Origin of the sequence: Haloarchaeobius caseinilyticus (assembly GCF_051207395.1) — an archaeon.
Taxonomy (GTDB): domain Archaea; phylum Halobacteriota; class Halobacteria; order Halobacteriales; family Natrialbaceae; genus Haloarchaeobius.
On record NZ_JBPJZC010000001.1, the window covers coordinates 1603528 to 1659172 of the forward strand.

The window sequence follows — 55645 nt, forward strand, 5'->3', positions numbered from 1 at the left end:
TCCGTGACAACATCTACGAGTTCGACGAGCAGAAGCGCAAAGAACACGACATCGACACGCTCCCGACGAACCTCGGCGAGGCGGTCGACGCCCTCGAATCCGACGAAGTCATCGCCGACGCACTCGGCGAGCACGTCTACGAGAAGTTCATTGAGGCCAAGCGCGCCGAGTTCAAGGACTACCTCGTCGACGTCTCCGAGTGGGAACTCGACCGGTACCTCGAGAAGTACTGAATCTGTATCGACTGCGACCACGAAACCTATAGTGACCGGTCGCTTTTTTCGGGTATATCCATGGTCGAACTGGCGTGGCTGACAGACGCGACCATCACGTTCATCCAGCGATACGGCTACATCGCGCTGTTCATCTTCCTGATTCTGGAGACGTCGTTCATTCTCCACTTCATCCCGAGTGAAGTCGTCATCCCGCTGGCGGTGTACGCGATGGTCACCAGTCCGACCGGCTTCGTCGTGTTCGTCGTCGTCTCGACCGTCGCCGGCGTTCTCGGGAGTATCCTCTGTTACTGGCTGTTCGGCGTCAACGGCGAGCGAATCATCCAACGCTGGGGGCACATTCTGCACATCCCAGAAGAGGAGATAGAGCGAAGCAAGGACTGGTTCCATCGCTACGGCGAGGGCCTGATGTTCTGGGGCCGGTTCCTCCCCGTGTTGCGCACGCCCATCTCGATTCCGGCGGGCTTCGCGGAGATGGACTTGAAGAAGTTCAGCCTCTACTCGGGCGCTGGCTGGGGCATCTACGTCGCCATGCTCGGCGCGCTCGCCTACCGAGACGGTACGGAGTCACAGGCACCCATCGAAGTCGCCATCGCGGCCGTCTGGCCGCTCGTGGAGACGTATCCGATTCTTACGGCGGTCCTCGTCGCACTCGTTAGCGCTGGGAGCGTCGTGGCGTGGAAGCGCCGGTCGGCGATAGCGCGCTGAGCGCGGGAAGCGCGACCACGAACCCGATACTCGCCGCAGCGACGACAACGAGGACCAGTGACGACTGGACGACGACGAGGACGCCGATACCGAGGACGCCGACGAGCCCTGCGGCCGCGACGGGGACCACGACGGCCAGCGACATCGGCCACGGGTCGTGGGGGACCGAGAAGCGAGACCAGCCGAGTGACGCCCCGACGAGGCCACCGAGTAACGTGACCGCGTCGGCCGACGCTGGCGCGACGACGACCGCGAGCGCGGCGATAGCCGTCGCGGTCCAGAGTGCAACGTGGGGTGGTCGGTCGGCGAGAAGTCGACAGGTCACCGCGAGAAACACCAGCCCGAGGCTCGCGCCAACGACCACGTCGCCGAGGTAGTGCGCACCGAGGTACACCCGCGCGAGACAGATACTGCCGACGAGACCACCGGCCGCCACGCGAAGTCGAAGTGAGGTCGCACGGAGCGCCAGCAAGCCGTAGACGACCGTCGACCCGAGCGAGTGCCCACTGGGAATCGCGTAGCCGTCGGATTCGGCCGCTAGCTGGTACGATGGCCGGAGAAGTGACGGGAGTGTTTCGGGTGGAACGGGTGGGCCGACTGTCGGGCGCGGGACCAGCAGCAACTCTTTACAGACGACGACGAGCGCCAGCGCGCCGACGCCGATACCCATCGCGCGGATGCCACGCTCGCGGTCACCGAACCAGTACAGACAGACGAGTACACCGACGAGGAAGAACGGGTCACCGAGGTGTGAGACGATGCCGACGACCGGGGCGAGGGTGTCCGGGACGATGCCACGGACGACCGGTGTGAACCACGCGCCCCGGTTCAGGAACGCCATTGCTGGACGGCGTCACGCGCTCGGCCGGGGATCCCCAGCACGTTGAACGTGACGCCCACGAGGAGAAACAGTACGTACAGTCCGAGCGTCGAGAGCCAGACGATGAGCATGGCGAAGACGACCCAGGCGTCGCCTTCCATCTTCGGCGCGTACAGCAGGCCGAGGGTCATCACGGTCCCGTACAACAGGACGAGATACGGCCCCCAGCCGCGGGCGTGCCCGCGGCGCAGTTTCTTCCTGACGTAGCGTTTCAGGTCGCCTTCGACCGCGTCGCGGTCGACTGTGCGGGACTCGACGTCGTCCTCGAAGTCGTCGAGTTCACCCCGCAGGTCCGCGACCGACTGCTTGGTCGCGCGACTGCCACGAACTTCGTCTTCGAGTTCGGCGACGCGCTCGTAGAGGCGGTCGAGTTCCTCGTCACGGCCCGTCGGCTCGTCGGTCGTTCCCGCACCCGGTTCGTCGCCCGGACCGCCGCCGGGTGCACCGGCAGCAGGTCCGTCGCCGGACGACCCGGGGCTATCGCTCTCTGCTCGCTCCGGTCCATCCGGCGTCTCGTCCTCAGGCATCGTCTTCGGTCGGTTCGTCCTGTCGTATCCCCGCACTTTGAAGGTGCCGGTCCACATCGGCTGCCAGCTCCGGGTCGAACTTCTCGGTCCGGGCACCGAGCGTCGCGTTCAGGGCCGCGCCGAGGAGTAACACCATCGCACCGAGGTAGAGCCACGACACCAGCAGCAAGACCGCCCCGAAGAAGCCGTAGACGTTCGTCGCGGCCGCCCGCTCCGCGTAGATACCGAAACCGACACCCATCACGGTCCACGCGACCGCGGCGAAGATGGCCCCGGGAGCCGCCTCGCGCCAGCCGATGTGGACGTCGGGGAACAGGTAGTACAGCGGGAAGAACGCGATGGCGAGCGCCAAGATGCTCAGCGCCGGCCCGACGATGCTCCCGGCGGGAAGGTCGACGAGCCCGATGAGTGCGATAAGCCCAGCCGCGACGAGACCCGCGAGGCCGACGGCCGCCAGTGCCATCACCGCCTCCTTCACGCCTTCGACGAACCCCTCTTCGTGGGTGGTGCCATACACCGCAGAGAAGCCGCGGTCGAGTGCGCGGAACACCTTCAGTCCGGACCACACGAGGAACAACAGCCCCACGAAGGTCGCACTGGCACGCCCCTGTCCCCCACTGAGCGCAGACGCGAGCACGTCTTGACTCGCCGGTGTCAGCGTCTCGCCGAGCATGGCGGAGACGTCTTGTGCGAACGCCTCACCACCGATGGCCGTCGCGACGGCGATGGTGAGGATGGCCAGCGGGATGAGCGAGACGAACGCGTAGTAGGCGATGGCCGCCGCGAGGAACGTGAGTTGTTCCCCACGGGTGATGGCGACGACGGCGAGCGCTGTCCCCTTCAGCTGCTGGAAGCGCGGTGACTGCGGCTGGAGACGCGATGACTGAGACACGTATCAGTATAGGCGCAGACAGACCAAAAAGACAGCCCGCGATTCGTCGTTTGCGGGTGATTTTCTGGTCGAGGCGTTGTGAGAAGGACAGGGCAGAGTTTGCGTAGAGAGGGCTGCTGATTTAGCTGATGGCATCACAGAAGGTGGGTTCGAGAAGCAGTTCGCGAATCACGATGGAACATGACCGCCACCGCACAACACTGCAGCCACAACCTCCCCATCCGATTGCGCTCCTCACTTCACTTCGTTCCGTTGTGGTGCTCATCCCTCGCGCGACTACGCCTCGTGGCCTGCGCCGAGGGCGCAGGCACACTCACCAGCGCGCGCCAGAGTGGTCGTGAAAATGCAGATGCCGCCCTCAGTCGGCCGTCGCGTCGCGCATTTCGGGAATGGTCGCGTCGCACTTGAACGAGGTGCCGTGGTAGTGGGCGTGCGAGGCCTCGAACCCGGCGTCGCGCAGGCGGTCGATGAACTCGTCCATGCCGGTCGCGCCGCGGCCCCAGAGCTTGCAGAGGCGGTGCTGGTCGTAGTGAGAGGGTTCGTCGAGTTCCGCGTGGAGTTCGTCACAGAGGTCGCGGGCTTTGTCGGCGGTGCCCATGTCGTCGGTGACGTGTTCCTTGACTGCGGTAGTGAACTCCCGGTCGCGGTAGGGACCGAGCCAGAGCGGGCCGGCGGTCAGCCAGCGGTTCGAGTCGCAGGCCGGGCAGGTCTCGGGTGGCTGGGCGACGAGGCCGTAGTCGGGTTCGCGGTGGAGACAGTCCTGGCAGTGGTAGAGGTGACCGACCTGGTCGAGGGCATCGTTGGCGGCCGTCGCGCGGTGGTCGCAGTCGAGGAAGGTCCGGACGTAGTGACTCGTCGCGTGCGTGAAAATCGGTGTGACGCCCACGTCGAAGCGGGTCGCGGTGCGAGCGAGCGCACCGAGCAGGATGCGGACACCCATCTCGGCGTGGTAGTCGGTGTTTCTGGGGTGGGCCGAGTACGACCGCACGCCGGAGGCGAAGTGTGCGCCGCACATCGGGGCCGTGTCGGTCGCCGTGATGCAGACGAGGTCTCGCGTGTTGGCGAACGCGGCGTCGGCAAAGGGCATCGGCGTCCCGAACGGGTCGATGTCGACCACGTCGAAGTACTCGTCCCAGAGCAGTGCGTTCACGTCGCGGTTGACCACGCGCCCGTCGAGGTCGTTCTGTGCGAGGTTCTCGCGGGCGAGTTCGGTCGCGTCGGGGTCCACGTCGGTCATCGTCACGTCCCAGCCATCGGCCGCGGCGCGGATACCGCGGATTCCCGACGCAGTCATCGCGTCGAGATACGTCTCGGCGCGCTCGTCGCGCTCGCGGAAGGCCCGGAGTGCAGCGACGGTCAGGTCACGGTTCAGTTCCTGACTCGAGTTGAAGAACACCCCGTCTATCTTCGACTTCCCGTCCTGTTCGGCGACGGAGACCGTTACCTGCCCTTCGGTGACGTCCATACCCCCTCTCACCGAGCGACGGAGGTAAACTGTACGATACGCAGGAGAGGCGCTTAACCGGGCTCGCTCCCTCTGCTAGTGTGAGGATGGCTACTACTGCCGAGGGGAATACAAGCAAAATGAGAGTGTTGCACGTCGACGACGACGCGGACTTCCTCGACGTCACGGCAGCCTACGTGACACAGCTCGGGAGCGACGTCGAGTGGGAGGTGACGACAGACGGCGAGGACGCACTTGCACTGCTGAGTGCGGGGTTCGACTGCATCGTCAGTGACTTCGACATGCCGGGGATGGACGGCCTGGCCGTGCTCGAAGCAGTCCGTGCGGTCGACCCGGAACTCCCGTTCGTGCTCTTTACCGGCAAGGGGTCAGAGGAGATAGCCAGCCGAGCCATCTCTGAGGGCGTCTCCGACTACATCCAGAAAGGTAACGGCGGGCAGTTCACGCTGCTGTTAAACCGCATCGAGAACCTCGTCGCAGGCTACCGGGCCGAGCGGACGCTCCGCGAGCGGTTGCAGGCCATCGAGACGGCCAGCGAGGGTATCGGTATCCTCGACGAGGAGGGGATCTACACGTACATGAACCGCGCGTACGCCGAGATGTTCGGCTACGAGCCCGAGGACATCATCGGGAACCACTGGGCGATGCTGTACGACCCGGACGAGGTCCGCCGGTTCGAGGAGGATATTCTGCCCTTGCTCGTCGAGAACGGGACGTGGCACGGCGAGTCCATCGGGAAGCGGGCAGACGGGACGCCGGTCCCGGAGACCGTCTCGCTCACACAATTGGACGACGGTGGACACGTCTGCGTCATTCGGGACGTGACCGAGCGCGACGACCTGCGACAGTCGCTCGAACACGAGCGCGATCTCGTCGAGCGGGTCTTCGAGACGAGTCCCGTCGGCGTGCTCGTCTTCGACGCGACGGGGACCATCGTTCGCGCGAACGACGCGGCGGCGAGCGTCCTCGGATTGGACCCCGACGATGTCGAAGGCCAGACGTACCACGGTGCGTGCTGGGACCTGCGAAATCCGGACGGGAGCGAGCGACCGAACGACTCGTTCCCGTTCAGACAGGTGCTCGATACCGGGGAGAAACTGGTCGAAGACCACATCTCGGTCGCGTTGCCCGACGGGGGGCGCGTGGAACTCCGGACGAGCGGTGCGCCGCTAGTCGGCCTCGACGGGTCGGTCGAACACGTCGTCCTAACCATCGAGGACGTGACCGAACTCGAAGCGAGCCGTCGCAGGCTCACTGCCTGCGTCGACGCGCTCGACACGTTCGACGTGAAACTCGCAGAACTCGACGGTGCAATCGCGGTCGCAAACGCCCACCTCGGACTCGCCACCGAGACGGACAAAATCGGGCACGTCGCAGCCACGCAGGGTGAGCTACGACACGTCTCTCAGTTGCTATCCGAACTCGACTCCCTCGTGGACGAAGCTGCCAGGGACACCGACGACGAGGACGTGAACAGACTCCTCGCGTCCTGACGACGGTGCAGTCGCTCGGTTCGCACGCTGGCGGCGCGGCAGTCGAACCTGTTTTACTGGTGGTAACCGTACTCCCGCGAGTGACTTGGTGGAGCAAGGAGCGGTGGTGGGCGTGACAGCAGACGACGGACCAGTCGCGGAGTGGCAACGCCTGCTGGCCGAGGCGGGGTCGCTCACACCCGAGGCCGTCCAGCGAATCATGGCCGTTCACGGTGACCGTGGCCGGCACGCCATCGAAGCCGCCTCCGAGCGCCGCGTCAAGCGCTATCGCGACTTCACCGTCGTCGTCGGCTACGAGGACGAGTACATCGTCGAAGAAGGCGGCTGTAACTGCAAGGACGCCGAGTACAACCTCGACCCGGACGACCCGACCGACCAGTGCTGGCACGCGCTGGCGGTCGCCATCTCCGAACGTGTGGATGCCGTCGACCACCACGACATGTGGTACTCGGACGTGCGGGAGTTTTTGTAAACGGACAGAGTCTTCGAACCCGACAGATGGAGACATTCTCGCCACAGCACTGTCTCTGTAGCACGTTTAAACTGAGAGAAGCAACCGCTTACTGCTCGGCGCAGATATTGACGAAGTTCCGTAGAATCGTGAGTCCCGTCTCACCGCTCTTCTCTGGGTGGAACTGCGTGCCGAAGACGGTGCCCTCGTCGTTGGCGACGATGGCTGGGAACTCGACGCCGTACTCGGTGCTGGCGACGGTCGCGTGGTCGTCGTCGGGGACGGCGTAGTAGGAGTGGACGAAGTAGGCGTACTCTCCGTCGACGGACCCGCCCGCGGGTCCGTCTGCTCGTTGCGTCTCCGACGCAACGCTGTCGACCCCGTCGACCAGCGGGTGGTCGCGCTGTACGTCGAGGTCGTTCCAGCCCATGTGTGGCACCTTCCGGTCGCCCGAGAAGCGGACGTTGGTGCCCGGAATCAGGTCGAGCCCGCGCACGTCGCCCTGGCCCTCGCGTTCTGCTTCTTCGCTGCTGGTCAGGAGCATCTGCATGCCGAGACAGATGCCAAACAGCGGTTGGCCGCGCTCGGCGACCTCGACGAGTGCGTCACGGACCGATTCGGCGTTCTCCATGCCCTCGCCGAACGCGCCGACGCCCGGGAGGACGACACCGTCGGCCGCCTCGAAGTCGGCCGGGTCGTCGGAGATTTCGACGCTCGCACCCGCACGTTCGAGGCCACGCGTGACGCTTCTGAGGTTGCCGAGGCCGTAGTCGACGACGACGACCGACGCGAGCGTCTCGCGCTGGGGAGAGACGGACTGCTGGCTCATGGGGAATGGTGGGGTTGCGGTGGGCAAGTCGGTTTCCCTCTCGACAGGGTTCGCCAGAGTCCTCCAATAGTAATTGTCATTGGCTATTTAGGAATCCGAGAGATATTTATTAATTATAGTTAGCTTTAAATCCTGCTTGTTAGAATTCCGCAATGATGCGTCGACGACGCTTCATAGAACTGCTGGCCGCATCGACGGTCGCCGGGACCGCAGCGGCACAGACCGGGCATGGCACCCTGACAACCAACGTATCGTCGCTACGCTTCCACTCGACGTGCAGTCTGTACGGCGCAGACGGCGGCCCACTCACGGACGACAGTGTCGTCCCCGTGTGGGCCGAGGACGAAGCACGAAACGACGACGCGTCCGGCTCCGACGCCTTCGTCTATTGGGACTGGCGGCAGATTCCGCTCGTCGCCAGCGAGGGCGGCGTCGTGGCCTTCGGCTCCGTTCTGGTCGACGACGCGACCCTGAACGGGAACTACGACAACGAACAGTTCGTCAAGAACGTCTGGGACACCGAACTGGGTGGATCGGGCACCGTCATCTGGGACGAGAGCAACGGGCAGTACTACGACCTCTCGAAGTTCTCCGGATTCGAGTCCACGATGGAGAGCGCGGGCTACACCGTCCAGTCGACCCAGAACCTGCACAACGACCTCGCCGGAGCTGATGCGGCGGTCATCACCTCGCCGACGGAGGCGCTCTCGTCGGGTGAACTCGACCGTCTCGACCAGTTCGTGAACGACGGTGGCGTGCTCTTCCTGCACGACCAGTCCGACTACAACGACTACGACGAGACGGCCAACCTGAACGACATCACGGACCGCCTCGGCGTCTCGTTCCAGTTCAACGACGACGAGGTCACCGACACGACGAACAACGCCGGACCGGACTACCAGCCGACGACCACCGTGTTCAACAGCTCGTTCGGCTACTTCGACGGCTCTGGCGGCGGCGGTGGCGGTGGCGGCGACGACGGCGATGACGACGGTGGCTCGGGCGACCCGAACACCACCGAAGTCACCATCGAGAGCCTCTCCGACGGCGACACGTTCGACGTGACGATGCCGGACGGCTCGACCGAGAGCATCCGCGTGCTCGGTGTCGACACGCCCGAGAAGGCGAGCAACCAGTCCGCCGAACGTCCACCGGAGTGGGAAGGTATCGAGTCCTACGACTACCTCGGGACGTGGGGCGCGAACGCGACCGACTTCTCCGAACAGGTGTTCGACGTGGGCGACACGGTCGAAATCTTCTACGACGAGAACGAAGGCCAGACCGACCCGTTCGGTCGCTATCTCGCCTACGTGAAGTACGACGCGACCGGCGACGGCAGCCGCGACACGCTGTACAACAAGGAACTCGTCGAACAGGGCTACGCCCGCGTCTACGGCTCCGGCCTGACGAAGCACGACGACTTCCTCGCGGCCGAGTTCACAGCTCGCGCGAACGGGACCGGCGTCTGGGGCCAGAGCGACTCGAACGCCTCGTCGGAGATTCGTGACGGCAGCTACTCCGAACTGTTCTTCCCGAAGGCCGCGGCCGTCGAGACGAGTTCGGGAAGTCTCGCAGACTCGCGCACGCCAGTCCACGACGAGAGCGGGTCGACGCCGTTGGTCGGCGTCGATTCGAGCACGAACGTGGCCATGGTCGGTGGCCTGACCATCGACGAAGGCTACGAGCAGGAAGAAGGCTACTCGGTCGACACCTCGGGCTACGGCAACTATCCGTTCCTCACGAACCTCGTCGACTCGCTGTCGAGCAAGACCGGCAGTATCGTCATCGACGGTGGCCACGGTCAGTTCAACTCCGACGCCGCCCTCTCGAACGAGGACGCCGCGTACTACCAGCGCTACCTCGAAGGACAGGACATCGCGTTCGAACAGCGAAACGACCTCGCCACGGCGGACCTCTCCGGCGCGCGCGCCGTCGTCGTCACGACGCCGACCAGCGCGTTCACCAGCGCGGAGCAGACCGCGCTCTCTGACTTCGTCGCCGGCGGCGGTGCGGTCATCCTCATGGGTTCGTCGAACGGCGACGCGACCGACTTGAACGGCCTCGCAGACGCGCTCGGCAGCGACCTGCGCCTCGGGAGCACGGTCACCGACTCGGCCAACAATCTTAATGGTGACCAGTCGGTACCAACGACGACGCGATTCAACGGCTCGTTCGGCCTGTTCGGCCCGTACAGTTAGTCGCGATACCCGTCTTTATTTTCTAAAACATATTTTTGTATTTTCTGCAAAATGTTAAAAGATGAAGCTACATAGTCATACGGAGAGAGATTAGGAATCTTTAAGACGACAATCAAGAACTATGAATTGATTCGCTATGGAAAGTCGACGCGATTTCCTGAAGGCGGCAGGTGTGGCAGGGGCAGCAGGACTGACAGGCACAGCGGGATGTCTCGGTTCCTTCGGTGACCAGGCGTACCACGACGGGAGCATCAAGTTCCTGCTCTCGCCGACCGAACCGCAGGACCAGATGATGGCCCAGTACACGCCGGTCAAGAACCGACTGAACGACTACATCGACGCGGTCGACGAGGTCGGCGTCACGTACGCCTCCGACTACGCCGCGACGCTCAACGCGATGGAGTCCGGCACGGCCGACCTCGCGGAGACTGGCCCGTTCGCGGCCGCACTCGGCGTGGAGACGGACAAAGCCGAGATCATCCTCCAGCGGCAGGCCTACGGTGGCTGGACGTACAAATCGGTCATCGTCACGAAGGAGGACTCCGACGTCGAGGAGCCCGCAGACCTCGAGGGCAAGACGGTCGCGTTCGCCGACGCGCTCTCGGCGTCCGGGTCGCTGTACCCGCTGTACATGCTGAAGAAGGCCGGTCTGAAAATCCCGGAGACGCCGGGAAGCGCGAAGGGCGCGAACTTCGAACCCCAGTGGTCCAGTCACGCGTCCGCCATCGAGGCACTCAACAGCGGGCAGGCTGACGCCGCCGGTGTCGGCTACTTCATCGCCGCTGGCGAGGAGAGCGAGTACGCAGAGGGCCTCCGCGAGGTCACCTCGACCGACGGCATCCCGCGTGCACCCATCGTCGTCAGCCCGGGTCTCTCCGACGAGGAGAAGACGAAGATTACCGAGGCGTTCACGAAGGCACCCAAGGAGATGTACTACGGTGAAGACGGAACCGAGGGTAACGACGACGACATCTGGTTCGACGGTGTCCGCGAGCGCGGCGTCGACACGTACCAGCCGGTCGTCGACGTGGCCAACGAACTCGGCTACGGGCAGGACGTCTTCAAGAGCTAAACGGAGCTCACGGCGCATCGGTCGAAAGCATAACCTTTTCACTAATTTACTGGCAAGGAATTACAACGATAAATGGCAACAGTAACTGCAGAGGAGCTAACCAAAATCTACGGGGAGGACACCGTGGCGTTGGAAGACGTCTCGTTCGACATCCCGGACGGGGAGTTCGTCATCCTCCTCGGCCCCTCGGGTGCGGGGAAATCGACGCTCCTCAGGATACTCAACGGCTTGACCAGACCGACGAGAGGCACTCTCTCGATGGACGACAGCGAGGTCACGGGCACTCGTTCCGACGTCTCGATGGTGTTCCAGATGCACTACCTCGTCGAATCGATGAGCGCGTACCGCAACGCGCTCACGGGCGCACTCAGCCGCACGGGCACGGCCGACAGCCTGCTGACGAACTACGACGAGAGCGACGAGACGATGGCACTGGAGGCCCTCGACACGGTCGGCCTCCTCGACGAAGCAGACCAGCGCGCCGGCTCGATGTCCGGTGGGCAACAACAGCGCGTCGGTATCGCGCGGGCACTCACGCAGGACCCCGAGCTGCTGCTGGCCGACGAGCCAGTCGCGAGTCTCGACCCGAAGGCGGCACAGGAAGTCATGCGCTACCTCAAAGTCGCAGCCGAGGAGCGCAACCTGACCTCCATCGTCTCGCTGCACCAGGTCAACATCGCCCGCGAGTTCGGTGAGCGCTTCATCGGACTGCGCGACGGGAAGGTGGTGTTCGACGGCGGCAAGGAGGACCTGACGATGGACGTGGTCGACCGTATCTACTACGGCGAAGACGGTGCGGAGAACGCGGCCGAGAACCTCGCGGAGATGTGACAATGGCGACGAGCAACATCCAGCAAGTCAAAGAGCGTATCGAACGGAAACGGCGGACGAAGCGACTCGTCAGCATATTCGGGGTCATCACCGTCCTCGCACTGACGGGACTCGGCATGACCTACGTCGGGTTCACGCTGGCCGAACTGGTTCGCCAGTTCCCCGTCTGGCTCGACAGCGTCACGAAGTTCCTCTCCCCCGACTTCGTCGACCTGACCGCCGCGACCAAGGACAAAGGTATCGGTGGATTCGACGCCATCGTCTACACCCTGACGCACCCGTGGACGGTCAGCGAAGCCGCGTTCGCGACGGACTCCAGCGGCTCCATCCTCATCCCGGCAGCCATCACGACCATCATCGTCGGCTTCACTGGGACCGTCATCGGCTTCCCGATGGCACTGATGTTCGGTGTACTCGGCTCCGAGCGTGTGACCCCGTTCCCGTTCAACTTCATGTTCCGTGGTGTGATGTCCACCATCCGTGCGGTGCCCGCACTGGTGTGGGTGTTCATCTTCATCGCGCTGTTCGGTATCTCCGCGAAGTCCGCCATCGTGGCCATCGCGGTCGACACCATCGGGAACCTCGGCCGGCTGTTCACCGACGAACTCGAAGAGATCGACGACGGTCCCATCGAGGCCATCAACTCGACGGGTGCCTCGCGCCCGCAGACGGTCGTCTTCGGGATGCTGAGTCAGGTCTCGACCTCGTTCATCGCGTGGACGCTGTACGTCCTCGAAATCAACACGCGTATCGCCATCAGCCTCGGCGTCGTCGGGGCCGGTGGTCTCGGCCAGTACATCAAGCTCAAACTGCAGTTCGGGACGCCAGACGCCTACGCACAGGCAGCCGCGGGCCTGCTGATGGTCGTCCTCATCGTCATCAGCGTCGAACTGCTCTCCTCGCGTATCCGTGCGCGTCTGCGCCCCGGTGAGACCGAGGGTAAGAGCTTCTTCGACGTGGTTCGTGACCTGTTCGATGCGAACAAGTGGCTGGGCACCCAGAAGAGTTAGAATTCGCCCAACCGCGACTGACCGCTTCCGTTTTCACCCGTACTTACGCCCGCCAGCGTCGCGGCTTCCGCGAGCGTCTCCTCGAACGGTTCGCGCTGGCTTCGGTCGTACAGCGTCGCCGCCGGGTGCAGACAGAGCAGCACGCGACGCGGCGCGTCCGCGATGCGGATCTCTTCGACGCTGCCGGTCTCTTTCGTCACGGCGACCGAGCGACCGAGCAGATGTTCGGCGGGAACCTTCCCGAGCGTGACGATGACTTCGGGGTCGAGCAGGTCGATTTCGTGTTCGAGGTAGCCACGACAGTTCGCTAGTTCTTCCTTGCGCGGGTCGCGGTTGTCCGGCGGGCGACACCGCACACAGTTCGTGATGCGTATCGTCTCGCGGTCGAGGCCGACGGTTCGAAGCACCTCGTCGAGCACGTCGCCGGAGCGACCGACGAACGGTTCGCCCTCTGCGTCCTCTTGTGCGCCGGGGGCCTCGCCGACGAACAGCACGTCGGCGTCGGCCGGGCCGACCCCGTTGACGATGCGACTGCGAGACTCACAGAGTTCCGGGCAGCGCTCGCAGTGGGTCACGTCGAGACCCTCCATGTTCTCCATGTGCCAGCAGGCGTGCGGAGAGTACCTAATCCCTGCGGAGCGCGTCACCGGCCCGCGCGGCGAACCGGGCGACCCGCAGCGGTTCCGGGCGACCGCCTTCCGGCGTGAACGCCCGGACCACGTCGCGCGCCTCGGTCGGGTCGACGCCGACGGCCCGGACGTACACCGTCTCGCCGTTGACGACGACAGGGTCACGGCCCGGCTGCCGTCGGTAGATTTCGAGTCGCTCGTCCCGGTCTTCGCCGGAGAACACCTCGCGGATGGCCGCTTCGAGACCCGGGCTGGCTTCGTAGGTGACCGAGAGTACCGGCCGGTCGACGCGGCGAGCGAGTTCACGCATATCGAGAATGTTGTACCACGCCAGCGCGATACCTGACACCACGACGTAGCGTACGTCTTCGCGGCCGAGTCGCTCGTACAGGTCGACGACGCTCTCGGTCACGTCGGTCCCACCGACCGTACACCGCGAAAAAGACAGACCGTCTACCACCCGATTCGCCCTGACGACGACCCCGGCGAGCGTGCTGTCGTCCTCCCGAAACGACTCAGCGACACCCAGCGCACGCACCCCGGGCTTCATCTGCAAGGATTACTCTTTGGACTTGATGTCTTTGAGCCTATCGAGAAGTTCGTCGTTCGATGCGCCGTTGTCGAATTCTACTCTGCCCTCGTGTGCCGCGTCGCGTGTCGATACCGAATCGTCCTCGTTTAGGTCTGTGTCGATGCTCTGGTTCGATTGTTCAGATTCGTCGTAGCTCCCGAAGCCCATACATGAAGGCATAATCGTTATAGACCTAAAAATATCACGGCCATGAGTTAGCGTACCAACACACAAGGCCCGTCACCGTTTTCAAGGTCCCTCCCGACTGCCCCTATATGAACGTCCACCACGTCACCGCCGGCGCAGACGTGTTCACGTGTAACGCATATCTCGTCACCGGCGGCCGGACGACGCTCGTCGACGCCGGAGCCATGGACGGGGTGGTCGACGAAATCCGCGAGCATACGGACCACCTCGACCAGGTCGTCCTCACGCACCAACACGGCGACCATCTCGGGCAACTGAACGCCGTCATGGAGGCCTTCGACTGTGACTGCTACGCCTACGCCGAACACCCACTTCGCACGCACGAACTCGACGACGGCGACTTCGTAGAAATCGGCGACGAGACTTTCGAGGCCGTCTACACGCCGGGCCACGCCGCGGACCACCTCTCGTTCGTCAGCGACACCACGCTCTTCTCGGGCGACGTGGTCGTCCACAACGACGCCGCCTTCGACTACGGTAGCTTCGGACGCACCGACATGGCCGGGCAGTCGCGCGAACGCCTCGTCGAGAGTATCAAACACCTGCTGGACCGGATGCCCGAAGGCGTCGAACACCTCTACGCGGGCCACGGCGACGTGTTCCACGGCGACGTGCGCGACGTGGTAGAGACGGCGCTCTCGCGGGCCGAGCGTCGTGAGTCGAAGTACCCCGACGAGCAGTAAGTCGCGGGCGAAAATCGTGCTGCACTGCGTCGCGCGGTCGTCCAAAAGTACGGGCCGTGGCTGTCGAGACTGTTCGAGAGAGCGGTCGCTGTTCGACGGGAGAAACCGCAAGAAGCGAACGCGCTTACGCGGCGCGCTTTTCCTTCGCCTTCGGGCGAAGCTTCTGGTAGCCGCATTTGCGGCACTTCTCGGCTCGCTTCGGGTTACGAGCGTTGCACTTCATGCAAATCATCTTCTCGAGGGACCGCTTTTCCGCAGCTTCGAACTTAGCCATATTCGATACACAAGTCGGTGCGCGTAAAAGCGTTTCCGAGTCGAGTCGGTCGTCTATGGGTGATTGGGCCGGTGTAGAAACGTCGGTCACGATTCGAGAACGTAGCGACGAACACCTGCTTGCGTGGTCTGCAATCGGTATTGCGAGCCTGGACGAGCGGACCACGAATCACGACGGTACATGTCCGCAGCCACATCCTCCCCAACCGATTCGCCAGCCGTCGCTTCGCTCGGCTGACTCATCCCTCGCGCGGCTACGACTCGTGGCCTCGCGCTTCGCGCGAGACACACGTCAGCGCGCGCCAGGGTGGTCGTGAAGAATATCGCCGCACCGCGAAACCCGTCTGGTCGCTTACAGCGGAACCTCGATTTGCAGTTCGTCGTACCGCGGAATCGGACGGACCGCGTCGCCGTGTTCTGCGAGTGTGAGCAGGTCGTACTGGGCCAGCACCGAGAGGACGCGCTCGACTTCCTCCGGGTCGCGGCCCTCGGTGTCGGCGACGGCGGCGATAGTCGTGGGGTGCTGGTCGCCGATGATACGGAGCATCCGCAGGTGCGAGGGCGCGAGCAAGCGACCGAGTTCTTCCTCGCTACGGACGCTGAGTGCTTCGTTGTCGCCCGAGCCGAGCCGGGCGTAGAACTCCTCGGCCGATTCGAGCCGAATCTTCAGCGTCTGACCGGTCGCCGAGCCGCCGTCATCAGTCTCGTCGTGGCTGGCTTCGTCGACGGGGAATTCGTCGTCGCGGCGCACGGACGACATCTCACTGGCCCGGCCGGCGGGCTGGTGCCGCCGTGCCGGGGGAGGAGGAATTCGAGACGACTAAGTGGCGGCGACGCGCGGCGGCGGGTCCGGCGGTGACCCGCGACGAAGTGTGCATACTCGAACTGCTCACGACGGCCACAAGAATTTTATGTGCGAATTCGAACCAATACCGTCGTTCTGGCCGGGATGTCGAGGCAGTGTGTCATCTCCACCCGGTGAGCGAGAAAGTGCAGGCTCCACAACAGGTTCGAACTGCAACGTAGACAGGTGCGTTCTACGAATGCGACAGGAGTAGGCGGTCGTTATCCGAGTCGCGCTACGAGGTCGGCCCCTTCGACGTAGGGGATACCCTCGCGATTCGCGTAGGCACGGGCGTCGGCGGGGGTCAGGGCTTCACCGGTCGCGTCGTCGAGCATCTCACAGACGACGACGGCGGCCGGCACGTCGGCCGCTTCGGCCAGCGCGATGCCGAGTTCGGTGTGACCGAGTCGCTGGTCGAGCAGGCGCGGGGCGGCCCGGAGCAGGTGGACGTGGCCCGGCGCGCGGAACTCCTCGACGAAGGGGAAGCCCTCGGGGTCGTCAGCGGCCTCGGCGAGTTTCGTGATGGTCAGCGCGCGGTCCGAGTCCGGGATGCCCGTGAAGGTGTCGCGGTGGTTCACCGTGAGCGAGAACGACGAGCGCTCGTCGTAGCCGAGTTCGTGGTCGGCGGTGAGCGGGTGGTCGAGTTCGTCCTGCACGAACGGGAGGTCGAACGCGTCCGCCACGTCGTCGGAGAGCGCGACGCAGACGAGGCCACCGGCGTCGTTTCGCATGCGGGCGACGGCCTCGGCCGTCACGCCGTGGGCAGGGTAGACGATGTCCGTCTCTCCCTCACGGTCGGCGGCGTCGTGGATACAGACCGGTTCCCCCGCGCGGAAGGCGGCGAGCGCGCGGTCGACGGACGCCTCGGCGTCGGCTTCGGACTGCTGGCTGCGGGACATCTACTGCTCCTCCACGTAGACCGTCACGTGGTCGTCGTCGCCCAGGTCGAGTACCTCGCGGAGTTTCTCGGGCGCGATAATCTCCAGTTGGTCCTCGTCGTGGTGTGTCCGCTCCGGTGCGATGGTGTGGGCGTTCTCGTAGCGCTCGCCGTCGACCGTCTCGACGGTCGCCGGGTAGCAGACACACGGACCGTACGTCCGGTCGTCGTCTTCCCACCCGTCGATGTGGACGGGCTCCATCGACTCCATGGCGGCGCGGCGACGGACGCTCTCCGAACCGAGTTCGACGTTCAGGGTGCCCGCGAACGGCTCGTAGCCGAGGCGGTCGGTGAACTGCGTCATGTACCCGGACAGCGAGATGTAGTGGCGACCTTCGCCCATCCCACTGGTGACGCGACCGGTCAGTTCGACGCTGGAGCGGCCTTCGAAGACGGTTCGGTAATCCTCGTACTCACTGCGGAGGGCACGCTCGCCCGTCTCGGTGATGGTGACCCACTGTCCGTCGCTGACGGTTTCACGGGTGACGTAGCCCGCGTCTTCGAGGCGCTGGAGGCGGCGTGACGCGGTCTGGTTAGAGGCGTCGAGTCGCTCGGCGAGGGCGGCACACGACACCTTCACCTCGCCGTCGATAGCCCCGTCGAGGGCCAGCAGTTTGGCGACGGCGAGTTCGTCGTGTCCGACCGAAAACGACGCAGATTCTGACATACGCGAGGCTTCGAACGGACACCGGATAAGCGTAACGGATGTGGAAACAGTTCCAAATATGAGATGGCTTGCCACAAGACCGTGATAGCCGTTGAGAAACGTGACTCTGGTTGTAAGTTCCCAACCAGAGACTAAAGACCACCGATACCGGCCAAACAGACCGAGCCAGAACCATTAACCCTGCACAGTGCTCCACTCCGCACGAGAAGAAGTCATGCCGAGCCAGTCCGTGCTGTGGCTCGCCCCTGCCGACGTGAGCGGTCTCGTGGCCCCGAACGACGACGCCAGCTATGCGGTCGAACACGTCCCGGTCGACGAGTCGACGAACCCAGCAGCTGTCGCCGACGTGGTCGCCGACGAGGGGCCCGATTGCCTCGTGTGTGAGGCTCCACTTCCCGGCCAGTCCGAACGATTCGCTGTCCTTCGTGCAGTCGTCCAGTGCGTTTCAGCACTCCCAGTCGTCGTCCACACGGCTGACCCAGATGGGCACGTCGCGAGCGACGCGACCGCCATCGGTATCGACCGTTACTGCTACGGCGACGACCTCTGGTCGTGTGTCGACGCCGTCCTCGACGACGCCGCGTCGACCGCCGATACCGCGTCAGCCACCGATACCGACGACCCGGTTCCAGACGACCAACAACGGGCACTCCACCGTCTCCACGAAATCGTCACCGACCACGGGGCTGAGTTCGAGACGACGGCCGAGCGACTGCTCGACCTGGGCTGTGAGTACCTCGGCCTCTCTGTCGGCTTCGTGACGCGAATCCGTGATGGCCGACAACGAATCGTGACCGCGACCGGCGACTATCCCAGCCTCACGAGCGGCGCAGACGCCCCTATCGAGGAGAGCTACTGTCGCCACACGGTTGAGTCGGACGGTCTCGTCGGCTATCGAGACGCGTCTATCGAACTCGCGGACGACCCGGCGTACGAGCGGTTCGGCCTCGGCTGTTACCTCGGCGGCCGACTCGACGTCGATGGGACGCTGTACGGGACGCTCTGTTTCGCCGACGACGCGGCCCGCGACATCGACTTTTCGCCGGCCGAGCGCCGGTTCGTCGAGGTGATGGTCGACTGGTTCAGTGAGGCACTGGAACACCGCCACGCCGAAGACGAACGAGAACGCGCAGCCGAACAGTTCGAGCAGGTTCTCGAACGAATCGACGACGCGTTCCTCGCCATCGACGACGAGTTCCGTCTCACGTACGCCAACCACCGTGCTGCGTCGGTCTTCGGGAGTACCGTCGACGACCTCATCGGCGAAGACGTGCGTGACGTGCTCGACCAAGAGAGTGCGAAGCCGTTCGTCGAAGAGTGTCGTTGGGCCATCGAACAGCAAGAGCCGGTCTCGTTCGAACGCTACGCCGATGCACTGTCGAGTTGGCTGGAGGTGAACGCCTATCCCGCGAGCGACGGCCTCTCGGTCTACTTCCGGGACGTGACCGACCGGAAACGTCGCGAATCGATGCTCGACGACCTGCTCGACAGCACACGACGCCTCATGTTCACCGAGGACGCCGAAGACGTGGCAGAAGTCGTCGTAGACGCCGCCGAATCGGTGTTTTCCTTCCCGTACATCGTCGTCCGACTGTACGACGACGAGACGGACGAACTCCGTACCGTCGCGAGTTACAGTCGCGACAGCGACATGCCAGCCGAGTTGGACGCGGCTGCTTCGAACGTCGCGCTCACCGAGAACCGAGCCGCCGAGGGGTCTATCGACGACAGACCTGTGCGCGCCGCTCGACACGTCAAACTCGGCGATTACGGGGTCGTCTGTGTCGGGTCGAGCGACCCGAATCCGGTCGACGAAGTCAGCGAGGGCGTCCTCGACGTCCTCGCCGCGAACGCCACGGCCGCACTCGAACGCGCCGCGAGTCAAGAGCGACTTCGCGAGTACGAGACCGTCCTCGAGAACGTCAACGACATGGTGTTCGTCATCGACTCGACCGGTCGCTACAGCTACGTCACCGCACCGTTCGCGGCGTTCGTCGGCTGTGACCGCGACGAAATCGTCGGCGACCAGCCGGCGCGGTTCCTCGATTCGGCCGACATGCGCCGTGCCGAGTCGAAGATAGACTCGCTCGTCGCCGGCTACCGACAGGGCAGCATCACCATCGAGGCGACGGTCGAAACCACAGACGGCGACCGGGTTCCCTGCGAAGTCGAACTCACGCTGCTCCCGAGCGACGAGGCCGGGTTCTCGGGCGCAGTCGGCGTCGTCCGTGACATCTCCGATCTCCAGCAAACACGCGAAGAGCTGGAAGCGGAGAACGAGCGGTTTCAGCACTTGTTCGAACACATCCCCGACCCGGTCGTCGAGAACACGTTCGACGGTGACGAGCCGCTCGTCGACCGGATCAATCCGGCGTTCGAGCGCGTGTTCGGCTACGAACCGTCGATGGTCGTCGGGCGGTCCATCAACGACCTCATCGTCCCCGACGACGCGGAAGAAGAGGCCAAACACCTCGACAAAGCGTCGGCGGACAGTGACCTCGTGACCGGCGAAGTCCGCCGAAAGACCGCGACCGGGGAACGAGATTTCCTCTTTCGGGGTATCAGTTATCGGGTCGACGACGGCGAGGGCCGCGACGGGTACGGCATCTACACCGACATCACCGACCAGAAGGAGCGCGAACGACGACTCCAGATTCTGCACACCGTCCTCCGGCACAACCTGCGGACAGAACTCACGCTCGTCCGAGGCTATACTGACCTGTTGGCCGAGCAGGTCGGCGACCAGACCGCGGTGACCGAACTGCGGCGGGCAGTCACCGCGATAGAGAACCTCAGCGCCAAAGCGCGAACGCTCGAACGGGTCGTCGCTGAACGGACTGACACCGAGCCTGACCGGAACGACGTCATGCCACGGATCGAATCCTGCATCTCCGCTGCCCGGGAGACCTTTCCCGCTGTCGAGTTCGTTACCGACTTCCCCGAGACGGCCACCGCCGTCGCCGACGACCGACTCGAACTGGCGCTCGAAAACCTGCTGGAAAACGCGGTCGAACATGGCGTCAGTCCAGACGGTGACGGCGCGGCCGAGGAGTCACCGCCGGACCCAGCCACTGCGAACACCGTCACGGTCAGCGCGTCCGTCGGCGAATCGTTCGTCGAGATTCGCGTCGACGACGACGGGCCGGGTATCCCCAGACGTGAGCGACAACTCGTCCAGGGTGAGCGCGACATCACACAACTCGAACACGGGAGCGGGCTGGGGCTGTGGATCGTCGCTGCCGCAGTACGCTCGCTCGACGGTGAACTGACGTTCGTCGACGAAGCCGACGGCTGTACAGTGGTCCTTCGGCTCCGACGATAAGACGTGAAGTCGCCGCGGCGACTATCGCTTTTGAATCTCGCTAATCTCGATAGTCAACTCGGGGTGGCCAGTGTGTTCGTCGATGAGGTCGTAGCCGCCCTGAATCGAGACACCGTTCGTCTGTGCCTCTCTGATGACTCGTTCGAGTGCCTGCTCTAGGTCCCCTTTACTCCCGATCAGATTGTGGTTAGCTGGCGATCCCTTGCCCTCGGTAACTGCTCCAGAACGCAGTTCGTCCTCACCCATGAGGAGACCGTACGGAAAGTGCCTACAAAACACTACGACCAAATCAGTTAGATATCCGGCAATATTTCTCAGTATTCGACGAGTGGGTCCCGTTCCCAGAAGTCACTGTCTTTGTTCAGTTTCGGAACCCACGTGTCGTCGTCTCGGGCGAGCAGTGCAACCCGCGACTGCGGCACGTCTTTGATAGTGTCGTGTTCGGGCATGTGTTCGCCGACGGCTTCGGTGAACGTCAGAACGTCCTCGTGGTCTGGCATCGACGACCGGTCGAGGCGGCCGCGCGAGTGACCGACGTGCATGTACGCTTTCAACTCGACGAAGTCGGGGTCGGCCCGGTCGTAAAAGGCCGCGTACCAGTCGGGGTCTTTCATGTTCTCGCCCTCGACCAGCGTCGTCCGGATGACGGTTCGAGTGTCGTCCTTCTCGGCCAGTACGTCCATCGTGTCGACGAGTCGTTCCCAGGCGTCGTCTTCGACTGCCTTGACCACGTTGTCGAAGGTGTGTCGCTCCGCGGCGTCGACCGAGACGTACAGTTGCGTCGGGTCACATCGCTCGATGAGGTCGGGGTTCGTCCCGTTCGAGACGAGGAACGTGGTGATGTCTCGCTCGTGGAACTCGTCGATGAGTTCGGGCAGGTACGGGTACAGCGTCGGCTCGCCGTCGAGCGAGATGGCGACGTGGCGCGGCTCCATCGCCTGCTCGAACACGTCTCGCGGCACCTCGTCGTTCCCGCCGTAGCCCGACAACAGCTTTCGCTGGAGTTCGAGGCTGGCGTCGGCGACCGCCGCCGGGTCGTCCCACTCCACGTCGCCGAACTCGTAGGCGTGGCCCGAGTGGTCGCGCCAGCAGAACACGCAGCGCTCGTTGCACTTCACGACCGGGGTCATCTGGATGCAGCGATGCGATTCGATACCGTAGAAGGCGTACTTGTAACACTTTCCGTCGCCGGACAGCGCGTTCTTCGTCCAGCCGCAGGTCTGTGCGGCGGTGTGGTTGACGCTGTGGTAGTTCGGGCTGGAGACCTGCATCGGCCCGTCTCCGGCCTCCTCCGAGTCACTCATTGGGCCGTGATTCGGTCGCCGTGGGGAAAAACGAACTGGTCAGCGGCGGGGAGCGGACTGGTTACAGGAGCGTCCCGACGACGCTGTCGTCGCCCCAGTCCCAGCCGTCGTCATCGTCGTCCTCGTCGTCTTCGCCTTCCTGCTCTTCGTCCTCGTCATCATCGTCCCACCACCGGTCGTCGTCGTCACTGTCTTCGTCTCCCGTCTGGTCGTCTCCATCGTCACCCCACCGACTGTCGTCGTCATCGTCTTCGTCGTCTTTCTTTTCCTGCCCGGGCGGGCCGTCGTCCTCGCCTTTCTCGTGGCCCTTCTTTTCGCCCGCTTCCGGACCGTCTTCGTCGTCGAGTACTCCGTCTTCTTCCTCTTCGACCCACTCTGCCACGTCGTCCTCGCTATCGTCGCCCGAGTCCGCCGTGGTCGGGGGCGCAGTCGCCGTTTCGGTCGCCTGCGCCGTCTCGGTCACACGGCCGTCACCGTCGTCTGGTGACTCGGTCGACTCGGCCGGTGCGTCCCCACCGTCGTCCGCGCCCGTCTGCCCGAACGAGGCGTCGACGTCCGAAACCTCCGGCGACGACGCCATGTCGGGCCCGACAAGTGCGACGGTCAGCCCACTGACGAGTAGGACGAGGCCGAACACTGTCAGCAGCTTTTGCAGTCGGGTCATTGCTCTGGCGTTGGGACTGGGGGCTTTTTCCTACTCACCCCGTAAGGTCGCTCGTTCACCGTTTCGCTCCGTTGCGACCGACCTGCTGGCTGGCGATTCTGCGGACCACCCCGAAACAGTCCGGAGAGCGAGAGTGTCCGGGCGAGCGGACTGCTGCGGGAACGCCGAAGCCGACCATTCAGAAACCCCTTTACGGCAGAGTGAGGTACGTGGGCGTATGTTCCTGCAGCTTCGGGCGGAGGTCGAAGACGCCCTCACGACGGCGCTCTCGGCGCTCGACCTCCCCACGGACGACCTCGGTATCGAGGAGCCACCGGAAGACGTCCCGGCCGTCTTGGCCTCGAGCGTCGCCTTCCGCCTCGCTAGCGAGGTCGGCGCGCCGCCGCCGAAAGTGGCCGCCGACGTCGCGAGCGAAATCGACCCCGACGACTACGAGTACATCGGTGAAATAGGGACGCAAGGCCCCTACATCAACGTCCTGCCCAGCACGTCCTACTTCCGCGGGACGCTCGACGCCGGGCAGGCCGAGGACTACGGCAACCTGCCGTCGAAAGACGAGTCGGTCGTCGTCGAGCACACCTCCGCGAACCCGACCGGGCCGGTCCACGTCGGCCGTGCGCGAAACCCCATCCTCGGCGATGCCGTCGCGAACGCGCTCGACTATGCTGGCTACGACGTGGACCGCCACTACTACGTGAACGACGCCGGCCGCCAGATGGCCGTGTTCACCTGGGCGTACGAGACCTTCGACGAGGAAGACCTCGACTCCGAACCCGAGCGCGACCGCATCGAGTACGACCTCGTTCGCTACTACCGCAAGGGCAACGCGTTCCTCGAAGACGGTCCCGCAGACAAGGTCGACGAGGCCGAATCCGAGATTCAGGCCATCATGCAAGGCCTCGAAGAAGGCGACGAGGAGACGTACGAACGCGTCTCGACCGTCGTCGACCAGGTCCTCTCCGGGATGCGCGAGTGCCTCGCCCGCCTCCCAGCCGAGTTCGACGAGTTCGTCAAAGAGACCCGATTCATGTTCGACGGCTCGACCGACGACCTCGTAGACCGCCTCAAGGAACTCGACGAAGCGGTCTACGAGGAGGACGCCTGGCAACTCGACCTGACCAGCCACGGCATCGAGAAGAACATGGTGTTCCTGCGCTCGGACGACACCAGCCTCTACACGACCCGCGACCTCGCCCACCACGAGTGGAAGTTCGCGAACTACGACCGGGCCGTCACCGTCCTCGGTGAGGACCACAAACTGCAGGCCGACCAGCTCCAGACGACGCTCGACCTCCTCGGGAACGACACCGACAAACTGTCGAACGTCATCTTCTCGTGGGTCAATCTACCAGGAGGGCTCGGGATGTCCACTCGCCGTGGCACCGGCGTCGACCTCGACGACCTGCTCGACGAGGCCATCGACCGTGCCCGCGAAGAAGTCGAGACGCGCATGGAAGACCGCATCCGCGACGACGACCTCACCGAGGAGGACATCGAGCGCATCGCCCATCAGGTCGGTATCGGCGCGGTCCGCTACGACATCGTTTCGAAACAGCCGACGAAGGCCATCACGTTCGAGTGGGACCAGGCACTCGACTTCGAGGCCCAGTCCGCGCCGTACGTCCAGTACGTCCACGCCCGCACCTGTGGCATCCTCGACGACGCCGAGGAGATTCCGGACAGTATCGACGCCGATGCACTGCACGAACAGGCATCCAAGGACCTCCTTCGTGTCATCGCGCGCTTCCCGGCCATCGTCGAGGAAGCCGCCGACGACCTCGAACCACACACCGTGGCGACGTACACGCGCACCTTCGCTGAGACGTTCAACGCGTTCTATCGCGAGTGCCCGGTGCTCAAGGAAGAAGACGACGACGTGCGTCAGGCCCGCATCGCGCTCGTCAACGCGTCCCGTCACACCATCGCCAACGCGCTCTCCATCCTCGGTGTGGCTGCGCCGCACTCGATGTAGGACCGGCCGACCGACTCGTTTCGCCGGTCGACTGACTCGTTTCGACTGTTTTCACGAACCCGAACTCGCGGCGACACGTTCGAATGCGCTGTCGCGTGCCAGTAAGAATAGTGGCCAACAGACAGTGTCGAGAGACGCAGCGCAGCGACAGTCAGCCGAGGAGCCCGCCACCGAGAAGCCCGCCGCTGTCGTCGTCTTCATCTTCGTCATCACCGACGTTCTCGTCTCCTGCGGGCAGTGCGTCGTCGACCGCTGACTGTGAGGCGTCCGTGCCGCCGTCGGCCTCGGCGTCGGGAATCTCGACGCGCTGTGGCTCGCCACCATCGCTCTCGGTCATCTCGTCGCCGTCTATCTCCGAGATGGCAGCCGACACGTCGTCCTCGCTGGCGGCCTGCGCACCGTCCTTCGGGTCGTCATCGTCGTCGGAACCGCCGCCGTCGGCGTCCGGCGAGGGCTGTCGCTCGCGCTGCTGTTTGGTAAAGCGCGGTCGCTCGTCCGCCGAGGCGGTGCCGAGGAGTCGCGCAGCGAGGTAGCGATACGCCCGCGAGGCCGGACTCCGTGGTTCGTGGACGACCAGCGGCGTCCCGGCGTAGACGCTCTCGCGAACGCTCGTGTCCTCCGGAATGGTCACCAGCAGCGGGAGGTCGAGTCGCTCGGCGATTTGCTCGTGGTCGATGTCACCCGCGGGGCGAGTGCGCGTGAGGACGAGCCCAGCCAGCGAGCCACCTGCGCGGTCGGTGAGTTCGCACGTCTTGCGCGCGTCCTGAATCGACGCGGGTTCCGGCGTCGAGACGAGGATGACCGAGTCGGCCAACCCGAGCGGGAGGACGGTCTCGTGGCTCACACCTGCGCCGACGTCGAGCAGGACGAAGTCGAACTCCTCGCGCAGTCCCGCGACCACGTCGCGGAGGTTCTCCGTCTGCACGCCCGCGTAACTGTCGAGGTCGATGCCACTCGGTACCGCCCAGATGCCGTTCGCCAACTCGTACGTCGCGTCCATCACGTCGGCGTCGCCAGCCAACACCTCGTGAAGTGTCGTATCGCCCGCGTTGAGGCTGACGAACCCTGCGAGGTTTGCCATGCCGAGGTCGACGTCGACGATGACGACGCGGTTCCCGGCACCCGCGAGCGCAGTGCCGAGGTTTACCGTCGTCGTCGTCTTGCCGACGCCCCCCTTTCCGCTGGCGATAGCGTACACAGTCTCCTGCGTGGTCATTCTAGTTGGGTAGAGTCCCGGGCGACTAATAAATCATTGAGGGCGACGCCGTAGCACGGCCGGGCGACTGTCGGCACTCGAACCACTGTGGCGAGCAGGTGGCACGTGGCCGTCAGGTCGACCGGCGGCGCGCCACACACCCGCCTCGACTCGCCGGTCACACTCGCTATCGCACGACGGCTGTGGCCGCCTGTTCGTACTTGAAGGGTTGCGAGGGGCTGCGACGACTGGCTACACAGACACTATGGCGCGCGCTGGCTCGCGTAGCCGAACTATAAGTGAGGCTCGCGAGCTGTAGCCGCGCGAGGGATGAGTGAGACGAGCGAAGCGAGTCGAACGAATCGGTTGGGGAGGGCGTGGCTGCGGTCATGTTCCATCAGCGCTAGTGAACCAGTTCCCGACTCAGGGGACAGCGACGACGGTGACGCACCACCGATTGACCGACGACGAGCGACCAGCAACCAACACCGGAAACCGTGCCACACGATACCGCTCGTGCGACAAAGAACAGTTACTTACCGCCTGCGTGGTCTAGAAGCACCAATGAGTGGAGACGAGGGCGAGACACCGTCCGACCGAAAAAAGTACGAGTTCCAGAAGGTCATCGAAGAGCTTCAGGACTACGAAGGGTCGGGGACGCAACTCGTCACTATCTACGTGCCGGAGGACAAGATGATCAGCGACGTGGTCGCCCACGTCACGCAAGAACACAGTGAAGCGGCGAACATCAAGTCCAAACAGACGCGGACGAACGTGCAGGACGCACTCACCAGCATCAAAGACCGCCTGCGCTACTACAAGAACCCGCCGAAAGACGGGATGGTGCTGTTCTCGGGTGCCATCAACTCCGGCGGCGGCCAGACCGACATGGTCACCAAGGTGCTCGAATCGCCGCCGGAACCCGTCGAGTCGTTCCGCTACCACTGCGACTCGTCGTTCCTGACCGAACCGCTGGAGCACATGCTCGCCGACAAGGGCCTGTACGGTCTCATCGTCCTCGACCGACGTGAGGCCAACGTCGGCTGGCTCAAGGGCAAGCGCATCGTCCCGGTCAAGTCAGCGAGTTCGCTCGTCCCCGGCAAGCAGCGAAAAGGTGGCCAGTCCGCCCAGCGTTTCGCCCGCCTGCGCCTCGAAGCCATCGACAACTTCTATCAGGAAGTCGCCGAGATGGCCGACGAACTGTTCGTCCCCGAACGCCACGAGATGGACGGCATCCTCGTCGGCGGGCCCTCGCCGACAAAAGACGAGTTCCTCGACGGCGACTACCTCCACCACGAACTGCAGGACATCGTCCTCGGTAAGTTCGACGTGGCCTACACCGACGAGTCCGGGCTCCACGACCTCGTCGACAACGCGTCCGACGTACTGGCCGACGCCGAAATCATGGAGGACAAAGAGCTGATGGAGACGTTCTTCAAACAGCTCCACAACGGCAACAAGGCGACCTACGGGTTCGAGCCGACCCGCCAGAACCTCGTGATGGGCTCCGTCGAAAGCCTGCTCATCTCCGAGGACCTCCGCGACGACGTGGCCGTCTACGAGTGCGACGGCCAAGAGGAGTACGAGGTCATCGACCACCGCAAGAACACGCCGATGCACGAGTGCGAGAACGGCACCGAGGTCGAAGCCGAATACCGCGAAGACGTCATCGAGTTCCTCATGGGCATCGCCGACGAGCGCGGGACCGAGACGAAGTTCATCTCCACGGACTTCGAGAAGGGCGAACAGCTCCTCAACGCGTTCGGTGGCATCGCCGGGATTCTGCGCTACTCTACCGGCGTCTAAGCTCGCGCACTCGTCTCTCCGTCTCTCAGCCTACTCCAACAACTGCTCTAGCTGTTGCCGTCTGCGACCGATGGCGACCGACGGGCTCAGGCTAGTGTCGTTCTCCAACTCTTCGAGTGCGAGCATCGGGTCGACGCCGCGCTCTTCGATACGCTCTAGCAACACCTCTATCTTCCCACGATTGAGTGCGAGCGACGAGAACAACCCGATGACGAGTGCGAGTTCGGCCGCCGCCTCGTCGTCGCTCGGAAACGCCTCGCTCACGCGCGAGAAGTCCGCGTCGGGAGCCGTCTCGTCGGTCGGCTGGACCTGCAAACACGACGTACAGATGGCTGCTGTCTCGCTCCCGCCCGGGGCGTACTCCACGTCCTCGGCCGGTATCACGAACGACACAGTCTCCGAACGGCAGGCTGAACACTGCATACCGACAGGAAGACACCCCATCGGCTAAAAACTAGTCGGCGGTTCGGGTGAAACGGACCCGCAGAACAGGCGTCGTTCTCAGTTGGTCGCCGCGACCGCGCTCGCGTCGGCTTCAGCCTCCTCTGCTTCGGCCTCGCGCGCTTCCTTCTCCTCGCGCTCTTTCTTGTTCTTGATCTTCTTCATGCGGAAGATCTCTTCACGCTCCTGTTCTTCGAGCTTCTGCTCGATGAACTCCTGATTCTCTTTGAGTTCGGGCAGGAGCTTGAACTCCAGTGCGTTGACACGGCGCTTGGTCGTCTCGATTTCGGTGAGCATCTTCTTCATCGCCGTCTCGACCTCGGCGGCGAGGATGATGGATTCGAGGAGTTCCTCGTACGCCTCGGCGGCCTCGTCGATACGTGCCGAGGTCCCGAGCAGCCCGTAGCCACGGTCGTTCAGGTTCTTCTTCACCTTCGAGGACTCGATTTCGGGAACGACGACGCCCATGATGTTGCGCGACTCCGTCGTAATCTCCGGGTGTTCCTTGAGCGCCGCAGCGGCACCCCGAACACTCATGTCGCCCTCCATGGCGCGGGCCATGTTGATCTTCTTCTGGGCGGTTTCGTAGTTGCCTTCGAGGTTCGAACGGACGTCCTGTGCCTGGTCCAGGATGTCCATGAACTCCATGATGAGACCGTCACGCTTCTGTTCGAGCGTGTCGTGCCCCCGCTCGGACAACTCGATGCGATCTTCGATCGCCATCAAGTTCTTGCGGGTCGGCTTGACGTCGTTGGCCATTACGAGGGGGTTGCACAGCCAGCCTGTTAACCCTTTACGATTGCGTCTGCGCGCGCCCGCGTGAGCGGCCGCATTCTCGCACGTCCTCGCCGCGTCGCCGGTCGACCAGTTACCCGAAGAAGAGGTCGACGAGGTCGCCGTCCGACGTCCCCTTGTACAGTTCGGAGTAGCCACAGTTCGTACAGGAGATGACCTTGAACCGGCGGTTCTGGATGTCGAACATCTTCGAGAGCCCCGAACCCGTCGTCGAGATGGTGTCGACTTCCGTCCCGCGAGACCCACACTTCGGACAACCACCGGTAGACCGTCTGCTTGCATCTGCCATACGCGACCGTACCGAGCACTGACCTAAAGGTTTTCTGTCACTGGTGCGAATCAATATTCGTGTCTGCAGCCGCCAGTTTCACCCTCGTTCTGGTCCTCGTACTCGCCGTCGCTGGACCACTACTCCTGTACGTCCTCATTCAGGACGAGACGAAGAACCCGACCGTGATGGACCGCGCCGACGCCGAACGCACGGTCAGAAAGGACAGACGGTCGAGCGAGGACGACTGGCCAGGCGAACAGGGCCGGTCGAGTGCCGATGGCGACGACTGGTCGACTGACTCTGGCTGGACGACCGACGACGCCGACGACAGCCGTCGCTCACGACGGTAGTGCACGAAAGAGAGAAAATCAAATCCGAGTTTACGCTTCGACGGTTTCCGCTTCGACGTCTTCGCGGTAGTGTTCCTCGATGAGGTCCTCGTCGACACGGTTGAGTTCCGTCTTCGGGAGCGTCGAGAGCAGGTCCCAGCCGATTTCGAGCGTCTCCTCGATGGAGCGGTCGGTGTGGAAGCCCTGATTCGCGAACTGCTCCTCGAAGAGGTCCGCGAAGTCGAGGTACTTGGCGTCACGCTCGGAGAGCGCTTCGCGACCGACGATGTTCACCAGGTCACGAAGGTCCTCACCTTCTGCGTACGCGGCGTACATCTGGTCGGACACGTCAGCGTGGTCCTCACGGGTGAGGCCCTCACCGATACCGTCGTCCATCAGGCGCGACAGCGACGGGAGCACGTTGACCGGCGGCGTGACACCCTGCGAGTTGAGGTCGCGGTCCATCATGATCTGGCCCTCGGTGATGTAGCCAGTCAGGTCGGGAATCGGGTGCGTCTCGTCGTCACCCGGCATCGTGAGGATGGGGATCTGCGTGACAGACCCTTCACGACCCTTGATACGACCGGCACGCTCGTAGAGCTGTGCAAGGTCAGTGTACATGTACCCGGGGTAGCCACGACGGCCCGGGACCTCCTCACGCGCGGCACCGATTTCACGCAGTGCCTCACAGTAGTTCGTCATGTCCGTCAGGACGACCAGCACGTGGTAGCCCTTGTCGAACGCGAGGTACTCTGCCGTAGTGAGTGCGAGTCGCGGCGTGACCGTCCGCTCGACTGCGGGGTCGTCCGCGAGGTTCATGAAGACGACGGAGCGCTCCAGTGCACCGGTGCGCTCGAAGTCCTCCATGAACTCGTTCGCCTCTTCCGCGGTGATACCCATCGCACCGAAGATAACTGCGAACTCGGAGCCTTCGTCGTCGTCGCCTGCGTCCTCCGGCACCGTCGCCTGACGGGCAATCTGGAGTGCGAGGTCGTTGTGCGGCAGGCCAGAGCCCGAGAAGATGGGCAGCTTCTGGCCACGAACCAGCGTGTTCATGCCGTCGATGGCGGACACACCGGTCTGGATGAACTCCTCGGGGTACTCCCGGGAGTACGGGTTGATAGCCGCACCGACGATGTCACGACGCTCGTCCGGGACGATGTCGGGACCGCCGTCGATGGGGTTGCCGGACCCGTCGAGGACGCGTCCGAGCAGGTCTTCCGTGATGGGCATCTTCATCGTCTCGCCCAGGAAGCGAACCGACGACTTGCGGTCGATACCCGTCGTTCCTTCGAACACCTGAATCGAGACGAGACCGTCGCTCGATTCGAGGACCTGGCCACGCTTGGTCTCGCCGTCGGGCGTCTCGATCTCCACGATCTCGTCGTAGCCGATCGGCTCGTCGACCTCGGCGAACACCAAGGGGCCGCTGATATCGGTGATGGTTTGGTATTCTTTCATTGTTAGTAGAGGGCGCGGAGCTGTTCCGTGATGTTCTCACGCAGGTCGCCGACGAACTCGTCGACGTCTTCGTCTTCCGTCGTCGAGATACGGTTGAGCTGCGGTGCGGAGTCGATGGCCTGAATCTCCTCGACCGGCACACCCGCGTCGAGCGCCTCGAAGGCCTCGTCGTGGAAGTGCTTGATGGCGAGCAGAATCTGGTAGGTCTTCTCCGGCGGGCAGTACTGGTCGACCTCGATGAACGCGTTCTGCTGCAGCCACGCCTCACGGATGTACCGTGCGACTTCCAGCGTCAGCTGCTGGTCGGCCGGCAGCGCGTCCTTACCGACGAGCTGAACGATCTCTTGGAGTTCGCTCTCCTCGTCGAGGATGTCGACACCCCACTGCCGAATCTCGGGGTAGTCCTCTGCGACGTTCTCTCGGTACCACGGGTCGAGCTGCTCCTTGTAGAGCGAGTACGACTCGTTCCAGTTGATGGCCGGGAAGTGCCGACGCTCTGCGAGGTCGGCGTCCAGCGCCCAGAACGTCTTCACGATACGGAGCGTGTTCTGGGTGACCGGCTCGGAGAAGTCACCGCCCGGGGGCGAGACTGCGCCGATGACCGAAATCGAACCTTCGGACTCGTTGATGTTCTCGAAGTAGCCTGCACGCTCGTAGAACTGCGAGAGACGCGCGGCGAGGTACGCAGGGTAGCCCTCCTCACCGGGCATCTCCTCCAGCCGGGAGGAAATCTCGCGCATGGCCTCTGCCCACCGGGAGGTGGAGTCGGCCATGAGTGCCACGTCGTACCCCATGTCGCGGTAGAACTCCGCGATGGTGATACCCGTGTACACACAGGATTCACGCGCTGCGACCGGCATGTTCGACGTGTTCGCGATGAGGCACGTCCGTGCCATCAGCGCGTTCCCGGTCTGCGGGTCGGGCAGTTCCGGGAAGTCGTCGATGACTTCCGTCATCTCGTTGCCGCGCTCACCGCAGCCGATGTAGACGACGATGTCCGCGTCGGAGAACTTCGCCAGCGACTGCTGCGTGACGGTCTTCCCCGAGCCGAACGGCCCCGGAATCGCGGCCGTCCCACCCTTCGCGAGCGGGAACAGGCCGTCGAGGATACGCTGCCCGGAGACGAGCGGCGTCTTCGGCGTCTTCTTGTCTGCGGTCGGACGGGCCTCACGGACCGGCCACTCCTGCAGCATCTGGATCTCCTCACCGTTATCGAGTTCGACGACGGTGTCCTCGACGGTGAAGCTACCCGCCTCGATGGTGGCGACCTCGCCACCCTCGTAGCCCGGCGGGACCATGACCTTGTGGTCGATGGTGATGGTCTCTTCGACGACACCGACGACGTCACCGGGGGCGACCTCGTCGCCCTCGGAGACTTCGGGCTCGAAGTCCCACTGCTTCTCCAGGTCGATACCCGGCGCGTCGACACCACGGTCGAGGAACGCCGAGTTCATCTTCTCCTCCAGTTCGTCGAGCGGGCGCTGGACACCGTCGTAGATAGTGTCGAGCATGCCCGGCCCGAGGTCGACCGACAGCGGCTCGCCCGTGTTCTCGACGGGTTCGCCGGGGCCGACGCCGGAGGTCTCTTCGTACACCTGAATCGTGGTCAGGTTCCCTTCGATTTCGATGACCTCGCCCATCAGACCTTCGTCGCCGACGTAGACGACGTCGTTCATGCGGGCACCGAGGTCCGTGGCGGTCACGACGGGACCACTCACGCTCTCGATGACACCGTCCTCACGGACAGTGTCGGTTTCTGTTGCTTGGCTCATGATTTCAGTCTTCGTCCATCAGGTCGATACCGATGGCTCGCTTGATCTGGTCTCTCAGTCCACTGTTGCTCCCCTCGCCACCCAGCGTGACGAACACGGGCTCGACGCTCGTGTCGACGATGCTGCGCGGTTCACGCGAGAGGTAGTCGAGGTCGTCGGAGTGAATAACGACGATGCCGACGCCCTCGTCGCGGGCGACTCGGCGGACGGCGTCGTCGAGTTCTTTCCCTTTCTCGTCCTCGGGGACGCTCTCGAACTTGCGTACGCCGGCGAGTCGGAACCCGGTGGTGAACTCCGGACTGCCGATGACGGCTATCTCCTGGCTCATATCGTGACCAGCTCCGCTTCGATTTCGTCTTCGTCGAGTCCCGCTTCCTTGCCACGTGCGATGGCGCGGATGTTGTCTATCTCGCGCTCTTTGGCGATGAGATACGCCAGCACGGGACAGATAGAGAGCGGGAACACGTGGGAGAGGTGGTCAGCGTACTCCTGTAGCGCTGCGTCGAGCGCGCGCTCGAACCCGATGAGGCTCTCTGCCTGCTCGAGGTCGTTGAGCGCGGTCGACAGCTGACTCCCGTACGGACTGTCGCGGATGCGTGCGACCAGTTCGTCCGTGTTGTTCACTAGCTGTGCGAGTTCGTCCGCGTCGAACAGGCGACCACCCTCGATGTAGTACTCTGCGGGGTCGACGTCCGACCCACTGCGGGCGAGTCGCAGGGCGTTCCGAACGTTCCGGAAGTCGATTTCTGCCTGCAGGAACTCCTTGTACAGTGCGGCCGGACTGTCGACGTCTTCGACGGTGCCGACTGCTTCGAGCAGGTGTTCGTAGAAAGCGCGGTCGACCGCGTTTTCGAGGGGAACGAGAACCTGCGTGTTCTCGTACTCCTCCATCGCGTCGGCGAGTCCCGGCCCGTAGATGGTGTCGGAGAGTTGTTCGACGACGTCCTCGATGGACTGCGCTTCGAGCAGTCGCTGGAGGCGTCGGTCGCCCAGTTCACCGGCACGAATGAGGTCAGCTTCGACCTCCTCGGTCGGACTCTCCGCGTAGACGCCACGCAGAATCGTCTTCACGTTCCACGTGTCGAACTTGCGGAGATACGCCGCGATCTGGTTGTAGATGCGCCCGTTGGCCCACCCGAGGATGTCCTCGAAGTTCGACGCCAGATTGCGGTTGAGTGCGTACTCGATGAGGTCGACCCCGCTGAAGCGAGAGCCGAGTGCGTTCATCGACTCCTCGTACTCGGTCTCCTCCATGTAGCGGGCGATTTCGCCCGGGCCCATACGGATGAGTTTCCGGTAGTCGTCGTCGTCGAACAGCTTCGCTCGACGTGCCCTGACGCGGGCGTTGACGTACTCTGGATTCGAACCGCTGTCGGTCTGACTCATTATTCCTCGTCGAACAGACGGGTGGAGATCTCCTGGAGCTCGTCCTCCCAGACGTTCTCGAGCACCGAGTCGAACGTGTTGTTGACTCGGAGACGACTCTCCTCGCTCTCGACGACGACGCCGCCGAGACACTCGTATTCACCAGCGTACTCGTAGCCGTCGTAGTCGGCGAGAATGTCCGTCAGCAGGTCCTCGTCGGACGCGCGGCCGTAGACGGCCACGTCACCGCTGCTGTCGATCTCCGCCGATGCGGCGTCGAGCAGCGCTCTGGTGAGTTCCTCACGGTCGTCACCAGAGAGACCAGCTATCTCGTCTTCGACTCGCTCGCGAGCGTCTTCGAGGGCGTCTCGGCGCGCTTCGAGGCGCATTTGCTTCGCCTTGAGCTTCGCGCTGGAGAGCTCCTGTTCGCGCTCCTGTGCTACCTTTCGTTCTGCCGCACGCTCTGCCTCTTCGAGCGTCTCTTCGGCGTCGCTTTCGGCCTGCGAGACGATTTCGTTCGCCTCGGCCTTGGCGTCCTCGCGGATTTCCTCCGCACGCGCGCGGGCTTTGTCTCGGATGTCCTCAACGACTGTTTCCAAGCTCATTGTAAGAAGGTAGTAGGCGGTTTAGACGAAGAGCGCGACGAGCGCGAAAATCGCCAGGGTCTCCGGCAGGACGGTCAGGAAGACCGCGATACCAGTACTGATGGAGTCCTCGGCGAGCGCGCCGACGGCTGCGGACCCGATACCACGCTCGGCGTACCCTGCGCCGATTGCTGCGAGACCGATACCGAGTGCGGCACCGGAGCCCTCCGGAATCGCGGGCTGGTGCGTGGGCGCCTCCTGAAGGACGGAAGCAAGGTTTGTTGCGCTATTCAGTGCGTTCATCCCGATGTCGAGAGCTTCGAACATGATTACGTGTACCTCTAACCGAACAGTCGATATTCCCCGCACTGGCTTCATAAAACTTCCCAAAATAACCGGCGCACGACCCGTCTAAACGCTAGTTGGCGGGGCGCATGGGGTTTATACTTTCGATTGTATCGTGGTGATTCCCCACTCGCCGAGAGGAAGAATCGTGAAAGAACGTCGAAAAGTAGTCAGCGACCGGAGAGGAAGACCGAGTCAGTCCTCGGTCGTGAAGTCGCGCTCGTAGCCGAACGGCTCGAACGCGCGACCGTCGCCGTCGTAGAACTTGTCGAAGAACTCGACGTATTCGAGACGGATTCCCTGCAGGCCGGCACTGGTCACACCGAGCAACAGGACGGCGATGTGGCCCACGACGAGGATGAGGACGCCGACGAGCGCCATCCCGATACCGCCGTGGAGCAGGCCGCCGAACATGATCTCGGTGACTTCGTGCCCGTGGTACATCGACCCTTGCTCGGGCATGTGGCCCGTGGCGAAGTGCCAGGACTCGTCACCCGGCTCGCCCGTGACGTACACACCGAAGAAGAGCAGGTTGACGACGAACGCCATCCCTGCCTTCGCCAGCAGCACGGCCGCGAGCCGCAGGTACGACAGCACGTTGACCAGCACGCTGATGGACTCGAGCGGGCCGACGATGAGGCCGGGACCGCCCATGTGCTGGAACTCACCGATGGTCATCACGACGAGACCGGCTGCGAACATCCCGAGACCGATGACGAGGAACGACTCCGGCAGTCCGGTGTAGCCGAGGTCGTACGCCGCGTTCTCGCCACCGAGCGTGGTGAACAGGAAGTCCGGCTTGATGTCCCGACCCGCCTTGCTCAGGATGGCGAGCCAGAGACCGAGCATCATGACGAGCCACGAGAGGTCGTGGAACAGCACGTCCTTGATACCGTGGCTGATGTCGTTGATGACGCCGAAGAAGTACCCCAGCGTCATGTGCGCGAGGCCGGCGAGGATGCTGAGGAACAGCCACGTCTGGCCGTACTGCGAGTAGTGGGGCTGGAGACCCTTGTGCATCGGGACCTTCTTCAGGCCGACGATGTCGAGCCAGACGACTTCGCCGAGGATGTGTAGTCCGAATATCTCACCGTACAGGAGACCGAACAGCATCGTGAACCCACCGGCCCACATCGCGATGCCGCCGAGACTCTTGATGGCGTCACTGTCGAACTTCGTCGCCATCGCGAACCCGGCGAGAGTGTAGAGGATGCCGTATCCGAGGTCCCCAATCATGAACCCGAAGAACACCGGGAAGGTGAGCATGATGAAGAACGTCGGGTCGATTTCGTCGTAGCTCGGCAGGCCGACCATCTTGGTCAGCAGTTCGAACGGTTCTGCCGGCTCCGCGTTCTCCTGCATCGTCGGCGGGCTGTCGTTCATCGTGACGACGCCGCCGTCAGTCGCGGCTTCCTTGCCGCTCGCGTGCTGGCTATCGTCGGCGACCGGTTCCGTCGAGGTCGCGTGCCCGTCACGGTACTCGGCACGTTCGAGTTCTTCGACGGCGGCGTGGTCGCCAACGGCCGAATCGATAGCGCGCGTGAGGCCGTCGACGGACTCCGTCGGAATCCATCCCTCGGCGATGAACGCGTTCTCGGTCGTCGCGAACTGCAACGGCGCCTCGGACTTCTGCACGTCGATGGTCAGCCGTTCCTCGGCTGCCAGCAGGAAGCCGGCCGCGTCGAGTCGCAGGTCGTCGATTTCGTCTTCGACCGTCGCGAGTTTCGATTCGAGTTGCTGTTTCTCGTGTTTCAGCTCCTCGATGTACTCGACCGGGTCGCCCTCCGCGTCGGGAATCTCCTGGCGCGTGAAGTTCGCGCGGACGAGAATGTCGTCGAGGACGCTCTCGCGCGCGTTCTCTTCGGGGTATGCGAAGACGGCGAGGAGGTCGCCCTCACCTGCTTCGACGTCGAACGCGCGGATGGCCTTCGCGTCGGCGAGTTCTGCACGAACCGTCTCGGCGTCGCCCTGACCGACGGCGACGCGGAGCGAGTCGTAGCCCGACAGCAGGTGTAGCGGGACGCCCAGTCCCGCGTAGGGGGCCATCGAGCCGATGCGCTCTTCGACCTCGCGGAGTTCGTTCTCCAGTTCGGTCCGGCGGTCGTCGAGTCCGTTCGCTTCCGTGCGAACCGATTCGAGTTCCTCGTCGAGCGCCTCGTCGGTGACGATGCGGCTCGGGCCCGCGTGGTCATCGGAGACGTCGAGGATGCTCTGGATGGACCGGACCGTGACGAGTTTCTCGGAGGCTTCGTCGGCGTCCCCGACTGGGTTACCGTTGTCGAATCCTTCCCAGGAACCGTCGTAGTCGCTCAGGTGGACGAGGTTGATGTCGTGGACCGTTTCGATGACGTCGTCCATGACACCCTTGGACCCCGTCACCGAGACCTTGCTCATTTGCTCAGGTCTGAACATGTACCTCCTCCTTGAACCGTTCGAGGACGTACTCGACGACCTCGTCGGTTCGGCCCTCGGCGCGTGTACGGAGTTTCTCGCGCGCGGCCTCTCCTTCTTCGAGAATCTCCTCGCGTTCTTGGGCTATCTCCTCACGGGCAGCCTCGAGACGCTCTTCCTGTATTTCGCGTGCTTCTTCCTCCGCCTCCTGGCGGATATCGTCGGCACGGTCCCGGGCCTCGGCGATGCGCTCGTCGCGGTCAGCTTCCGCCTCTGCGACAATTTCGTCGGCCTCTGTTTCGGCCGTTTGTATGCGTTCTAGAACCTCTGGCCTCGGCATGGCTTAATCACGCGATTGTTTACACACGGCCTATAAGGTAGTTGCGAAAGGTCGTCGGCCGTCGGGCACACGAACTGGCGACTCCATCGCGACAGAACTATGCCGGGACGTTCCCAAGCCCCGACCAATGGGAATCCTCGAAAACAAGGCACGTGCACGCCTGTTCTACAAGTATCTCTCGAAGGTGTACGACCAGGTCAACCCGTTCATCTGGAACGAAGAGATGCGTACCGAGGCCATCGGCATGCTCGATATCGACGACGACGACCGCGTCCTCGACGTGGGCTGTGGGACCGGGTTCGCAACCGAAGGACTGCTCGCCCACGAGAACATCGACGAGGTGTACGCACTCGACCAGAGCCCGCACCAACTGGAGAAGGCGTTTGCTAAGTTCGGCAAGCGCGGCGACGTGAACTTCCACCTCGGCGACGCCGAGCGACTCCCGTTCGCGACGGACAGCTTCGACGTCATCTGGTCGTCCGGTTCCATCGAGTACTGGCCGAACCCGGTTCGCGCGCTGCGCGAGTTCCGCCGCGTCGTCAAACCCGGTGGGCAAGTGCTCATCGTCGGGCCGAACTACCCGAAGACGACGGTCATGCAGAAGGTCGCCGACGCCATCATGCTGTTCTACGACGAGGAAGAGGCCGACCGGATGTTCGAGACCGCTGGCTTCGAAGCGATTCAGCACCGGTTGATGGGCCCGGACTACGACCCGGACATCGCCATCGTCACCGTCGCGCGGTCGCCGTCGACCGACGAGGCAGTCGACGAAGCCGACGCCGTCGAGACGGACGAAGAGACGGTCGAAGCCTGAGTTCGCACGACTGTCTCGACGCGGCCAAGTAGCACGTCCTCGCGGTAGAACGAGACGACCACTCGTGAGCCGACAGCGAGTGTCGGCCGATTCGTTCCGGCGATGCCGACGCTCGCCGACTCACCCGCACTCCACCGCGAGTCGGTCGCGCTGTTGAACGGGCCGGTCGGCCCTGGGGCGAATCCAGTCGCAGAGAAGAACGGAACCGGTGGCTGGTGGTCGAGTCGTGTCCCATCGACCGAGACGACGACACGCAACTCTGTCACGTCGACCGTGTTCCCGCCCATGTGTGTCACCGTAATCCGACCAGAGCTCGCGTCCGCGGTGAGTTCGAACCGCGCTTGTACTGGTTCTGCTGGCTGCTGCTCGTCGAAGACGGAGAGCGCGACGACGCCCGCGAGCGTCACCGTGAGCGCGAGGACGAGGACGGTTCCCAACACTGGACTGACCGCGCGAGAGGAGAACATGCGCCTTCTGGCGGCCGTCTCGTATAAAAAGAATCACACCAGCCGTCACTTCGGCTCCGGTCGCTCAGTTCACGACGGTGACGTTCACCGGGCCGGTGTTCGTCCCGACCGTGACCCGGTGGGGGCCGGCCGGCGGGACGTACCAGAGGACACCGTCTTCGTTGGTCTTTCCGACGTACTGGCCGTTGATTTCGACGTCGACCGAGCCGGGATTCTCGCCCGGTTCGGGCACGACAGTGAGTTTTATCGGCCCACCGTTCGCGGTGTGGTTGGCGGTAACGGTGACGTTCTCCGCCGTCACGCTCGTCGTCTCACTCATTGGGAGCGCCGACACCTGCAGTTGCTGGTACTCCCGATACACCTTGCGCAGTGACCCGTCAACGTACAACCGAATAGAGCCCTGGTCGGGAGAGGTACTGAAGAACCAGTTTCCTTGCTTGAATTCCCAGATGTTCACTCCCGAACTTTGACTCACGTACGGGTAGCGGGTACCGGTGTAATCGAGGAACTCCTGCGCGTCGGCGAACCCTTGCGAGACGTTTCCGTCCCGGTGGTCCAGCCGAACCGCTTCACGCTGGTACTGTAGGTCACCGCCAGCCTGGGAGAGGAACTGGACGACGAGACCTTGCTCACCGCCGACGACGTGTACTTGCATCGGTTCGTCGTGTTCCCCGGTCATCGACTGATACAGCGCGGACCGAGTCGGCGTGACGTACTCGTCCGCCTGTCGAGTGAGAGAGCCGAGGGATGCGCCGGTGGCCCGTTCGAGTCGCTCTATCGTCTCGGTCGTCAGCTGGGCACGGTAGCCGATCATCCCGAGTCGCCGCACGAGTTCTCGGTCGGAGATGTTCCCCGAACCGTACGCCTCGATGGCGCGCTGTTCCTGTCGCTGAATCGTCTCGATTTGGCGCTCGATTCTCTCGATAGCGGCTTGGAGGTAGGCCTGCCGTTCTTCGGACGACGACGCACTGTCGATTCGTTGCGTCAGAAGTTCGAGTTCGTACCCGTCGTCGAGGGACTCCCGGTTCATCGCGACGGCGGCACCGAAGTCGAGTCGCGGCGACGCGTATCCCTGTGCGGTGATGGGTCCCGCGACGAGCCGTTGCGTCGTGTTGTTCGCGACAGTAACACTGCGCGCAAGGTCGTCGGACATCGAACCAGCGGGAGACGACTCGGTCGCGAACGGGGACACGACCGGTGACGCCGCCTGCGCTCCGGGCGGTGCTGGGTGGACCGAAGGCGCGCTCGTCACCGTTCCCACAGGTGACAAGACGAGGATTGCCACCAGGGCGAAACAGACGAAACGTCTCATTGCTGACCCATACAGGGCCACTATACAAAAACCGGTCGGCATACACCAGCACACTGGAAAAACGGCGAGAGCCATCGAAACAGTTCATAACGGCTGCTGATGTTTTATCTCGATGGAAAGCGTTTTTTGCCCGCGGCATGGACGAAGGTGTATGCGGCGTCTCTCCGCGTTCGCAGCCGCCCTCCTCGTCATCGCCCTCTTCGCGGGCGTGGGAAGTGGTGTCTCGAGCGACACACAGGACCGATATTCGGCCGCGAGCACGGACGAGTCGCCACTTTCGACCCACGACACGCAGTCCATCTCTCGGGCGTCCATCGTCCAGTCACAATCGTCGTTCGAGCCGGCCGACCCGGCGACAGTAATCACAATAAATCTGACAGAGTCTGGAGACGCGCGCTGGACAGTCTCGTATCGATACATACTCGCCGACGAAAACGAAACGGCGGCGTTCGAGTCGTATGGACAGTCCGTCGTCGACGGACAAGCAGACGTGGCGTTCTCCCCCAGTCTGTTCCAGAAGTTCGCCGCACAGTCGTCCGAGACGACGGGCAGAGAGATGCAGATAGCGAACGCTTCTTGGGCAGACCCGGCGGTTATTCGACAAGAGCCCACGACGACGGCGACGACCACAACGGCGGCGACTACGACGGGACCAGAAGCCGACTATCCGAAGGTGGGCGTCCTCTCGTACAGCTTCACGTGGACGAACTTCACCGAGACGGATGGGAACCAGATTCTCCTCGGTGACGTCTTCGGGACCGAGAACGAGACGTGGTTCCCTCGGCTCTACGATGGCCAGCGGCTCGTCATCAACGAACCGACGAACTACGCGATCATCGACTCGCCGGTGAACAAGGGCCCGCAGAACAGTTCGCTCGTCTGGGACGGTCCGCAGACGTTCCGACCGGAGTACATCGAGGCGGTGTACGTCCCACGTGAGGACCCAGTAGCGCCGGGGACGACGCCACCAGGGAACCAGGAGGATGACCCGTCTGCGCTCTTCCTCGGCGCGGGCGTCGTCCTCCTCGTCGTCCTCGTCGGTGCTGGAAGTTACCTGTTCGCGCGCTGGCAGACCGAGCGAGAACTCGGCGAACCGACGGCCGTTCCCAACGGTGGGACGACGACTGAGCCGCCGGGTGACGCCACGAGCGGCGGTGTCGAAGAGACAGACGCGGCTGCTGGTGCGGCGGCTGCCGGTGCAGGCGCGGCAGGTGCGGCCGCGACCGATGAAGGCGACGGTTCCGACGACGAACCGGCCGAACCCGAGCAGGACACTATCGACGTGGAACTCTTGTCGGACGAAGAACGTGTCCTCCGGATGCTCCGGGGCAACGGTGGTCGGATGAAGCAGGCCAACATCGTCAAAGAGACCGGTTGGTCGAATGCGAAAGTGTCACAGTTGCTCTCGGGGATGGACGACGACGACGAGATAGAGAAGTTGCGCATCGGCCGCGAGAACCTCATCACGTTGCCCGGTGAGAGTATCGGCGACTTCGACGACGAGTGAGACAAACCGTTGACAGTGCGAGCAGGGTTTCGTAACCATTTACGTAGCTGCCGCCAGAACGTGCCCCTGATGAAGGTTCTCGTCACCGTCAAAGAGGTGGCTACAGTCGAGGACGAATTCGAAATCGATGGTACGTCCATCGACGAGACGTACCTCGAATACGACCTCAACGAGTGGGACGACTACGCCGTCGAAGAAGCGGTCCAGCTGCAGGAAGCTGGCATCGCCGACGAAGTCGTCGCCGTCACCATCGGCCCGGAGCGCTCGGAAGAGACTATCCGGATGGCACTGGCAAAGGGAGCAGACCGCGCGGTTCGCATCTGGGACGATGCCCTCGCGGGCACAGACCTGCTCGACGTGAACGCGAAGACACGCATCCTCGAAGCAGTCGTCGCCGAGGAGGACCCCGACCTGGTCCTCTCCGGCGTGCAGGCTGACGACGACGGGTTCGGCGCGACCGGTGTGTCGCTCGCCGACGCCGTCGACTTCGAGTGGGGTGCGGTCGTCAACGACCTCGACCACGACGCGATCGGCGACGACGTGGCGAAGGTCCACCGCGAACTGGAAGGCGGCATCGAGGAGCTCACGGACATCGAGCTGCCGGCCGTCCTCACCATCCAGACCGGTATCAACGAACCGCGCTACGCGAGCCTCCGTGGGATTCGGATGGCCCAGCGCAAGGAGATCGACCCGAAGACGCTCGGCGACCTCGGCTTAGACGCCGCGGCCGTCGAGAACGACCTCGAACTCACCGACATGTACGAACCCGAATCCGAAGGGGACGCCACGTACTTCGAGGGCGGCCCGGAGGACGAAGCCGCACAACTTGCTGACCTGCTGCGCGAGAAGGGGGTGGGCCAATGAGCGATATTTTGGTCGTCTCGGAACACCGCCGCGGCGAACTGCGTGACGTGAGCTTCGAGCTCGTCACGGCCGGCCGCGAACTCGCCGACGAGACTGGTGGCGACCTCCACGTCGCCGTCATCTCCGGCGACGTCGACACCTTCGCCGAACAGTTGCAGGTCGCCGGCGTGGACACCATCCACACCGTGACCGACGGCGAGGAGTTCAACCACGACGTGTACACGCAGGCCATCGAACAGCTGTACGACGCGGTCTCGCCCCAGGTCGTCCTCATGCCGAACTCGGTGAACGGCCTCGACTACGCGCCCGCCGTCGCCAACCGCCTCGACCTCCCGTACGTCTCTGACGTGGTCGGGATGGAGGTGTCCGGTGACACGCTCACCGCGACCCGCGAGATGTACAGCGGAAAGGTCGAGACGACGACCGACCTGCCCGCAGAACACGTCGCCGTCTCCGTTCGGCCCGCCGAGTGGCCGATGACCGAAGAGACGGGCGACGCGGCCGTCGAAGCGTTCGACGCCGACCTCGACGAATCCCAGATTCGTTCGACCGTCACCGGCTTCGAGGAAGTCGCCGGCGGCGACGTCGACATCAGCGAGGCAGACGTGCTCGTCTCCGTCGGCCGTGGTATCGAGGAGGAGGACAATCTCGACCTCATCTTCGACCTCGCCGACGCGCTGGACGCGACGGTCTCTTCGTCCCGTCCCATCGTCGACGCTGGCTGGCTGCCGAAGAACCGGCAGGTCGGTCAGTCCGGGAAGGTCGTCACGCCCGACGTGTACATCGCCATCGGCATCTCCGGGGCCGTGCAGCACGTCGCCGGCATGAAAGGCGCAGACACCATCGTCGCCATCAACACCGACCCGAACGCGCCGATTTACGACCTCGCCGACTACGGTATCGTCGACGACCTGTTCGACGTGGTTCCGGCACTCATCGAGCAGTTCTCGTAAGTCGAACCCCGTTCTGACTTTTTCGTGTCTGAGCCGAGACAGCTGTAGCACCGCAAACCCTCCGGTGTCCTGTGTTCACCGTTCACATACTTTCTCCACCAGTTCGGCAAATAGAAATAAGTGTTACAAGTGGATGTACACGAACTATGGATAGGCAGATGACACGGCGGGGGGCACTGACGGTGGCCGGTGGGGCCATCGCGTCGGGGCTCGCCGGCTGTACGTCGTTCGTCCCCGGGTCGGGAGACGGCGACGACGAGCAGTCGACGACAGAACGACCGCTCGTCGAACCAGGTGCGACGACGATTGGGATGCTGTACGCCACAGGTGGGCTGGGCGACGAATCCTTCAACGACATGGCGAACCGAGGCGTGAAGCAGGCACGCGTCGAGTTCGGCGTCGAGTACAAGAACGAAGTGCCGGAGTCGGTCGAGCAGATGGCGTCACTCCAGACGAGTTACGCCGAGTCGACAGACCCAGCGTTCGACCTCACGGTCTGTGTCGGTTTCTTGCAGGCGGGGTCGCTGGCCGACGTGGCGAAGAACCACACCGACCAGCAGTTCATGCTCATCGACTCCGTCATCGACCAGCCGAACGTGGCGAACTACACGTTCAAGGAGCACGAAGGGTCGTTCCAGGTCGGACACATGGCAGGGTTGCTGACGAAGCAAGGCTTCTCGGCGGGTGCGGGCCAGACCCGACTCGACCGCAAGACGCTCGGCTTCGTCGGTGGGGTCGAGTCAGACCTCATCAAGAAGTTCGAAGCTGGCTTCAAAGCGGGTGCGGCGCACGCCGGTGACGACATCGAGGTACGCACTACCTACATCGGCGACTTCGCCGACCCGGAAGGCGGGAAGCAGGCCGCCCAGCAGATGTACGACGACGGTGCGGACATCGTCTACCACGCGGCCGGTGGGACCGGCCTCGGCGTGTTCCAGGCGGCACAGGAGAACGGTCGCTTCGCAATCGGTGTCGACTCCGACCAGTCCGCGAGTGACCCGCGCTACGCGAACGTCATCCTCGCGAGCATGGTCAAGCGCGTCGACACGGCAGTGTATCAGGCCGTCGACAACGTCGAGAACGGCCAGTTCGGCGGTGGGGATGTCACCTCGCTCGGACTCGCACAAAACGGTGTCCGTGCGGTGTACGGTGACCCCGTCGGCGACGAGATTCCCGACACGGTGAAGTCGAAGGTCGCGGACTCGCGACAGGCCATCATCGACGGTTCCATCAGCGTGCCGACGACGCCGGAGGACTCGCAATGAGCGACGATTCGCGGTCCATCGGCGCGATGCTGACGCCGTCGTTCATCCGGAAGCGATACTCGGTGAAGTTTGCGGTCTCCATCTTCTTCGTCGTCCTCATCATCGGCTCCATCGGCTACGTCGGCTACGCCGAGACGAAGCAGACGGTCGAGACGAACACGCAGACGCAGTTGCAGGAGACGAGCGAACTCCGTGCCTCGTCACTCTCCGAGTGGACACAGAGCATGCGGACGCAGACCCGGTCGGTTTCGGCCGGTGGAGAGCTACAGGGCGACGGTAACGCCGACTCGTACCTGCAGACGAAGCAGAAACGACTCTCTGACGACATCCTCGGCATCCACATGGTCAACAGCCAGAGTGGCGAAGTGATGGCGAGTACGGACCCAGTCGTCGGGTTCCAACTCGACAAACTCGGTGTCCCGTGGGCGAACGCACAGGTCGCCTCCGGCTCTGCCGACAGTGCGGACCGCGTCTGGGTGTCCAACAGTTCGTACGACTCGCCGCTGATGCCGTACACGCGCGGTGACGTGGTCGCGTTCGCGAGTGCAGTGCCGGACTCCGAGAACCGCTACGTCGTCGTCGTGACGCGCATCCAGTCGCACCTCGACACCATCAAGGACTCCCAGACCGACGGCCAGACGCGCATCATCAACGCGGCGGGCGGGACGGTCCTGACCCCCGACGGCTCGGTCGACGAGGCCGTCCACGGGGCGTCGCTTTCGACCGCCCGGTCGTCCGGTGGCTCGACGTTCGCCGAGGCGAACGGAGAGGTCCACGCGTACGCACCGGTCGAGGGGACCGAGTGGGTCGCCATCACCAGCGTCGACACGGCCGACGCCTACGCGGTGCGTGACGCGGTCGGCTTCAACGTCGCGGCCATCGTCCTGAGCGGCCTGCTCGCACTCGGCCTCGTCGGCCTCGTGCTGGGTCGCCAGACGGTCACGCCGCTGGCGCGACTGCGCGACCGAGCGAGCGAGATGGAAGACGGCAACCTGAACGTCGACCTCGAAACGGGTCGCGTGGACGAGATCGGTCGCCTGTACGACGGCTTCGCCGGCATGCGCGACTCGCTGCGCGCCCAGATTCAGGAAGCGAACGACGCCCGCGCCGAGGCAGAGGCCGCCCGCGCGGACGCCGAACAGCTCAACACCCACCTCGAACGGAAAGCAGACGAGTACTCGCAGGTCATGCGCCGAACCGCCGAGGGCGACCTCACGGCCCGCATGCGCCCCGAGTCCGAGAACGAGGCGATGGCCGACATCGCCGTCGAGTTCAACGAGATGCTCGCCGAAATCGACGAGACGGTGGCCCGACTGCGCGCGTTCGCCGCGGAGGTCGCCAGTTCGTCCGAGGAGGTCACGGCCAGCGCCGAAGAGGTCCAGAGTGCCAGCCAGCAGGTGTCGCACTCGGTCCAGGAGATTTCGGACGGCTCCGACCGCCAGCACGAACAGTTCTCGTCCGTCTCCGCCGAGATGGACTCGCTGTCGACGACGACCGAAGAGATCGCCGCGTCCTCGAACGAGGTCGCAGACCTCGCCCAGCGGACCGCCGAAACCGGTCGCTCCGGGCGTGAGGCCGCACAGGCCGCAATCGCCAGCCTCGGTGACATCGAAGACGAGTCCAACGAGGCCGTCGAGGCCATCGAGGAACTCGAAGCCGAGATGGCACAGGTCGACGAACTCATCGAGTTCATCTCCGACGTTGCGAAGGAGACGAACATGCTCGCACTCAACGCGAACATCGAAGCCTCCCGCGGCAGTGCGGGCGGTGACGGCAGCGGTGACGGCTTTGCAGTCGTCGCCCAGCAGGTCAAAGAACTCGCCGCAGAGACCAAGGACGCCGCCGAGGACATCGAAGCGCGCCTCGAAGGCATCCAGGCGAAGACCGACCGCACGGCCGAAGAGGTCCAGAAGACCTCCGACCGCGTCGCCGAGAACCGCGACGCCGTCGAGAACGCTGCGGGCGCACTCGACGAAATCGCCGAGTTCGCCGAGCGGACGAACGAGGGCGTGCAGGAAATTTCGGCTGCATCCGAAGAACAGGCAGCCTCCACCGAGGAAGTCGTCGCCATGATGGACGAGGCGGCGACCATCTCCGAGGAGACGACGGCCGAGGCCGAGAACGTCGCGGCCGCCGCCGAAGAACAGACCTCCTCGCTGTCGGAGGTCACCAAGAGCGCGAGCAGCCTCGCCCAGCAGGCGTCACAGCTGAGCCGACTGCTCGACCGCTTCGAGACGGCCCAAGCGAGCACCCCGACCGACGGTGCCGCCGAGAGCGACCTGCCGAGATTCGACGACGGCGGGTCGTCCGACGAGGCCGACGACTCGTTCGAGTTCGGCGCGGTCAATCGACCGACCGGACAGGACTGAACCCGGCGACGGCGACGGTCGCCAGCGGACCGCTGTTTTTTGCGTTTATTTTCGTTCGAGGACACTGGACGCGACAGTCACGTCCCCGAATCTGGTCGGCGTTTCGGACCGGCACCCTTCTGTCTCGTCCTACACGTCAGCTACTCCAATAGAGCGGGTAGGTGCGAGTCGCCGAACGTGAGTGAGGGGGCAGACAGACGGTACGAGGCGGCGACGAGAGTTGTGACATCGCAAAAACAGGTGGCCGCGGGATTTTTAAGAACGTCCCGTGAGAGAAGGGACATGTTCGGACCTCTGCGTCAGTTGGTACCATCATTCATACGGAGACGATACGCGCTCAAATTCGCCATCGCGTTGGTGTTGCTGGGTGCGACCGTCGGTGCCGCTGGCCTCATCGCCACGGAGGAGATAGAACGCGAGGTCACCGAAGGAGCGAACGAAGAGTACCGGACCTTAGCCACTCAGGAGGCACAGGAACTCGCGACGTGGAACGAGAACAACGAGCAGTTCGCGGAATACATCGCGACATCCGCGGTCGTCGAGGACGGGAACACGACGGCGATGAACGAGCACTTCCTCAAACGCCTCATCCAGCGTGGCAACAACCTCGTCTCTGCGATTCACCTCGTCGACACGGGGGAGAACCGTGTCGTGGCGAGTACGAACAACGTTCAGGTCGACCAGCAGCTGTCGGCGCTCTCGGTCGGTGAAACCGGCGGACTCGACGACCTCCAGCCGGGTGAGACGGCGCTGCTCGACGTTCACGCCATCGGCTCCGGCTCGGGAATCCCGTCCGTGACCTACGCCGTCCGGAAGGAGTCGAACGAGAACCAGGTCGTCTTCGTCACCGTGAATGCCCAGTCGTACGTTCCGAACCTGAAACGGTCCGGGACGACCCAGACGACGATGGTCCTGAACGAGCGCAGTCAGATCGTCTTCGACGACCAGAACTGGGGCGAACAGAACGCGAACTTCCTGGCGTCGTACGACGGGGCGAAGACGGACCTGTTCAAGAGCGTCACCGACTCCGACGTGTTGCGGGGTGCAGTCGCGAGTTCGGAACCGTCCGGCGTCCTCGCGTCCGGGACGTACGACATGCCGACCGACGAAGGCTACGTGGTCGGCTACGCCGAGGTCCCCGGTAACTCGGAGTGGATCGTGGCCGTCCACGCGCCGAAGTCCGAAGCGTACGGCTTCGTGACCACTGTCGATCAGTACGGGACGTACATCACCGTCGGCATCGTCGTCCTCATCGGTCTCGTCGGGGCCGTCCTCGGTCGGAACACCGCCCGCGACGTGGACCGCCTCCGCGGGAAGGCCGAGCAGATGGAAGACGGCGACCTCGACGTGGACTTCGACACGCATCGCGTCGACAGCATCGGCCGGCTGTACGCCGGATTCGGGTCCATGCGGGACGCACTCCAGTCACAGATTCAAGAAGCGAACGCCGCGAGCGAGGCGGCCGAAGAGGCCAGAGCAGAGGCCGAGCGCATGAACCGTCACCTCGAACGCAAGGCCGACCAGTACAGCGACGTGATGCAGTCGTGTGCGGCAGGCAACCTGACCGAGCGGATGGACGCCCAGTCCGAGTCCGAGGCGATGACCGACATCGCTCACGAGTTCAACGAAATGATGGCCGAACTCGAAGAGACGACCGACCGCGTCAAGGCGTTCGCGGGCGACGTGGCGACCGCCTCCGAGCAAGTCACGGCCAGTTCCGAGGAGGTTCGCGGCGCTTCCGAACAGGTCACCGAGTCGGTGCAGGAGATTTCCGACGGGGCCGAGCGCCAGAACAACAGCCTCCAGTCGGTGAACACCGAGATGGACGCGCTGTCGACCACGACCGAGGAGATCGCGGCCTCCTCGAACGAAGTCGCAGACCTCGCCGAGCGCACGGCCGAGACCGGACGCGACGGGCGTGACGCGGCGAAGGGTGCCATCGAGAGCATGAGCGAAATCGAGCAGGAGTCACAGGACGCCGTCGAGTCCATCGAGAAACTCGAAGCCGAGATGGAACAGGTCGACGAGCTCATCGAGTTCATCTCCGGGCTGGCGAAGGAGACGAACATGCTCGCGCTGAACGCCAACATCGAGGCGTCGCGTGGTGCCGCAGCAGGTGACACCGACGGTGACGGCTTCGCCGTCGTCGCCCAGCAGGTCAAAGAACTCGCACAGGACACCAAAGAGGCAGCAGAAGACATCGAGAGCAGACTGGAGAACATACAGGAACAGACCGACCAGACGGCCGAAGAGGTCCAGCGGACCTCGAACCGCATCTCCGAGAACGCCGGGTCCGTCGAGGAAGCGGTGAACGCACTCGACGAAATCGCGGCGTACGCCCAGCAGACGAACACGGGTGTGCAAGAGATTTCGGCGGCGACCGAACAGCAGGCGGCCTCCACGCAGGAGGTCGTCGCGATGGTCGACGATGCGGCGACCATCTCCGAAGAGACCACCGCCGAGGCACAGAACGTCGCGGCGGCGGCTGAACAGCAGACGACCGCACTCACCGAGGTCAGCCAGAGTGCGGGCGACCTCACGGACCAGGCGTCGCGCCTGAGCGAGGCACTCGACCGCTTCGAGACGGAAGGCGGCGACGGCTCGCGCTGGACGGACGACGACACGGCCCTGCCGAGTGGCGACGAATCCGTCGACCCAGCGACCGACCACGCCGGTGACGAGGAGCAAGTGACCGAGGGCGAGGGCGACGAGTTCACGTTCGGCCAGCACTGACCGACCGGTCGCACGACCGACGGCGCGGCGCGAATCAGTCGAGATTCGTTCCGTCACCTACTTTTCGGGGCGTTCCTAATCACCGGCTGATGGAGTTCTTGAAACGACGGCGTGGGCTCGTCGACGACCGGTTAGTCGAGGTACTCGACGCCGTCGAGCCGTCGGAACTCGCCGATGAGCTGCGACACGTCTCGCTCTCCGGTGGGAAGCGAGTCCGCCCGACGGTGACGGTCCTCGCGTGTGAGACGGCCGGTGGGGACGCCGCCGACGCGGTCGACTTCGGCGTTGGCATCGAACTCGTCCACAACGCGTCGCTGGTCGTCGACGACATCATCGACCAGTCCGACGTGCGCCGCGGGACGGCCGCGGCGTGGGCGGAGTTCGGCTACGGTCCGGCAATCGTCGCCTCCGACGGCCTGCTGGGCGAAGCGTTCGCACTGTTCTCGACGAACCCGCAGGCGATGCAGATCGTCGCCGAGGCGATGGTCGAACTGGGCGAGGGCGAGGCGACCGAACTCGTCTCTCAGCCGACCGACGAAGACGAGTACATGGAACTCGCGCGCCGCAAGACCGGCGCGCTATTCCGCGCGGCGGCCGAACTCGGCGCGGTCGCGGCCGACGCCGACGCCTACACGGTCGAAGCCCTCGGCGAGTACGCAGAGCGCGTCGGCATCGCGTTCCAGATTCGTGACGACGTGCTGGACGCGACGGCCGACGCCGACGACCTCGGCAAGCCGACCGGACAGGACGCCGAGATGGAACGCCCTTCCGTCGTGCAGGTCACCGACCTCACGCCCGAGGAGGCGAACGCACGGGCGAAGGCCGAAGCCGAAGCAGCACTCGACGCGCTTTCGAAGGTCGACGACCACGACACCGAGGCGCGCGAGTACCTGCGGGATTTGGCGCGATTCGTCGTCGTGCGCGAACGATAAGCTAGGTCAGCTACGTGGGCCGCAGAAAGCCTATTCGACCACACCACCTTTCTGACAGTATGTCGAAACGGTCGCCGTCGCGAGCCGAAGTGCTGACCGTCCTCGCCGGCGCAGCCTGTGTCTTCTCGGGAGCGTCTGGAACGTGGGCACAGCAGAACCCGGGACACGCGGCCGCCGTCGTCGGCCCAGTAGTGCGGAAGCCGTGGCCGGGGTACGGCGGATTCGACTGGCTTCTCGTCGTCCCGGCCATCGCCGCGGTACTCGCTGTCCTGCTCGCGTGGCGGACGCGACGTCGCTGGCAACTATCGGTGCTCGCCGGTGTCCTCACGCTGTGCTGGACGATTTCGTTCAGTCAGGCAGGACAACGGTACGAGATACTGCCACCGTTCGAAGCGATGTACGTGCTGACGCCGCAGTGGTACCTCTCGGTCGCTGGCGGCGTGTTGCTACTGGGCAACGGCCTCTGGCGACTCGCCTGGGTGCAGTTAGTGCGTGCGATTCGACCCGACCGCGTTGACCCCAACAGCGTGCAGAAACGCTAGCCGACGACGGTGAGCGCCCGCGCGACTGGCCTATCCCGCACAAGGCCTTTATCACAGAGACGAGACACGAACTGTATGTCGAATCCCTCGCCCTCCAGCAGCGGGCGCGGACTCGTCCTCGTCGGCACCGTACTCGCCGCATTCGGGACGTACGGCCCGTGGGTCCGCACGAATCCGACACTGTCGCCCGACAGACCGGTCGTCGCCATCGGCCTGTTCAAGCAGTTCGCCGGGTTCACCCCGCTCGACTGGGTCGTCGTCGCCACCGCCCTCGTGGCCGCCGTGGCTGTCGGGCGCAACTGGCGGCCGACCCGGCGGTGGACTGCCTCGACAGTCGCTGGCGTGGTCACCGTCGCCTGGACGCTGACGTACACCACGACCGGGAGCGGCTACGTGGTGCTGGCACCATACACGGGGACGTTCGTCCTCACCCCACAGTGGTACGTCGCGTTCCTCGGCGGACTCCTGTTACTTGGGAACGGACTCGGGCGACTGATTCACGCGAGAGTCGGGTCGAACGACACGCACGCCACCGCGACCGAAGCGGTGAGCAGACGGTGAGTGACCCCGACGGCGAACGGACGAGCCACGACCCTGACGACGAATCGCTCGGCCTCGCCCGCAACTCCGTCGAACTCGTTTCCCACGACGAGTCGTGGCACCACGCCTACGAGCGAGAGGCCGACCGGTTGCGCGCCGAACTGGGCGACGAGCTCCTCGATATCGAGCACGTCGGTAGCACCGCGGTCTGCGGCCTGCCTGCGAAACCGATTCTGGACATCACGATCGCCGTTCGGAGTCTTCCGGTCGCCCGAGAGCTTCGCCCCCGAATAGAGTCGCTCGGCTACGAGTTTCGCCCCGACGACCACGTGCCCGACCGCCTGTTCTTCGCTCGTGGCCCCGAATCGCGCCGAACCCACTACCTGTCGCTCACGCCAGCGCGGAGTCCCACGTGGCGCGAACAGGTCACCTTTCGCGACCGGTTGCGTGGCGACATCGCCCTGCGCGACGAGTACGCCGACCTGAAGCGACGGCTCGCCGACGCGTTCTCGGAGAATCGGTCGGGCTACACCGCCGCGAAGAACCAGTTCATCGAGCGAGTGCTGTCGGGCGATGGCGACGACGAATCGGCCTGAGCGAACGCGTTAGCTCGCCTTCGAGCCCCGCGAGAAGTGTGTCTCGGCGACGGCGAACGCCAGTGTACTCACCAGTCCGAGCAGCGTCCCACCGGTGAGGACGGCCGCGAGCCACGACAGCGATGCCTGTTCGAGGAAGTACGCCGAGACGGCGTGGAGCACCGCGCCCATCGCGACGACGTAGAAGGGCGCGTTGAGGTAGCGCCACTCCAGCGAGCCAGCGATGTACTCGTCGGTGATCTGGCCGAGACTGGTCGTCACGCCCGCCGCGGCGACCCAGCGCACCCCGCCGAAGGTGAGCGCGGCCAACACCTGCGAGACGCTCAGCGCGACCGACGAGTCGGCCTGCACCGCCTCCAGATACTCTACGCCGTTTACCCCGCCGACGACGAGCAGCGCGGCCGCGACGACGTAGGAGATGAGGGTCATCCGCCCGGCGTAGATACCGGAGCGCGCGCGGTCGACTGCGATGTCGAGTTTCTCACCGAGACCGAGGCCGCGCGAGAGCAGGTAGAACCCGAGCAACGCGGAGGCGAGGCCGAGGACCGTTCCCACGGTTACCTGCATGAACGTCGCGGCGATGGCCAGCGGGTACACGAGCAGGAGAATCCCCATCGGGACGAGGATGGTCCCGCGGGTCTCCGGGTCGTTCAGCACCTGCTTCATCGTGTAGTACATCGATTCGAGGTCCTGCGCCTGCCGGACGACCACGCGGCGAACGCCGTCGACTTTCACGCGCGAGCGGATGACCGGGATGACCGATTCGTCCTGCGCGCCGTCGGTGACGATGAGCGCGGTGACCTCCTCGCTGGTCGAGAGACTCGCGAGCACTTCGTCGACTTCCTCGCCGACCTTGCGGTTGGCGCTCACGTCGCTCTTTTCGTTCCCAGTGACCGCCGCGACCTCGACCGCTTCGTCCGTGATGGTGTCGAGCAGATTGATGCCCTGAAAGAGGACGTTCACGTCGGAGTCCTCCGGGTCGGCGGTGGCGAGCGCGACCGCGGCCTCCTCGACGTTCTCCCGGCCAACGACGGGGGTCCGCGTCCCCGTCTTCCGGCCGATGTCGTCGTCTAAGTCGACACACAACACGAGCAGCATTCACCCCGAGAGTTGTTCGGTCGGGTTTAACTCCTTTTGGTTGCCTGTCCCACGGTCACGTGGCTGGACAGGTCGTCGTCGAGGACACGACTCCGTCGTGCAGGTTCCACGCTGTGTGACCTGCCTGAGGGCGTTGTTTGCGAATCAACCGGTCTGGCGCGCGCTGGCGAGTGTGCTTCGCGGAGCGAAGCCGCGAGCCGTAGCCGCGCGAGGGATGAGCAGAGCGAACGAAGTGAGCGAGGCGAATCGGATGGGGAGGTCGTGGCGAGGGGCGGGAGAGTCGGTGCGGTCGTGTTCCGCCGGCAGTCGTGACCTTCGGCCCGACCTCACCGCCAGCGACGACGACAGGAACGGAAAACACGAGAATTCACACAATCGACAGTCGATACCCATGCTTTTACGCGTCCGCACCCTTGCCACACACAGATGACAGAGGAGTACGGACTGGTCGAACCCGAGATGGTCGAGACCCCTGGCGACGAGTGGGAAGAGATAGACGTCTCTGACACCGAAGCCGACCGCATCGCCAGAAAGCGCGACCGCAAGTTCAACGAGTTCCGGAAACGCATCAAGGACGCCGACCAGTTCAAAGTCGAGGCGTCGGTGTTCGACGACGCGACCTACGCCGCACTGTACAAACTCGTACAGGACGGCTGGATAGACGCACTCGGTGGGCCGATTTCGACGGGCAAGGAGGCAAACGTCTACACCGCACTCGGTGGCGACCGCTCGGCCGAGGCACTGGACGAAGACGACCCCGAAGTCGCCATCAAGGCGTACCGCATCAACGCCTCCGACTTCCGCGACATGCGCGACTACCTCACCGGCGACCCGCGCTTCGAGGGCATCGGGTCGAAGAAGAAACAGGTCGTGCTGGCGTGGGTCCGCAAGGAGTTCGCGAACCTCGAACGCGCCCAGCGCGCCGGCATCAGGGTGCCAAAACCGCTCGCCGTCGAACGCAACATCCTCGTGATGGAGTACATCGGCGCGGAGGACGGCCGCGCCCGGCGACTCTCCGAGGTCAACATCGAGAATCCGCAGACGGCCTACGAGGTCGTCAGGGAGTACATGCGCCGACTGGAAGACTCGGGGCTGGTCCACGGCGACCTCTCTGAGTACAACATGGTCATCCACGAGGGCGAACTCGTCGTCATCGACCTCGGGCAGGCCGTGACGGTTCACCACCCGAACGCCGACGACTTCCTGCAGCGCGACTGCCGCAACGTGGCGAACTTCTTCTCGCGACAGGGCCTCGACGTGACGGGCGAGGAGCTGTACGAGTTCGTGACGGGCGGCGACGACGAAGAGTAGCGGACAGTTACAAGCAGGTTCGGCAGTAGTTCTCGGCAGTTACGCTCGCCGACGAGCGAGCAGCACCGCACCGACCAGCGCAGCGAGCGCGCCCAGTGCCGAGAGCGGGCCGAAGCCGGGCGTTCCGGCCCCAGACTCGTCTGCGGACGGTTCCGTGGTCGTCGTGAGCGTATCCTCGGTCGGCGGCGCAGATGTGGTCGTGGAGTCGCCAGACCCATCTGAAGACGTCGGTTGGGCCGTCGTGGTCGTCGTGTCACCTTCCGGGTTGACCATCGCGTCGTCGTCGACGAGTGCCCCGGCGTCGCGGTAGGGCACGTCCGCATCGTCGAGGTCACCGTTTCCGTTCAGGTCGCGGTACGCGGTCGCGCTGAAGGTCGACTCGGCGTCGACCGACGAAGCGAGTTCGAGGGTGAGGTTCGTCGTCTCACCGCGGTCGAGGAACTCGGAGACGGCGACGAGGTTGCCGTCCTGGCGGAGCGAGACGAAGCCACCGCGTGAGAGGGTCACCGACGAGACCGTCACCGTGTCGGTGGCGGTCTGGTCGTCGAGCGTGACCGAGGCCGTAGAGGGCACCACTTCGACTGG

Annotated in this window: 56 protein-coding genes (2 of these 56 running past the window's edge); 25 read left to right on the plus strand and 31 right to left on the minus strand. The window is 64.1% G+C overall.

What is annotated here, in order from left to right; genetic code table 11:
- Positions 1 to 233, plus strand: the 3' end of a protein-coding gene (gene glnA, locus ACSC1P_RS08430) for a type I glutamate--ammonia ligase (protein WP_435359698.1). Its footprint begins 1120 nt before the window's first position; the window shows 233 of its 1353 coding nt (coding positions 1121-1353); its start codon lies beyond the left edge, outside the window; its stop codon occupies positions 231 to 233.
- Between the two features lie 60 nt (positions 234 to 293).
- Entirely contained in the window at positions 294 to 941 is a 648-nt protein-coding gene (locus ACSC1P_RS08435; protein WP_435359699.1) for a DedA family protein, read from the plus strand.
- Here the strand turns inward: ACSC1P_RS08435 and ACSC1P_RS08440 are convergent.
- The 4 genes from ACSC1P_RS08440 to ACSC1P_RS08455 form a co-directional block, all read right to left on the minus strand.
- On the minus strand, positions 889 to 1782 hold the full coding sequence (locus tag ACSC1P_RS08440; protein ID WP_435359700.1) for a phosphatase PAP2 family protein: 894 nt from the start codon (positions 1780 to 1782) through the stop codon (positions 889 to 891). The two genes, ACSC1P_RS08435 and ACSC1P_RS08440, sit on opposite strands and share 53 nt — an antisense overlap.
- The gene (locus ACSC1P_RS08445; RefSeq protein WP_435359701.1) at positions 1770 to 2348 is read right to left on the minus strand and encodes a hypothetical protein; all 579 of its coding nucleotides are present in this window, start codon (positions 2346 to 2348) and stop codon (positions 1770 to 1772) included. Before ACSC1P_RS08445 ends, ACSC1P_RS08440 begins: the two co-directional genes overlap by 13 nt.
- Positions 2341 to 3240, minus strand: coding sequence for a YihY/virulence factor BrkB family protein (locus ACSC1P_RS08450; protein WP_435359702.1), 900 nt, complete (start codon positions 3238 to 3240; stop codon positions 2341 to 2343). Before ACSC1P_RS08450 ends, ACSC1P_RS08445 begins: the two co-directional genes overlap by 8 nt.
- A gap of 358 nt (positions 3241 to 3598) precedes the next feature.
- On the minus strand, positions 3599 to 4705 hold the full coding sequence (locus tag ACSC1P_RS08455; protein WP_435359703.1) for a tRNA (guanine(26)-N(2))-dimethyltransferase: 1107 nt from the start codon (positions 4703 to 4705) through the stop codon (positions 3599 to 3601).
- 119 nt (positions 4706 to 4824) lie between these two features.
- Here ACSC1P_RS08455 and ACSC1P_RS08460 point away from each other — a divergent pair, with 119 nt between their 5' ends.
- Positions 4825 to 6198, plus strand: coding sequence for a PAS domain-containing protein (locus ACSC1P_RS08460; protein ID WP_435359704.1), 1374 nt, complete (start codon positions 4825 to 4827; stop codon positions 6196 to 6198).
- Between the two features lie 112 nt (positions 6199 to 6310).
- A complete protein-coding gene (locus ACSC1P_RS08465; protein WP_435359705.1) occupies positions 6311 to 6670 on the plus strand; it encodes a hypothetical protein in 360 nt (119 codons plus the stop codon).
- An 88-nt stretch (positions 6671 to 6758) separates the two neighbouring features.
- Here the strand turns inward: ACSC1P_RS08465 and hisH are convergent, their stop codons facing one another.
- Complete coding sequence (gene hisH, locus ACSC1P_RS08470) at positions 6759 to 7478, minus strand: imidazole glycerol phosphate synthase subunit HisH (RefSeq protein WP_435359706.1); 720 nt, start codon at positions 7476 to 7478, stop codon at positions 6759 to 6761.
- 155 nt (positions 7479 to 7633) lie between these two features.
- Here hisH and ACSC1P_RS08475 point away from each other — a divergent pair, with 155 nt between their 5' ends.
- The 4 genes from ACSC1P_RS08475 to ACSC1P_RS08490 all read left to right on the plus strand — a co-directional run bounded on the left by ACSC1P_RS08475 (position 7634) and on the right by ACSC1P_RS08490 (position 12589).
- Positions 7634 to 9676 (plus strand): DUF4350 domain-containing protein, encoded by a 2043-nt coding sequence (locus ACSC1P_RS08475; RefSeq protein WP_435359707.1) that lies wholly within the window; start codon positions 7634 to 7636, stop codon positions 9674 to 9676.
- A gap of 136 nt (positions 9677 to 9812) precedes the next feature.
- Positions 9813 to 10748 (plus strand): phosphate/phosphite/phosphonate ABC transporter substrate-binding protein, encoded by a 936-nt coding sequence (locus ACSC1P_RS08480; protein ID WP_435359708.1) that lies wholly within the window; start codon positions 9813 to 9815, stop codon positions 10746 to 10748.
- Between the two features lie 72 nt (positions 10749 to 10820).
- A complete protein-coding gene (locus tag ACSC1P_RS08485) occupies positions 10821 to 11579 on the plus strand; it encodes a phosphonate ABC transporter ATP-binding protein (protein WP_435359709.1) in 759 nt (252 codons plus the stop codon).
- 2 nt (positions 11580 to 11581) lie between these two features.
- Positions 11582 to 12589 (plus strand): PhnE/PtxC family ABC transporter permease, encoded by a 1008-nt coding sequence (locus ACSC1P_RS08490; RefSeq protein ID WP_435359710.1) that lies wholly within the window; start codon positions 11582 to 11584, stop codon positions 12587 to 12589.
- Here the strand turns inward: ACSC1P_RS08490 and ACSC1P_RS08495 are convergent.
- The 3 genes from ACSC1P_RS08495 to ACSC1P_RS08505 are packed head-to-tail and all read right to left on the minus strand — an operon-like array spanning position 12586 to position 13957.
- Positions 12586 to 13188 carry a uracil-DNA glycosylase gene (locus tag ACSC1P_RS08495; protein WP_435359711.1) on the minus strand — a complete coding sequence of 201 codons (603 nt, stop codon included), beginning with the start codon at positions 13186 to 13188 and terminating at the stop codon, positions 12586 to 12588. The genes ACSC1P_RS08490 and ACSC1P_RS08495 overlap by 4 nt on opposite strands.
- 25 nt (positions 13189 to 13213) lie before the next feature.
- On the minus strand, positions 13214 to 13768 hold the full coding sequence (locus tag ACSC1P_RS08500; RefSeq protein WP_435359712.1) for an endonuclease dU: 555 nt from the start codon (positions 13766 to 13768) through the stop codon (positions 13214 to 13216).
- 9 nt (positions 13769 to 13777) lie between these two features.
- A complete protein-coding gene (locus ACSC1P_RS08505) occupies positions 13778 to 13957 on the minus strand; it encodes a DUF5786 family protein (RefSeq protein ID WP_435359713.1) in 180 nt (59 codons plus the stop codon).
- Between the two features lie 107 nt (positions 13958 to 14064).
- On the opposite strand from ACSC1P_RS08505, the gene ACSC1P_RS08510 reads away from it, so the two are divergent.
- Positions 14065 to 14679: an MBL fold metallo-hydrolase gene (locus ACSC1P_RS08510; RefSeq protein ID WP_435359714.1), complete on the plus strand. Its 615-nt coding sequence runs from the start codon at positions 14065 to 14067 to the stop codon at positions 14677 to 14679.
- A gap of 124 nt (positions 14680 to 14803) precedes the next feature.
- Here the strand turns inward: ACSC1P_RS08510 and ACSC1P_RS08515 are convergent, their stop codons facing one another.
- The 4 genes from ACSC1P_RS08515 to ACSC1P_RS08530 all read right to left on the minus strand — a co-directional run bounded on the left by ACSC1P_RS08515 (position 14804) and on the right by ACSC1P_RS08530 (position 17400).
- Positions 14804 to 14953 carry a 50S ribosomal protein L40e gene (locus tag ACSC1P_RS08515; protein ID WP_435359715.1) on the minus strand — a complete coding sequence of 50 codons (150 nt, stop codon included), beginning with the start codon at positions 14951 to 14953 and terminating at the stop codon, positions 14804 to 14806.
- 351 nt (positions 14954 to 15304) lie between these two features.
- On the minus strand, positions 15305 to 15703 hold the full coding sequence (locus ACSC1P_RS08520; protein WP_435359716.1) for an HVO_A0114 family putative DNA-binding protein: 399 nt from the start codon (positions 15701 to 15703) through the stop codon (positions 15305 to 15307).
- Positions 15704 to 16017: 314 nt separating this feature from the next.
- A complete protein-coding gene (gene ribB / locus ACSC1P_RS08525) occupies positions 16018 to 16695 on the minus strand; it encodes a 3,4-dihydroxy-2-butanone-4-phosphate synthase (RefSeq protein WP_435359717.1) in 678 nt (225 codons plus the stop codon).
- The gene (locus ACSC1P_RS08530) at positions 16696 to 17400 is read right to left on the minus strand and encodes a DUF120 domain-containing protein (protein WP_435359718.1); all 705 of its coding nucleotides are present in this window, start codon (positions 17398 to 17400) and stop codon (positions 16696 to 16698) included.
- Between the two features lie 214 nt (positions 17401 to 17614).
- Here ACSC1P_RS08530 and ACSC1P_RS08535 point away from each other — a divergent pair, with 214 nt between their 5' ends.
- Positions 17615 to 20722, plus strand: coding sequence for a PAS domain S-box protein (locus ACSC1P_RS08535; protein WP_435359719.1), 3108 nt, complete (start codon positions 17615 to 17617; stop codon positions 20720 to 20722).
- 21 nt (positions 20723 to 20743) lie between these two features.
- On the opposite strand, the gene ACSC1P_RS08540 is transcribed toward ACSC1P_RS08535, so the two are convergent.
- The 3 genes from ACSC1P_RS08540 to ACSC1P_RS08550 form a co-directional block, all read right to left on the minus strand.
- Positions 20744 to 20968 carry a hypothetical protein gene (locus ACSC1P_RS08540; protein ID WP_435359720.1) on the minus strand — a complete coding sequence of 75 codons (225 nt, stop codon included), beginning with the start codon at positions 20966 to 20968 and terminating at the stop codon, positions 20744 to 20746.
- Positions 20969 to 21036: 68 nt separating this feature from the next.
- Positions 21037 to 22026 (minus strand): 4-demethylwyosine synthase TYW1, encoded by a 990-nt coding sequence (gene twy1 / locus ACSC1P_RS08545; protein WP_435359721.1) that lies wholly within the window; start codon positions 22024 to 22026, stop codon positions 21037 to 21039.
- 61 nt (positions 22027 to 22087) lie between these two features.
- A complete protein-coding gene (locus tag ACSC1P_RS08550; RefSeq protein WP_435359722.1) occupies positions 22088 to 22690 on the minus strand; it encodes a hypothetical protein in 603 nt (200 codons plus the stop codon).
- Between the two features lie 217 nt (positions 22691 to 22907).
- On the opposite strand from ACSC1P_RS08550, the gene argS reads away from it, so the two are divergent.
- Entirely contained in the window at positions 22908 to 24662 is a 1755-nt protein-coding gene (gene argS / locus ACSC1P_RS08555; RefSeq protein ID WP_435359723.1) for an arginine--tRNA ligase, read from the plus strand.
- Between the two features lie 151 nt (positions 24663 to 24813).
- On the opposite strand, the gene minD is transcribed toward argS, so the two are convergent.
- Complete coding sequence (gene minD / locus ACSC1P_RS08560; protein ID WP_435359724.1) at positions 24814 to 25878, minus strand: cell division ATPase MinD; 1065 nt, start codon at positions 25876 to 25878, stop codon at positions 24814 to 24816.
- A 543-nt stretch (positions 25879 to 26421) separates the two neighbouring features.
- Here minD and prf1 point away from each other — a divergent pair.
- On the plus strand, positions 26422 to 27663 hold the full coding sequence (gene prf1, locus ACSC1P_RS08565; RefSeq protein ID WP_435359725.1) for a peptide chain release factor aRF-1: 1242 nt from the start codon (positions 26422 to 26424) through the stop codon (positions 27661 to 27663).
- A 30-nt stretch (positions 27664 to 27693) separates the two neighbouring features.
- Here prf1 and ACSC1P_RS08570 read toward each other — a convergent pair whose 3' ends face one another.
- From ACSC1P_RS08570 to ACSC1P_RS08580, 3 genes are all read right to left on the minus strand, one after another.
- Positions 27694 to 28086, minus strand: coding sequence for a DUF6276 family protein (locus tag ACSC1P_RS08570; RefSeq protein ID WP_435359726.1), 393 nt, complete (start codon positions 28084 to 28086; stop codon positions 27694 to 27696).
- 78 nt (positions 28087 to 28164) lie between these two features.
- The gene (locus tag ACSC1P_RS08575; protein ID WP_435359727.1) at positions 28165 to 28863 is read right to left on the minus strand and encodes a V-type ATP synthase subunit D; all 699 of its coding nucleotides are present in this window, start codon (positions 28861 to 28863) and stop codon (positions 28165 to 28167) included.
- A 109-nt stretch (positions 28864 to 28972) separates the two neighbouring features.
- Positions 28973 to 29188, minus strand: a complete 216-nt coding sequence (locus ACSC1P_RS08580; RefSeq protein ID WP_435359728.1) for a zinc ribbon domain-containing protein — start codon at positions 29186 to 29188, stop codon at positions 28973 to 28975.
- A gap of 59 nt (positions 29189 to 29247) precedes the next feature.
- Here ACSC1P_RS08580 and ACSC1P_RS08585 point away from each other — a divergent pair, with 59 nt between their 5' ends.
- Positions 29248 to 29520, plus strand: coding sequence for a DUF8143 family protein (locus ACSC1P_RS08585; protein WP_435359729.1), 273 nt, complete (start codon positions 29248 to 29250; stop codon positions 29518 to 29520).
- A 30-nt stretch (positions 29521 to 29550) separates the two neighbouring features.
- Here ACSC1P_RS08585 and ACSC1P_RS08590 read toward each other — a convergent pair whose 3' ends face one another.
- The 8 genes from ACSC1P_RS08590 to ahaH all read right to left on the minus strand — a co-directional run bounded on the left by ACSC1P_RS08590 (position 29551) and on the right by ahaH (position 37757).
- Positions 29551 to 30960, minus strand: coding sequence for an ATP synthase subunit B (locus ACSC1P_RS08590; protein WP_435359730.1), 1410 nt, complete (start codon positions 30958 to 30960; stop codon positions 29551 to 29553).
- Between the two features lie 2 nt (positions 30961 to 30962).
- Complete coding sequence (locus tag ACSC1P_RS08595; protein ID WP_435359731.1) at positions 30963 to 32732, minus strand: ATP synthase subunit A; 1770 nt, start codon at positions 32730 to 32732, stop codon at positions 30963 to 30965.
- A gap of 4 nt (positions 32733 to 32736) precedes the next feature.
- Positions 32737 to 33060 carry a V-type ATP synthase subunit F gene (locus tag ACSC1P_RS08600; protein ID WP_435359732.1) on the minus strand — a complete coding sequence of 108 codons (324 nt, stop codon included), beginning with the start codon at positions 33058 to 33060 and terminating at the stop codon, positions 32737 to 32739.
- Entirely contained in the window at positions 33057 to 34118 is a 1062-nt protein-coding gene (locus ACSC1P_RS08605) for a V-type ATP synthase subunit C (protein ID WP_435359733.1), read from the minus strand. Before ACSC1P_RS08605 ends, ACSC1P_RS08600 begins: the two co-directional genes overlap by 4 nt.
- Positions 34118 to 34702, minus strand: a complete 585-nt coding sequence (locus ACSC1P_RS08610; protein WP_435359734.1) for a V-type ATP synthase subunit E — start codon at positions 34700 to 34702, stop codon at positions 34118 to 34120. Before ACSC1P_RS08610 ends, ACSC1P_RS08605 begins: the two co-directional genes overlap by 1 nt.
- A gap of 21 nt (positions 34703 to 34723) precedes the next feature.
- Positions 34724 to 35008 carry a hypothetical protein gene (locus ACSC1P_RS08615; RefSeq protein WP_435359735.1) on the minus strand — a complete coding sequence of 95 codons (285 nt, stop codon included), beginning with the start codon at positions 35006 to 35008 and terminating at the stop codon, positions 34724 to 34726.
- 213 nt (positions 35009 to 35221) lie between these two features.
- A complete protein-coding gene (locus ACSC1P_RS08620) occupies positions 35222 to 37438 on the minus strand; it encodes a V-type ATP synthase subunit I (RefSeq protein WP_435359736.1) in 2217 nt (738 codons plus the stop codon).
- Entirely contained in the window at positions 37425 to 37757 is a 333-nt protein-coding gene (gene ahaH / locus ACSC1P_RS08625; RefSeq protein ID WP_435359737.1) for an ATP synthase archaeal subunit H, read from the minus strand. The genes ACSC1P_RS08620 and ahaH overlap by 14 nt, the downstream gene beginning before the upstream one ends.
- 127 nt (positions 37758 to 37884) lie before the next feature.
- Between ahaH and ACSC1P_RS08630 the strand changes: the two genes are divergently transcribed.
- Positions 37885 to 38571: a methyltransferase domain-containing protein gene (locus ACSC1P_RS08630; protein WP_435359738.1), complete on the plus strand. Its 687-nt coding sequence runs from the start codon at positions 37885 to 37887 to the stop codon at positions 38569 to 38571.
- On the opposite strand, the gene ACSC1P_RS08635 is transcribed toward ACSC1P_RS08630, so the two are convergent.
- On the minus strand, positions 38463 to 39038 hold the full coding sequence (locus ACSC1P_RS08635; RefSeq protein ID WP_435359739.1) for a type IV pilin domain-containing protein: 576 nt from the start codon (positions 39036 to 39038) through the stop codon (positions 38463 to 38465). The genes ACSC1P_RS08630 and ACSC1P_RS08635 overlap by 109 nt on opposite strands.
- Positions 39039 to 39102: 64 nt before the next feature.
- Positions 39103 to 40425, minus strand: coding sequence for a DUF7096 domain-containing protein (locus tag ACSC1P_RS08640; protein ID WP_435359740.1), 1323 nt, complete (start codon positions 40423 to 40425; stop codon positions 39103 to 39105).
- A gap of 76 nt (positions 40426 to 40501) precedes the next feature.
- Between ACSC1P_RS08640 and ACSC1P_RS08645 the strand changes: the two genes are divergently transcribed.
- The 10 genes from ACSC1P_RS08645 (at position 40502) to ACSC1P_RS08690 (ending at position 52651) form a co-directional block, all read left to right on the plus strand.
- Positions 40502 to 41857 carry a helix-turn-helix transcriptional regulator gene (locus ACSC1P_RS08645; protein WP_435359741.1) on the plus strand — a complete coding sequence of 452 codons (1356 nt, stop codon included), beginning with the start codon at positions 40502 to 40504 and terminating at the stop codon, positions 41855 to 41857.
- 69 nt (positions 41858 to 41926) lie between these two features.
- Positions 41927 to 42721, plus strand: coding sequence for an electron transfer flavoprotein subunit beta/FixA family protein (locus ACSC1P_RS08650; RefSeq protein WP_435359742.1), 795 nt, complete (start codon positions 41927 to 41929; stop codon positions 42719 to 42721).
- Complete coding sequence (locus ACSC1P_RS08655) at positions 42718 to 43674, plus strand: electron transfer flavoprotein subunit alpha/FixB family protein (protein WP_435359743.1); 957 nt, start codon at positions 42718 to 42720, stop codon at positions 43672 to 43674. Before ACSC1P_RS08650 ends, ACSC1P_RS08655 begins: the two co-directional genes overlap by 4 nt.
- Before the next feature lie 158 nt (positions 43675 to 43832).
- Positions 43833 to 44939: a BMP family lipoprotein gene (locus ACSC1P_RS08660; protein ID WP_435360266.1), complete on the plus strand. Its 1107-nt coding sequence runs from the start codon at positions 43833 to 43835 to the stop codon at positions 44937 to 44939.
- Positions 44936 to 47308, plus strand: a complete 2373-nt coding sequence (locus ACSC1P_RS08665) for a methyl-accepting chemotaxis protein (protein ID WP_435359744.1) — start codon at positions 44936 to 44938, stop codon at positions 47306 to 47308. Before ACSC1P_RS08660 ends, ACSC1P_RS08665 begins: the two co-directional genes overlap by 4 nt.
- A 282-nt stretch (positions 47309 to 47590) precedes the next feature.
- Positions 47591 to 50041 (plus strand): methyl-accepting chemotaxis protein, encoded by a 2451-nt coding sequence (locus ACSC1P_RS08670; RefSeq protein ID WP_435359745.1) that lies wholly within the window; start codon positions 47591 to 47593, stop codon positions 50039 to 50041.
- Between the two features lie 89 nt (positions 50042 to 50130).
- Positions 50131 to 50973, plus strand: a complete 843-nt coding sequence (locus tag ACSC1P_RS08675) for a polyprenyl synthetase family protein (RefSeq protein WP_435359746.1) — start codon at positions 50131 to 50133, stop codon at positions 50971 to 50973.
- 59 nt (positions 50974 to 51032) lie between these two features.
- Positions 51033 to 51515: a hypothetical protein gene (locus ACSC1P_RS08680; protein ID WP_435359747.1), complete on the plus strand. Its 483-nt coding sequence runs from the start codon at positions 51033 to 51035 to the stop codon at positions 51513 to 51515.
- 75 nt (positions 51516 to 51590) lie between these two features.
- Positions 51591 to 52076 carry a hypothetical protein gene (locus ACSC1P_RS08685; protein WP_435359748.1) on the plus strand — a complete coding sequence of 162 codons (486 nt, stop codon included), beginning with the start codon at positions 51591 to 51593 and terminating at the stop codon, positions 52074 to 52076.
- A complete protein-coding gene (locus tag ACSC1P_RS08690) occupies positions 52073 to 52651 on the plus strand; it encodes a GrpB family protein (RefSeq protein ID WP_435359749.1) in 579 nt (192 codons plus the stop codon). Before ACSC1P_RS08685 ends, ACSC1P_RS08690 begins: the two co-directional genes overlap by 4 nt.
- 9 nt (positions 52652 to 52660) lie before the next feature.
- On the opposite strand, the gene ACSC1P_RS08695 is transcribed toward ACSC1P_RS08690, so the two are convergent.
- Entirely contained in the window at positions 52661 to 53749 is a 1089-nt protein-coding gene (locus ACSC1P_RS08695; protein ID WP_435359750.1) for a DUF373 family protein, read from the minus strand.
- A gap of 426 nt (positions 53750 to 54175) precedes the next feature.
- On the opposite strand from ACSC1P_RS08695, the gene rio1 reads away from it, so the two are divergent.
- Positions 54176 to 55060 (plus strand): serine/threonine-protein kinase Rio1, encoded by an 885-nt coding sequence (rio1, locus tag ACSC1P_RS08700; RefSeq protein WP_435359751.1) that lies wholly within the window; start codon positions 54176 to 54178, stop codon positions 55058 to 55060.
- A 39-nt stretch (positions 55061 to 55099) separates the two neighbouring features.
- Here the strand turns inward: rio1 and ACSC1P_RS08705 are convergent, their stop codons facing one another.
- On the minus strand, positions 55100 to 55645 hold the end of the coding sequence (locus tag ACSC1P_RS08705; RefSeq protein WP_435359752.1) for a DUF7282 domain-containing protein. 972 nt of this gene lie beyond the right edge of the window; the window shows 546 of its 1518 coding nt (coding positions 973-1518); its start codon lies beyond the right edge, outside the window; it ends in the stop codon at positions 55100 to 55102.

What these genes read in the sequence shown, in the direction of transcription:
- twy1 (WP_435359721.1), bottom strand. Translation starts at nt 22,026, where the DNA reads ATGAGTGACTCGGAGGAGGCCGGAGACGGGCCGATGCAGGTCTCCAGC.
- argS (WP_435359723.1), top strand. Translation starts at nt 22,908, where the DNA reads ATGTTCCTGCAGCTTCGGGCGGAGGTCGAAGACGCCCTCACGACGGCG.
- ACSC1P_RS08610 (WP_435359734.1), bottom strand. Translation starts at nt 34,702, where the DNA reads ATGAGCTTGGAAACAGTCGTTGAGGACATCCGAGACAAAGCCCGCGCG.
- ACSC1P_RS08435 (WP_435359699.1), top strand. Translation starts at nt 294, where the DNA reads ATGGTCGAACTGGCGTGGCTGACAGACGCGACCATCACGTTCATCCAG.
- ACSC1P_RS08580 (WP_435359728.1), bottom strand. Translation starts at nt 29,188, where the DNA reads ATGGCAGATGCAAGCAGACGGTCTACCGGTGGTTGTCCGAAGTGTGGG.
- ACSC1P_RS08685 (WP_435359748.1), top strand. Translation starts at nt 51,591, where the DNA reads ATGTCGAATCCCTCGCCCTCCAGCAGCGGGCGCGGACTCGTCCTCGTC.
- ACSC1P_RS08695 (WP_435359750.1), bottom strand. Translation starts at nt 53,749, where the DNA reads ATGCTGCTCGTGTTGTGTGTCGACTTAGACGACGACATCGGCCGGAAG.
- rio1 (WP_435359751.1), top strand. Translation starts at nt 54,176, where the DNA reads ATGACAGAGGAGTACGGACTGGTCGAACCCGAGATGGTCGAGACCCCT.
- ACSC1P_RS08575 (WP_435359727.1), bottom strand. Translation starts at nt 28,863, where the DNA reads ATGGCCAACGACGTCAAGCCGACCCGCAAGAACTTGATGGCGATCGAA.
- ACSC1P_RS08495 (WP_435359711.1), bottom strand. Translation starts at nt 13,188, where the DNA reads ATGGAGAACATGGAGGGTCTCGACGTGACCCACTGCGAGCGCTGCCCG.
- ACSC1P_RS08485 (WP_435359709.1), top strand. Translation starts at nt 10,821, where the DNA reads ATGGCAACAGTAACTGCAGAGGAGCTAACCAAAATCTACGGGGAGGAC.
- ACSC1P_RS08635 (WP_435359739.1), bottom strand. Translation starts at nt 39,038, where the DNA reads ATGTTCTCCTCTCGCGCGGTCAGTCCAGTGTTGGGAACCGTCCTCGTC.
- ACSC1P_RS08605 (WP_435359733.1), bottom strand. Translation starts at nt 34,118, where the DNA reads ATGAGTCAGACCGACAGCGGTTCGAATCCAGAGTACGTCAACGCCCGC.
- ACSC1P_RS08570 (WP_435359726.1), bottom strand. Translation starts at nt 28,086, where the DNA reads ATGCAGTGTTCAGCCTGCCGTTCGGAGACTGTGTCGTTCGTGATACCG.
- ACSC1P_RS08530 (WP_435359718.1), bottom strand. Translation starts at nt 17,400, where the DNA reads ATGTCAGAATCTGCGTCGTTTTCGGTCGGACACGACGAACTCGCCGTC.
- ACSC1P_RS08510 (WP_435359714.1), top strand. Translation starts at nt 14,065, where the DNA reads ATGAACGTCCACCACGTCACCGCCGGCGCAGACGTGTTCACGTGTAAC.
- ACSC1P_RS08620 (WP_435359736.1), bottom strand. Translation starts at nt 37,438, where the DNA reads ATGTTCAGACCTGAGCAAATGAGCAAGGTCTCGGTGACGGGGTCCAAG.
- ACSC1P_RS08445 (WP_435359701.1), bottom strand. Translation starts at nt 2,348, where the DNA reads ATGCCTGAGGACGAGACGCCGGATGGACCGGAGCGAGCAGAGAGCGAT.
- ACSC1P_RS08595 (WP_435359731.1), bottom strand. Translation starts at nt 32,732, where the DNA reads ATGAGCCAAGCAACAGAAACCGACACTGTCCGTGAGGACGGTGTCATC.
- ACSC1P_RS08650 (WP_435359742.1), top strand. Translation starts at nt 41,927, where the DNA reads ATGAAGGTTCTCGTCACCGTCAAAGAGGTGGCTACAGTCGAGGACGAA.
- ribB (WP_435359717.1), bottom strand. Translation starts at nt 16,695, where the DNA reads ATGTCCCGCAGCCAGCAGTCCGAAGCCGACGCCGAGGCGTCCGTCGAC.
- ACSC1P_RS08615 (WP_435359735.1), bottom strand. Translation starts at nt 35,008, where the DNA reads ATGTTCGAAGCTCTCGACATCGGGATGAACGCACTGAATAGCGCAACA.
- ACSC1P_RS08655 (WP_435359743.1), top strand. Translation starts at nt 42,718, where the DNA reads ATGAGCGATATTTTGGTCGTCTCGGAACACCGCCGCGGCGAACTGCGT.
- ACSC1P_RS08550 (WP_435359722.1), bottom strand. Translation starts at nt 22,690, where the DNA reads ATGACCCGACTGCAAAAGCTGCTGACAGTGTTCGGCCTCGTCCTACTC.
- ACSC1P_RS08670 (WP_435359745.1), top strand. Translation starts at nt 47,591, where the DNA reads ATGTTCGGACCTCTGCGTCAGTTGGTACCATCATTCATACGGAGACGA.
- minD (WP_435359724.1), bottom strand. Translation starts at nt 25,878, where the DNA reads ATGACCACGCAGGAGACTGTGTACGCTATCGCCAGCGGAAAGGGGGGC.
- ACSC1P_RS08460 (WP_435359704.1), top strand. Translation starts at nt 4,825, where the DNA reads ATGAGAGTGTTGCACGTCGACGACGACGCGGACTTCCTCGACGTCACG.
- ACSC1P_RS08665 (WP_435359744.1), top strand. Translation starts at nt 44,936, where the DNA reads ATGAGCGACGATTCGCGGTCCATCGGCGCGATGCTGACGCCGTCGTTC.
- ACSC1P_RS08440 (WP_435359700.1), bottom strand. Translation starts at nt 1,782, where the DNA reads ATGGCGTTCCTGAACCGGGGCGCGTGGTTCACACCGGTCGTCCGTGGC.
- ACSC1P_RS08515 (WP_435359715.1), bottom strand. Translation starts at nt 14,953, where the DNA reads ATGGCTAAGTTCGAAGCTGCGGAAAAGCGGTCCCTCGAGAAGATGATT.
- ACSC1P_RS08590 (WP_435359730.1), bottom strand. Translation starts at nt 30,960, where the DNA reads ATGAAAGAATACCAAACCATCACCGATATCAGCGGCCCCTTGGTGTTC.
- ACSC1P_RS08535 (WP_435359719.1), top strand. Translation starts at nt 17,615, where the DNA reads ATGCCGAGCCAGTCCGTGCTGTGGCTCGCCCCTGCCGACGTGAGCGGT.
- hisH (WP_435359706.1), bottom strand. Translation starts at nt 7,478, where the DNA reads ATGAGCCAGCAGTCCGTCTCTCCCCAGCGCGAGACGCTCGCGTCGGTC.
- ACSC1P_RS08490 (WP_435359710.1), top strand. Translation starts at nt 11,582, where the DNA reads ATGGCGACGAGCAACATCCAGCAAGTCAAAGAGCGTATCGAACGGAAA.
- ACSC1P_RS08480 (WP_435359708.1), top strand. Translation starts at nt 9,813, where the DNA reads ATGGAAAGTCGACGCGATTTCCTGAAGGCGGCAGGTGTGGCAGGGGCA.
- ACSC1P_RS08505 (WP_435359713.1), bottom strand. Translation starts at nt 13,957, where the DNA reads ATGGGCTTCGGGAGCTACGACGAATCTGAACAATCGAACCAGAGCATC.
- ACSC1P_RS08475 (WP_435359707.1), top strand. Translation starts at nt 7,634, where the DNA reads ATGCGTCGACGACGCTTCATAGAACTGCTGGCCGCATCGACGGTCGCC.
- ACSC1P_RS08600 (WP_435359732.1), bottom strand. Translation starts at nt 33,060, where the DNA reads ATGAGCCAGGAGATAGCCGTCATCGGCAGTCCGGAGTTCACCACCGGG.
- ACSC1P_RS08645 (WP_435359741.1), top strand. Translation starts at nt 40,502, where the DNA reads ATGCGGCGTCTCTCCGCGTTCGCAGCCGCCCTCCTCGTCATCGCCCTC.
- ACSC1P_RS08640 (WP_435359740.1), bottom strand. Translation starts at nt 40,425, where the DNA reads ATGGCTCTCGCCGTTTTTCCAGTGTGCTGGTGTATGCCGACCGGTTTT.
- ACSC1P_RS08630 (WP_435359738.1), top strand. Translation starts at nt 37,885, where the DNA reads ATGGGAATCCTCGAAAACAAGGCACGTGCACGCCTGTTCTACAAGTAT.
- ahaH (WP_435359737.1), bottom strand. Translation starts at nt 37,757, where the DNA reads ATGCCGAGGCCAGAGGTTCTAGAACGCATACAAACGGCCGAAACAGAG.
- ACSC1P_RS08455 (WP_435359703.1), bottom strand. Translation starts at nt 4,705, where the DNA reads ATGGACGTCACCGAAGGGCAGGTAACGGTCTCCGTCGCCGAACAGGAC.
- ACSC1P_RS08680 (WP_435359747.1), top strand. Translation starts at nt 51,033, where the DNA reads ATGTCGAAACGGTCGCCGTCGCGAGCCGAAGTGCTGACCGTCCTCGCC.
- ACSC1P_RS08660 (WP_435360266.1), top strand. Translation starts at nt 43,833, where the DNA reads ATGACACGGCGGGGGGCACTGACGGTGGCCGGTGGGGCCATCGCGTCG.
- prf1 (WP_435359725.1), top strand. Translation starts at nt 26,422, where the DNA reads ATGAGTGGAGACGAGGGCGAGACACCGTCCGACCGAAAAAAGTACGAG.
- ACSC1P_RS08540 (WP_435359720.1), bottom strand. Translation starts at nt 20,968, where the DNA reads ATGGGTGAGGACGAACTGCGTTCTGGAGCAGTTACCGAGGGCAAGGGA.
- ACSC1P_RS08500 (WP_435359712.1), bottom strand. Translation starts at nt 13,768, where the DNA reads ATGAAGCCCGGGGTGCGTGCGCTGGGTGTCGCTGAGTCGTTTCGGGAG.
- ACSC1P_RS08675 (WP_435359746.1), top strand. Translation starts at nt 50,131, where the DNA reads ATGGAGTTCTTGAAACGACGGCGTGGGCTCGTCGACGACCGGTTAGTC.